The sequence below is a fragment of the Ignavibacteriales bacterium genome, assembly GCA_016700155.1.
GTDB lineage: Bacteria > Bacteroidota > Ignavibacteria > Ignavibacteriales > Ignavibacteriaceae.
Genome location: CP065001.1, coordinates 403,700 through 461,370 on the forward strand (window position 1 = coordinate 403,700; position 57,671 = coordinate 461,370).

A 57,671-nucleotide genomic window follows, 5' to 3' on the forward strand; every position below is an offset into this window, starting at 1 on the left:
ATAATGCTGAAAAAAGTTTAAAGTAATTTTTATCCGATTGTTTGTTTCATAGAAGATCAGGACTGTTTAGTACAGAACCTGATTTTCTATTTTAAAACTACTTATCAATCACTCTCGCTCCGCTTTCAGTACCGATTATAACTCTGTCACAAACATTTATAAACAGTCCGCTATCAACAACACCCGATATAAGTTTTAATGAAGTTTCAAACTCTTCAGGTTTATCAATTGATCCAATATGCAGATCAATGATATAATTACCGCTGTCAGTTACGTAAACAACTTCATTGTCCTGTCGCAACTTAGGGTTGTAACCTTTAGATACAAAGTCCTCAATTAATTTTTTTGATGCTAACGGTATTACTTCAACCGGCAAAGGAAATTTACCGAGTTGTTTCACAACCTTTGAGGAATCGACTACCCATATATTTAGTTCTGAATTTTTTGCCACGATCTTTTCAAACAGAAGAGCTCCGCCTCCGCCTTTAATACCGTTAAGCTTTTTATCAACTTCATCGGCACCATCTATTGTTAGATCAATTTTATCTACATCATTTATTGTTAACAGTGAGATGTTGAGTGATTGAGCAAGTCTGGTTGTTGAAGAAGATGTAGAAATGCACTTAAGATTCATTCCCGATTTTATCAACTCAGCGACTTTTATTATTGTGTAGTAAACAGTTGAACCTGTACCTAATCCCAGCGTCATTCCATCACCGATATACTCAACTGCTTTTTCACCTGCGGATTGTTTTGCATTCATCAAATTCTGTCATTACTTAATTTTAATTATTTGAAAAATAGACAGAATCAAATGGTTTTACAATTATTATTTATTCATAGATATATGAAGAGCAGCAGAATAATCTGAATATTATAAAGGTATATGAAAAATATATTAATAATAATTTGAATAAATAGATATTTGCTTTATTTTATTAAAGCAGTTTTAAATATTATTGTCATAAGGCTTATTGAAATGAAAATAGATAAGATTGATAAGAGAATCCTGGAAATACTTCAGAGCGATGCATACATCACAAATGTTGAACTCGCTTCCAGAGTAGGTATATCACCGCCGGCAATGCTTGAGAGAGTTAAGCGCCTGGAAAAATCATCCGTAATAAAAAAGTACGTTGCACTTGTTGATAACAATAAAATCGGGAAGGGAACAATCGCACTTGTTTCCGTATCACTTACAGCACATCAGCTCAGTTCGATAGATTCATTCACAGCAGCAATAGAAAAGCTTGATGATGTACTTGAGTGTCATCACGTTTCAGGTGATCATGATTTTCTTCTTAAAGTCTGTGTGAAAGATATTCAGGCTTATGAAAAATTTATTCTTGAAAAGCTGACAAGAATCAAAGGAGTTGACAGGATAAAAACAACATTTGTGCTTTCATCCGTAAAGAACAGTACAAAAATACCCGTCGAACAGATTTAATAAAAAATTTTTAGGAGAAAAAATGTATAAGTATGACCCAAGCAGGAAAATTCAGGACTACCTGGTTTTTGGTGAGTTCGGTGATGTAAATCCATCAATTACTGATTCATCAACATTTACTTTTATGAGTCCGGAAAAAATGAACGAACTTTTCGACCACGAAATAGAAGGATGTTTTCTGTACTCACGTCATTGGAATCCTTCAAACAAATATCTTGCTGATGCACTTGCCCGGCTTGAGGATAGTGAATCAGCGATTGTTACTTCATCAGGAATGTCTGCAATAAGCTGCACAATTTTGCAATTGTGCAATTCGGGTGATGAAATAATTTCAAGCAGAACTATCTACGGCGGTACATATGCTTTATTCAAAAATTATCTTCCTAAGTTCGGGGTTAAAGTCAGGTTCGTTAATACACAGGATCTTAAAGCCGTAAAAAATGCGATTACAAAAAAGACCAGACTTATTTACTGTGAATCAATGAGCAACCCGCTACTTGAAATAGCTGATATTCCATCTCTGAGTAAAATTGCAAATGCTAATAAATTAAAACTGATAGTGGATAACACATTCAGCCCGATCATCATTTCACCAATAAGACTTGGAGCTCATGTTGTTATTCACAGCCTGACAAAATTTATTAATGGAACGAGCGATTGTGTCGCAGGTTGTGTTTGTTCAAGCCATGAATTTATTTCACAATTGACAGATATTAATTCCGGCTCGGCAATGCTGCTCGGTCCGGTGTTAGATAGTTTCAGGGCGGCAAGCATACTTAAAAATTTACATTCACTTCATATCAGAATACACAAGCACAGCCAGAACGCTTTGTATCTCGCGAAAGAATTTAAGAAAATCGGGTTGAAGGTTTATTATCCCGGACTGCCGATTCACAAACAGCACAAGCTCATGAAAAAAATAATGAATAGAGATTTTGGTTTTGGCGGAATGGTGGCGGTGGATGCGGGTACATCAGAGAAAGCCGATAAACTGCTTACGAAAATGCAGGAGGAAAAAGTCGGATATCTTGCAGTAAGTCTTGGTTACTTCAAAACACTGTTCAGTTCTCCGAGCCATTCTACATCTTCCGAGATTCCTGAAGATGAACAGAAGAAGATGGGTTTAAGCAGCGGCTTAATCCGCTTTTCAGTTGGACTTGATGAAAACATGAAACAAAGTTTTGAAAGGATTAAGAAAAGTATGAAGCAGGTAGGGGTGATTAAATAATTTTGATTTACAAAGAAGCTGTACACTTGCTTACAGCTTCTTTGAATTAATAAGTTTTCAATTTCAGTACAAATCAAATCGTTAAAAGCTATTCTTAAATAATTTTAATATTTTAGTAATAGATTTTTTAATAAATGAAATGAGCTGAATGAACAAGCAGGTGCAAAAAATCGGGCTTATACTGGTGCTTATCATTTTACTTCCTGCAGCCATTTTTACAGTTTTCGAAATTACATCACTCGATGATAATGAACGCGTGATTGAAGAAATTTACCGCAATCAGCTTGAAGCGATTTTATACTCCGTAAATCAATACTCCGAAGACGCGGCGAGTACGTGGGCAAACAGGATAGATAATTTATTTTCAGGCTGGAACATTGAAAATAAAAGCTATGACTGTAGGGAGTGTGAAAGATTTTTAACTGAGAATAATTCCATCACAGGGATATTCAAATCAGATACTTCTCTTTCCGGAGTTAACAGATTTTTTTCGTCTGGTTTGAAAGACAATTCTTCTATTCCAATTGTCTCAGGGATTGAAGACTCACTTCAAAAGAAAATTAACAATTTAGTACAAACCAACAGAGCAGGAATTGAACGACTGCTGTCTTATAAATCGGGAGGATACAGAAAAATACTTCCTGCTGTGACTGGAGATGGTTCAGGAGAATCGATCCTTTTGTTTATCTCCGGGGATAATTCTACTACAAGGTATTTATATGGAATAGTTGTTAATGCAGAAACATTCATTGAATATGTACTTTCACCCAAGATACAGGAAATTGCCCGTGATGAGTTTACTATTTCAGTAACAAATGAAAAATCCAAGCAGCTTGTTTATACATCCGGAAAAGAAAGCGGTGAAACAATTCAACAGAAAAAAAGTTTATGGCTGCTTCCTGAATATTCGCTGGGGATTGCGCTTCGTGGTAATACTATCGATGACATCGTCAGGGAAAGGATGTACATCAATCTTCTGCTGATATTAATTTTAGTACTGACACTAGTTATTGGCGCGTGGATAATATTCAGGAATGTAAAACGCGAAGTGGAACTCGCACAGATAAAATCAGACTTCGTCTCAAATGTTTCGCATGAACTGAGAACACCTCTTGCATTAATAAGTATGTTCGCCGAAACACTTGAAATGGAAAGAGTAAAAACTGAATCCAAAAAGAAAGAATATTATTCAATCATAAGTCATGAGGCGAACAGATTAGGAAGGATTGTAAACACAATACTTAATTTCTCGAAGATGGAAGCAGGTAAACGAAAATATACTTTTGCGATGGAAGATCTTAATGATATTGTTGTGTCGATTTATCAGAACTACAGCTACCATCTGTTTAATAAAGGATTTGATTTTGAATTTGAACCAGGGATAGATCTTGTAAAAATTAATGTAGACCGTGAAGCAGTCTCCGAAGCAGTTGTTAACCTTGTTGATAATGCAGTTAAGTACAGCAGTGATACAAAGTATATAAAAATTCTTACCGGTAAAGAAAACGCTTCACTTTACATTGAGGTACAGGATAAAGGCATCGGTATAAACGAAGAAGAACAGAAAAAGGTTTTTGATAAATTCTATCGTGTCTCAACGGGGCTTGTTCATTCAACAAAAGGTACAGGGCTAGGTTTATCTCTTGTTAAACATATCATGGACGCACATTCGGGTACGATAGAACTGAAAAGTAAACCCGGCGAGGGAACTACTTTCAGATTAATATTTTTTGAAAATTTATTAAATACTGGCGGAGAACAAAATGGCTAAAATATTAGTCGTTGATGATGAACAAAATATGAGAACCGGTTTGAAAGATAACCTTGAGTTTGAGGGTTATGAAGTTGAAACTGCAAATGACGGCGAACAGGGTCTGAAAAAGATTCTGGATAACGGTTATAATCTTATAATCCTTGATGTGATGATGCCAAAAAAATCAGGCTTTGAAGTATGCAAGGAAGCAAGAAAAGCCGGTGTAACAACTCCGATAATTTTACTTACTGCTAAAGGTGAAGAGATAGATAAAGTACTCGGGCTGGAACTTGGTGCTGATGACTACGTTACAAAACCATTCAGTCTGCGGGAATTATTGGCAAGAGTAAAAGCTGTTTTAAGACGAGGTGATGATTCGAACAGTGAAAAACAAAAAGATAATTTTGCAAAGATTGGAAGGCTGGAAATTAATTTTGCGACTTATAACGCTGCAGAGCATGATAATCCGGTTCAGCTTTCACATAAAGAATTTGAGATTCTTCATTTCCTTTGGAAAAAAAGAAATTCAACTGTAAGCCGTGATGATCTGCTAACTGAGATATGGGGGTATGATGAAAGCCCGACAACGAGAACTGTCGACAATTTTATATTGAAACTGAGACAGAAAATTGAAAAAGATCCTAACCATCCGCAGATAATTATTACTGTTCACGGAATTGGTTATAAGTTGATAGATACTTGACGATCAGCAATCGATTCTATCCTGATCATGACATTTTTTTACATGTCTTTACGCTGAAAAAACACACGTAACATTTATCGGGTATAAGTTTGAACCGAGAGTTTTAATTGATGTTTAATTAAAATATTGGAGGTTCAAATGAAACGGTTAGTGTTAGCAGCAGTTTTAGTTTTAATCAGTTCAGCAGGGTTAGTAGCACAGAATCCGGCTAAGTTAAATATTAAACCGGCATATCTGAAGAATCTTGAGCTTGGTATTATGTCTGAGAACAACGGACTAAGCCGCAGCTCAGTTTATCTGTGCGGTAAATATAAAATAGCTGAACTTGTAAATGTTCTTACAGAAAAAGTAAAGAAAGAGGAAGATGAATCTTTAAGATTATTGATCGCTCTTACTCTTAATGAAATTTCTACTCCTGAAAGTATGGCTGTCGTTGACGGGATGTCTGTAAATGATCCTGATCTGAGAGTTAAAAAGTTCTGCAAATTAATCATGAATGAATACCTTGACACTCAGAAGCTGGTTGATGTAGATTACTAATAAATAACTGAAAAAGTTCATAACTGATATTGATCCGGTACGCTCAATGAAAAAAATAAAATATAGCTTAAAAAGTTTTTTGATCCTGATCCCGTTTTTCTTAATTGCCTTAGTTACGGGATGCGAAATTCAGTCCGGTGACATTGAAGATAACAGGATCATGAATCTTGCAGGCGACTGGAAATTTAATATCGGTGATGACGAAGAATGGTCTAAACCGGAGTTCAACGATGAAAATTGGGAAACAATCAAAGCTCCTGTATCATGGGAAAATGAAGGATTCTTTGGTTACAACGGGTTCGCATGGTACAGGAAGAATTTTAGTATCAGTTCAACTTTAAAAGGAAAATCATTGTATCTGCATCTCGGATATGTTGACGACGTTGATGCCACATATATTAATGGTCATCTTGTAGGTTACTCAGGTTCTTTCCCGCCTGATTACCAATCCGCATATTCTGCTTACAGAAAATATTCTATACCGGAACAGTATATCAATTATGACGGGAACAATGTTATTGCTGTTCGTGTTTATGACTCCCAGCAGGAAGGCGGCATTGTAGCGGGCAATATCGGCTTTTATTCTGAAGGCGATAAGCCTGTATGTGATATTAATCTTGAAGGACTTTGGAAGTTCAGTACAAATGACAGTTCTGCATGGATGAACATATCCTTCGATGATTCAGGATGGGATAATATTATTGTGCCGGGAATGTGGGAATCACAGGGCTTCAGAGATTATGACGGGTTTGCGTGGTACAGGCGTTCTTTTACTATAGATGAAAATCTTGCCTCACAGAAATTAGTATTGTTGGCGGGAAGGATAGATGATTTTGATGAAGTCTATCTTAACGAAGTCAAAATTGGTACAACAGGAAATATTGTTGATGAGCAGTTAAGTACAGATCTTTCAAATCTCGGTGATTTTTATCGTCAGGCACGCGGTTACTTTGTACCGGATGGACTTTTGAAGCCGGGCAAAAAAAATACAATCGCAATCAGGGTATACGACGGATTTAAAGACGGCGGTATCTATGAAGGTCCGGTTGGATTAATTACACAAAAAAAATACAGTCAGTTCTGGCGTGAAAAAAAGAAATCGGAATTCTTTTAAAACTATAGACCGGGCATTCTTCCAAATATTTTTTCCCAAAAAATTCTGAACTAAAACCTGCACTTATTTTCTGCAAATTATTAATCATTTAATCATCTGAAAGCCAGAAGATTGTGAATATTATTTTTTAATTTTATACAGTAATATTTTTCAAAATTATGACAGCATTTAACGAGGTAAAAAAATGACCAAACTAAACGAATTAGCTCAGATAGGACAATCAGTGTGGCTTGATTTTATTAGCAGGAAATTGTTAACGAGCGGCGAACTGAAAGAATTAATTTTGCGCGGGTTGAGAGGTATGACATCCAATCCGACAATCTTCGATAAAGCAATTTCCCAAAGCAATGATTATGATGAAGAGATAAAAAAACTGATAAGCAAAAAATTATCAATTGAAGATGTTTATGAACAACTGGCTATTAGCGATATATCTGTTGCTGCAGATGAAATGCGGACGGTTTACGATTCTACTAAAGGTCTGGATGGTTATGTAAGTCTTGAAGTAAATCCGTTTCTGGCAAACAACACACGAGATACAATCGATCAGGCATTAAGATTATATAAGACACTTAATCGTCCGAATATCATGATCAAAATACCCGGAACGCCTGAAGGTATCCCTGCTATTACCGAAGTCATTGCATCGGGAGTGAATGTTAATGTCACTTTAATTTTCAGTGTAGAGAATTACAGGAATGTAGTCGAAGCATTCATCAGCGGATTGGAAAAACTTGATGCTGCCGGAGGTGATGTTAGTAAAATTGCTTCTGTTGCTTCATTCTTCGTGAGCAGGGTTGATACTGCTGCCGATAAAGAACTTGAACTGAAAAAAAATAAAGAGCTGATTGGAAAAGTTGCAATTGCAAATTCAAAAATTGCGTTTGATTATTCGCAGCTGATTTATTCATCGCCTCGCTGGAAAAAACTTGCTGACAAAGGTGCACGCGTTCAAAGGTTGTTATGGGCATCAACAAGCACAAAAAATCCGAATTACAAAGACACAATTTATGTTGATGAACTTATCGGACCGGACACCGTCAACACAATGCCCCCGGCAACTATAGACTCATTTGTCGATCACGGTATTGTAAAGGAAACTCTGAGCCAGGGAATACCGGAAGCAAAACAGCAGATCAAAAAACTAAGTGATCTCGGGATCAGTCTTGATGCCATAACTGAAAAATTACAGGTCGACGGAGTTAAATCATTTTCAGAATCATTTACATCACTACTCAGCAGTCTTGAAAGCAAAGTAAAAAAGCTAAAGGAAGAGGTTGGTGTATGACATTTTCGGCAGACACTTTTCAGGAAAAAATTAACAGTACAATAACACGTCTTGTTAATGAAAAAGTTGTAGAAAGAATCTGGGAAAAAGATTTTACAGTATGGAGCAATAAACCGGATGAAATAGTCAACAGGCTTGGATGGTTAATCAGTCCTGACGTAACAAAAAAATCATTTGATGAAATAAAAAATTTCGTTGCCGAAATCAGAGCAGAAGGATTTACACACGCACTGCTTATGGGAATGGGAGGCTCAAGTCTTGCCCCGGAAGTTTTCCGGTTAACGTTCGGAGTCAAAGAAGGTTATCTTGATCTGTCAGTGCTTGATACAACGGACCCGTCCACTATTCTTTCCTTTGAAGAAAAACTGGAGCCATCAAAAACACTTTATATCGTTTCGACAAAATCCGGCGGAACAGTTGAAACAATTTCATTTATGAAATATTTCTATAACTCTGTGATGAGCAAACTCGGTAAGGAAAAAGCCGGGAATCATTTCATAGCAATAACTGACCCGGGAAGCGGGTTACAGCAAATGGCAATCGATCTACGGTTCCGAAAAATATTTTTAAATGATCCTGAAATCGGGGGAAGATATTCCGCATTGTCTTTGTTTGGTATTGTTCCAGCAGCATTGATTGGTGTTGACGTAGAAAAGATAATATCTGCTGCATCAAGTGAAGCAGTGAGATGTAAAAAATCCGGTTTAAACATTAATGACAATCAGGCATCAATACTCGGTATAATGCTTGGAATATTTGCTGAAGCCGGTAAAAATAAAGTGACTTTTCTTCTATCTGAAAAAATAAAAAGTTTCGGCGGCTGGGCTGAGCAGCTTATAGCAGAAAGCACAGGAAAAATTGGGAAAGGAATTTTACCTGTTGATCTTGAAGAACATCAACTGCCTGAAAATTATGGAACAGACAGAGTTTTTGTAAACGTCCGGCTTGAAGACGATCTTTCAAATAATTCATTCATCCAGTCAATAAAAAGTTCAGAACGTCCTGTAATTGAAATAGTGATGGATGATGAATATGATTTGGGAAAAGAATTTTTCAGATGGGAATTTGCAACGGCTATTGCCGGATGGTATCTCAGTATTCAGCCATTTGACCAGCCGAATGTTGAAGAAGCAAAAGTGATTGCAAGAAGAATGGTCAAAGAATACCAGGAGAAAGGTAAACTTCCTGAATTGATTCCAACTCTTAATCAGAATGGTATTAAAGTTTATAGTGATGTTGGTGCTGATAATGTTAGTGATGCTGTGAAAAACTTTTTAGATGGCACCAACAGTGGTAAAAACTATGTGGCAATACACGCATATCTAAAGCCCGGTGAAAGAATATTCAAATCATTACAGGTATTGCGCACAAAAATTTTAGAAAAGTATAAGGCTGCCACAACTTTAGGATTTGGTCCAAGATTTCTCCATTCCACCGGGCAACTCCATAAAGGTGATGACGGTTCAGGTTATTTCATTCAAATAATAAACATTGAAGAGAAGGAAGCAGCAATTCCCGATAATGCAGGCTCGAATGAGACCTCAATAAGTTTTGGAATTTTAATACGGGCCCAGGCTTTGGGTGACAGGCAGGTTTTGATTGATAATAACCGCAAAGTTCTTACACTGGAAATAAGCGGGAATGCGGAAAAAGTAATCGAAAATCTTTTTTAGAATTTTTAAAATAAAAAAACCGGGGGGCTCTCTCTATTAAAACCTGAAGGCTTTACAATTCAGGTCCGCGGGCGCAAATTAAATCAGAGCGAGCCGGTGATTATTGCTAATCCCCCGGTAGTAACATACTCACAGATATTCATCGGTTCGGAATTTAAGTGCTGTTTAGTACATTTGATCATCATTCTAACGTAGTGTTTTATTTAGGTATCTATGAGCAGTTGACTTTAAACTCAAAACTGCGGCATACTTAATTCATCGTATAGCCTACTCCATGAATCCGGGCACACTCTAGTTCTCATATCATCGTTCTTCGGTCCGCCGCAGTTATTTAAGTTCTGGCAACCGGAAAAATCCGGTTCAAACAAAATTTCAATTAATGCTGAATGATGCGGGTTCTCTATCTTACTAACTTAAGGCACAGTTCATTCGGTTATCACTCAGTTCACTCACTAACTCATCAACACAGAACCCGCTGTCATCATTCAAAGCACAGATCTCCAATCTTTTATCAGTAATCTTAGCCTGTTCATCATTTATTCAAAGAGCGGAATTCATAACTAACTCGTAAGCAAAATAATCGTTCAAAGGTTTTTTGGATATAGTGTATAATTTGAAAATGCAGTAGGATTATTAAAGACCGGGCTGTAGTATATCCTCTACAAAAGACAATTGAATAAAATGAATACAGGAGAATCAGTGACAGATCTAAAAATCATCTCCCCTGAATTGATTTTTAATTTTATTTATCCGGTCTGACTAAATTTTTGAACAAGATTATCCAGAACTATAACCACGCGGTCAAACTCAGTTGTCTTGTCAAAAAAATAATCGGCGCCTTTCAGTTTACACTTTTCAACATACTGCGATGCAGTATAATTTGTTAACATCATTACCACAGTCGTCGGGGTTTTTGATTTGATCATATCAATCAATTCAATTCCGGGACCTGATGGAAGATTTATATCAAGGACAATTGCATCATAATAAAACTGATTTAACAGATTTTTAGCATCCGGTAAATCATTAGCTTCATCTATTGCGGAAAGTCCGTCAATATTCTGAAGAAGCTTTATCAGGCTTTGCCTTATCGCGTTTGAGTCATCAACAATTAGTACACGTAACATTCTGTAAACACAAAGTGATCATTATCTCCTGTGATAAAATAATTTTTACCCGGAATTTGTTTCGTCAATAAAAAGATGAAAGTAGAGTAGTATAATTACTACACGACGGATTTAAACGAAAAGCTAATCGATGAGTTTGTTTGTTATTGCGTAGTGAATAAGTTCAGCATTTGAGGAAATATTAAGTTTCTCAAGAACTCTTGTACGGTATGTATTTACTGTACTAAGACTCAATGCAAGTTCATCAGCAATAATGGTTTGGGATTTTCCCAATGCCATCATATGCATAATCTGGAATTCTCTGTCGGATAAAAGTTCGTGTGCCGGTCTGGTCATGTCCGTATCCAGTGACCCGGCGATTTTTTCTGCAAGGTTTGGACTTATATATTTTCCGCCTGATGCAACTTTTCTGATTGCTTTTACAAGTTCATCAGGCGCACTGTCTTTTGTAAGATACCCGGATGCACCGGCTTTTAATGATCTTACAGCAAACCTTTCTTCCGGATGCATACTCAGTATTAATATTTTCTGTCCGGGTTTAAGTATTTTAATTTCCTTAAGAACATCAAGTCCGCTTTTGCCTGGCAGGTTAATATCAAGTATCAGAACATCCACTTTTAAGCTGATGATTTTGTCAGCGAGTTCAAAAGGATTGCCGGATTCTCCTGCAACGGTAATATCGGATTCTTCTTTTAATATTTTTTTAAATCCCTCACGTATGAGTGAGTGATCATCAGCGATAAAAACCTGTATCATAATTAATTATTTTAATTGTTAAATACTTATGGGAACTTCGATAGATAATCTTGTCCCTTTACCGTCATCCGAATCAATTTTAAAATTTCCGCCAAGTATAATTGTTCTCTCTTTCATACCAAGCAGACCGAATGTTTTTTTCTTTTCCAATTTTGTTTTGTCAATACCAACGCCGTTGTCTGAAATATCCATCATTAATTTGGAGTCCTTTGAATAAAGGTTTACACAGACTTCTGTCGCACTGGCGTGTTTAACTACGTTTGTCAATGCTTCCTGGAAAATCCTGAAGACAGCTATTGCAGCCTGGTTATTTATTTCTAAATCATCCATCGCTTTTTTGAATGAATGCTTAATCCCGGTCTTCTCTGAAAATTCCTGTATCTGCCATTCCAATGCGGGGATCAGTCCAAGATTATCAAGAACTTCGGGTCTTAGTTCAGTAATCAATTTCCTTATTCGCTTAACAGCTTTGTCAATTATCTCAGTCATTCCTTTTATCTCGGATTGAAAGTCAAATTTATGATGACTTTGATCACCAGAAGAAATATTCTTTCCCAGCAGTGTTAAATTTATTTTAAGGTACGTAAGAACCTGTCCAAGTTCATCATGGATTTCCCGTGCAACTGCAGTCCTTTCCTCTTCTCTTATATTCTGTAGATTTGCCGCAAGCTGTCTGAGTTGTTCTTTAGAATTCCGGAGTTCTTCTTCAGCAATTAATTTTTCTGTTACATCATTAGCTAAGATCAACCGGGCGGGTTCGATTCCAAAATTAATTGAATGAGAAGCGATTTCAGCGTTAATAACTGTTCCGTCCTTTTTTTTGTGCTGCCAGATTCCCGCATAGTTAAAATCATTGAAATTCTTTTTTATAAATTCTCTTAATTTTTTTACTTCAGTAACAGGTCGGATATCTTCAATCGTCATAGATAAAAATTCTTCACGCGTGTAACCGTATTTCTGTTCAGCGGCAGAGTTAACTGCAAGAAACCTGAGTGTTTCAGTATTGTAAACCCACATTGGTAATGGATTGTTCTTGAATAACAATCTGTATCTCTCTTCTGAATTTTTTAGTGCATCTTCAAGAAGTTTTCTTTCAGTGATATCCTGCGCAGTTCCGAAAATCCTGACCGGATTATTTTGTTCATCATAACTGAATTCACCTTTGGTAAGAATATTTCTTACTGCGCCATCAGGACGTACGATCCTGTATTCAACTACCATCGGCTTTCTGTTGGTTAACGCATCTGATTGAGCATTAATTCTTTTCTGCCTGTCTTCAGGATGAATGGCTGAAAATAGATCCTGGTACTGAGCTGAAATTCTGTCTTCCGGAATACCGAAGATTTCATAAATATGATGCGACCAGGTCATTCGGTTAGTTTTCAGATCAAGCTCCCAGTTGCTAAGGTTTGCAATCTTCTGTGCTTTGTCCAGCATCTGCTGACTGTACCTGAGTTCATCCTCAATCTTCTTTCGCTTCTCAAGTTCACTCATCAGGTCATTTGAACTTTTCTGAAGTTTATTTTTGTAATGAACAGTTATGATTAGAATTAGAATTGTTATCAAAAGCAGGGCACCCAGTATGTACTGCAGGTACCTGCTTAAGAATTTAATTATTCCAGGGTCATCATCAATCAGTAGCCACTTATTATAGATTTTATCAAAAGTACCGTTTAATTTTATTTCACCAAGACCCCGGTTAAGCTCCATTAATAATTTTGTATTACCTTTTTTGACTGCGAGCCTGTATTCACAGGGAAGAAGCGGGGGACCGCTTGTTGTAACGTTGTCTAAATCCAGTTTGTTGATGACATATCTGCCAACCTGTTCGCCGAGTATTGTACAATCATGTTTACCCGAAGACAATAACTTCAACGCAGACGGTTCATCATTAACAAGAATCAGGTTTACATCAGTTTGCATCGATAACAGTAAATCATGAACATAGGCATGATCCTGAAGAATAATTTCTTTACCGAAGCATTCTTCAAGTGCTGAAACCGGAGGGGAATCTTTTCTTATAAAAATCTGGTGATTGATAATTGTAAATGCATCTCCGAAATCTACATTCTCCGACCGTTGAGGAAGGTAAAACATTGAAAGTATATCGGCGCTTCCTTTATCAATTTTTTTCCGCGCATCAGTCCAATTCATTAATTCAACGCGAACATCTTTGTTTAAAATTTTACCGATCGCTCTTATCAATTCAACATTAAAACCAGCCGGTTTACCACTTTGATCAAGGTATTCGTAAGGGGGATATCCTTTATCTCCCACATACACAAGTTCATTTATTTGCTGTGCAGAAATTTCCAGGTTTAATATGATGGAGAGAGCTGCAAATGCAATTGCTCTAAGAGGTATAAAAACAGAAAAAATATTCTTTATTATTTTTGAGACCGGCATTTTATCATCAGAGTATTTTATTGAGAGAGGTAAGCTTCACAAACATAATTATTCATGAATCATTGAGTCATAGTGTCTGCTAACCAATGAAAATATAATAAGATTTATTAAACCATCCGAGAACAAATTTATTTTTCATTCTGAACAATTTCAGCACGGATTTTCTTTTTATTCAAATCATCCCCGCGTTTTACAAGAGCCACTCCCGCAAAAACAATTACCGATGCAACAATTGTAATTGAATCGATATGTTCATTCAATATAAGCCAGCCTAAGAATAAAGCTATCACCGGATTTATATAAGCATACGTTGATACAAGTGAAAGAGGCAAATGCGCAACTGCATAGATATATGAACCATATCCTATTATTGATCCGGCAAATATCAAATAGAGTAATGCTAAAGTGCTGTTTGTTTCAAGAGTAAATACTGAAAATTCACCAAGCGAAGTACCAAGCAAAGTGAGTACAACACCGGCGACAAGCATCTGTACAGAGGCTCCCATCAAAGGATGAACACTTATCTTTTTATGTTTAGAATATAATGTTCCAAGCGCCCAGAAAAATTCTGCGGCAAGAAGACTTATTATCCCGACTATATATGAACTGTTAAACATAGTTGAAATGTCGCGTCCAAAAATTAAAAGTATACCAAGCAAGCCGAGAATTAATCCCGCAATAGAAGTCAGATTCAGTTTAGGTCTGTCAGGAAAGAAAGTTTCCAAGCCTATTATCCAGAAAGGAATAGTAGTGATTATCAATGCTGTTAATCCGCTTGGTATCCATTGCTCTGCTACAACAACAAGACCATTGCCTCCGCCTAACAGTAGTAAGCCCATAATACCAAGATGTACGACTTCTTTTTTTGAAGGAAGATGTTTTCCTCTGAGGTAAAGGAATGTCATAAAAATAGAACCTGCAATTATCCAGCGGAAACCGGCAAACAACATTGGAGGTAAATGTTCAACACCAACTCTTATTGCTAAATAAGTTGTGCCCCAAACAATGCATATCATTATCCACGCTAAATACGCTCTGAAGTTTTCTTTGTTCATAGTCCATTGTTTTTAACGGCTGTCAATATAACTAAAAAGCAATACTTGCCGGTGAATATTGTGATGAAATAATAATTACACGGATTGACGTTTTACTTTTTTTTTCATACCCCTTTATCTAATTTTGTATAGCAATTTTTGATAACTAAATACATTCAAACAATATGACAGATCAGGAGAAACAATGACAACTATAGTAGATATACTCGGACGTGAAATTCTGGATTCAAGAGGTAATCCTACAATTGAAGTTGAAGTACAATTAGAAAGCGGCGTAATAGGAAGAGCAGCAGTACCAAGCGGCGCATCAACAGGCGAACACGAAGCTGTTGAACTTCGTGACGGTGATAAATCAAGATACCTTGGCAAAGGTGTACTTAAAGCAGTTGAAAATGTTAACGATAAAATCGCTGACGAACTTATAGACTTTGATGCATCAGACCAGATAGGCATTGATCAATTCCTTGTAACAATGGACGGTACAGAAAATAAAAGTTCACTCGGAGCTAATGCAATGCTCGGTGTTTCACTTGCATGCGCAAAAGCAGTTGCTGAAACTTTTGAAATGCCTTTATACCGTTACATCGGGGGCGTTAACGCAAGAACATTACCTGTTCCAATGATGAACATACTTAACGGCGGAAAACACGCTGATAACAATGTGGACTTCCAGGAATTTATGATCGTTCCCGTCGGCGCACCAAACTTTGCTGAAGCAGTAAGAATGGGTGCGGAAACTTTTCACGCATTAAAATCGGTATTAGGTAAAAAAGGTTATAACACTGCAGTTGGTGATGAAGGCGGATTTGCACCGAACCTTAAATCAAATGATGAAGCTGTTGAAGTTATTCTTGAAGCAATAACAAAAGCCGGCTACAAACCGGGTGAAGAAATTGCACTTGCTCTTGATGTTGCGTCAAGTGAAATGTTCCAGAAAGAAAAAAATGTTTACCAGTTCTTCAAATCAACAAAAGCGGAAATGACTGCTCAAAAACTTATTGAGTTTTATGAGAACTGGACAAAACAATATCCTATCGTTTCTATTGAAGACGGACTGGCTGAAGACGATTGGAACGGCTGGCAGTTACTCACGGAAAAACTCGGTGACAAAATTCAGCTTGTTGGTGATGATCTTTTTGTTACAAATACAAAACGTCTTTCACAGGGAATTGAAAAGGGAATCGCAAATTCAATTCTTATAAAAGTTAACCAGATCGGTACGCTTACCGAAACACTTGAAGCAATTGAAATGGCAAAAGTTGCAAGCTACACAAATGTTATAAGCCACAGATCAGGTGAAACGGAAGACACAACTATTGCTGATATTGCTGTTGCAACGAACGCTGGACAAATAAAAACCGGTTCACTTTCAAGAACGGACAGGATTGCAAAATACAATCAGCTTATCCGTATTGAAGAAGAACTCGGCAACAGCGCTGTTTATCCCGGTATAGCTGCTTTAAACTATACAGCATAGTTAAATAAATTATTTAATGAAGAGGTTGCCTCAAAAAGTTATGTCAACCTGAACTTGTTTCAGGTTCTTATTTTACTTCAGAAATGAAGTCAGAGATTCCGAAACAAGTTCGGAATGACTTTTGGGAGGCAGCCTCTTTTTTTCTCAACTGATTAAGCGGGGATTTATGCCTGACAAAAATCTGCAGAAATGTAAAAACATAATTAAACAAAAGAAGATCGAGTTCGTTGATCTTAAAGCAATTGATCTATCAGGAAGACTGCATCACATATCACTTCCGGTTTATGACAACATATTAGAAAAACTTTTATCCGAAGGTGTCGGCTTTGATGGATCAAGTTATGGTTTCCGCAAAGTGGAAAACAGTGATATGATCATGCTTCCCGATCTTTCAACAGCAGTTGTTGATCCATTCAGGGATGCACCTACATTAAGTTTTTATTCACACATAGTTTTAACTGATGAAAAGCGAAGTCCTTTCAGCCAGGACGGAAGATACCTTGCTAAAAAAGCGGAACTGCTTTTAAAACAAATTACAGGCGCTGAAAAATCTTTATGGGGACCTGAGTTTGAATTTTATATCTTCTCAAAAGTTGAATATGATACACGTACAGCTACTTCATACTACAAAGTAGAACACGCAGAAGAGTTTTATAAGAAAGCATATCACGCTGCAAATCCCTTTGATGAGTACGATGACTTCCGCGATGAAGCATGTAAAATTTTAAAAGCACAGGGTATCAATGTTAAATATCATCATCACGAAGTTGGTGAGCGAGGACAGCAGGAAATAGAACTGTACTTCACAGATTTACTAAACACCGCAGATCATATAGTCACTGCTAAGTATGTGCTGTTCAACTTTGCAAAAGAAAAAGGATTGTACATTACATTTATGCCCAAGCCGATGTATCAGCAGGCAGGCAACGGAATGCACCTTCACCTTTATCTTACTAAGAAAGGGAAGAACGCATTCTATAAAAAAGGTGAGTACGGAAACATAAATGAACTTGGCAGATATTTTATCGGCGGAATGTTAAAACACGGTCCGGCACTATCAGCATTTACAAACCCGAGTACAAACTCGTACAAAAGATTAGTTCCCGGATATGAAGCTCCCGTTGCATTAACTTACGGACAGGGTAACAGGGCATCTGCGATAAGAATACCAAAGTATGTTTCCAATCCAGACGAAACAAGATTTGAATACCGTCCGCCAGACGCAACGGCAAACCCATATTTATGTCTTGTCGCAATGCTGCTTGCAGGTATAGACGGAGTTGTTAACAAGATTGATCCTGTTCGCGAAGGTTTTGGTCCGATAGATAAAAACTTTTTAGACGACAGTTTCAGAGAACATATACATTTCCTTCCAAGGAATCTTGCGGAAGCGCTTGACGCACTTAATGCCGATAATGATTTCTTAAGGAGAGGAAATATCTTTACAGATGAACTGCTTGATCAATGGGTAAAATTAAAGCAGGAAGAAATTATGTCGATAGGAACAATGCCGCATCCGTTCGAATACAAAATGTACTTCAATTTATAACCGTGCACGGGGACGCATAATATGCGTCCCCTACGGTGTTAGTGCTAACCAGTATAAAAATCATACCAATAAAAAATTAAAATGAAGGGAATGGTCTTTGACAATTCCTTTCTATTAAGTGTTATGTTTACCAACCATAATATTGTAATGCAGAACAATGTCATGCTGAACTCGTTTCAGCATCCGCAATTGTTTCCGCATCCTCCTCACACCGTCATTCCGGCTTGTCCGGAATCTTAGACCACATACAGTAGTACCTCAATCTTGCCTACCAAAGATAAAATCGAAAATATAGAGTCGGAAAAATCTCAGCAGAAAAAATCTGATGGAAAGAATTTTGCTAAGGAGTGGTAAAGTATGCAATTCTTTAAATATTGAAGTAAATACCAAGTATAAATTCAGCGCACCTTAATTTTTTTCTCTAATGGAATTGCATTTCCCGTCCGAACAAAATCCAAATCATCTATAATTATTTTTTTAAAAGTTAACCAATGATAAAACCTGTACGTCTTATCCAAGAAAATCATAACGTTGTTTTCAACTTTAATTAATTTTGAAGATTTTAATTCAAGGTATGGGAATTGTGATAATATTACTTTTGTAATTTCTAACTTTTCAGTTTTAATACGGGTACTTAGAATATTATAAATAATACTTTTCAAAAACGAATTTACCGTATAAGTTTGATCTGAGTTAATACCGATGCCTGAATTATTGTTGAAACATTTTTTCATAAGCATTATTAATAATTCAATGGTACTTATAGAATATGTAATTTTATCCTTAATTTTGGCAACTATAAGAGATGTACGCTCTTCTGACAATGTAACTTCAACAAATGATCGTTTATTAATAATTGAGTATAAAAATTCAAATTCTTTTATTTCAGATTTTGTAAATGGTGCAGAATCATCTACTCTGAACTTTTCCAATTCCAATTCGAGTTTCAATTTTTCGTTTTGAATTGGCATCAACAATGCTTTAGATGCAGTTTCTAAATAACTCAACCATATCTCAGCGACAATTTGGGGAAAAACTACGTTATAATTTTTTTTGTTCCATTCAGGGAGTTGAAGACTTTGTAAATCCACTCTTAACCTACTTCTCAATGACTTTTCGGAAACATAAGGTAATATGCTAATATTTTTATCATTTAATTCACTTAACAATGCAACATCCAATTCTCTTTCAACAAACTTTGACTTAATCGAATCCTCAGTCAAATAGACTAATACAGAATCGCACGTAGGTATTCCATCTTCAAATATCGTTTTCAGGAAAGATTTTCCTGTCCGAATTTCAATTTCATCGCGCCATGGAGTAATCTGACAACGCATCAGATCATCAAACGCTTTCTTTACAAATTCTTTGTCATTTGAAGAGTATGAAAGGAATACGCGTGGTTTATTAATTCTTTCCATAATTTAATACCCGATCCCACTCAGTTGGTTTAAGTGACAAATTTAATTCCTGGATTAGAATAGAAGATAATCTTATTGAGATTTCAATGCTTTTTTCAATCTTCAATTTTGAAATGAAGAACTCCCGCTTCGTTTTAGATGGTAGGTCTTTTAAGCTTTTGACATGATAGATAATCAATTGTCTACTTACTTTTCCCACTGAACTATAGAGTTTGGACAATTCCTCAACATTCATTTTATACAAATCTATGTCATCTTCGGAATTTAATTGTAAGTAAGTAGGATAAATTGGATTATTATATTCATTAATGACTTCATCAAAATATCTTTTTGCATCTGTCCTAAATGAATATGAATAATTTGAACTTAATTTTCTCAATTCATCTAATGATCGCCTACTATCATTCTGAGCAGCAAGTTTGAGGAGTTCCAGATTTGTCAACTCAATTTTAGGAGTCAATATTGAGTCAATCATCTCTGTAATTCTTTTGTCTCCATATTGCTGAACTTTATATCTTGCCACCTCTTCAATTAATTCTCGAATGTTTTTTGAGTCAAACTCTTTTTCAATTTGTTGTACAACATTTCTTCTTACAACATCTACATGATAATTCATTGAATCTCTAATATTATCTTCGAATTTTTTAGTTTTTAATCTAACATCATCCATTGTTTCATTGATATTCGAATAAGTAAAATATCCGCCTATTAAAAAAACTAATGTCACAACAGCAACGACCCCTCCTACCATCATTAAGAAACTACTGTGCGCTCGATAAATTGCTTCAACTTCATCAAATGATTTTCTTGATTTATTTTTACTTCGAAACATCCCTCAAACCTCCAACATAATCTGACTCTGTTTCAATTTACCTTTTAACAGCGCTGCTTTAAATGTGATATTTTGCTTCGGTAGATTCAGTTTGAAAGAATGGTCGATAAAAATTAAATCAACAGATTCATCAGGAATAATATCCCTGAGCAAGTGAAAGCAGTCACCAAAGTATAGATAATTCATAGAGCCCGCTAATAGTTATTGATACAAACTTAGGAAAGATATTTATGAAATGTAACTACGATTAAAATAATTTTGATCTTCCCTCTACACTCACAACCTCCTTCAGCCCGATTACGTCCTCACCGCATCCAAAACAAGCTCCATCCAAACCCCGCAATAAAAACTACTATCCATTCAACAATACTATAAAATCCTAACCTTAGTAACGCTCTAAAATTACAAACAATAAAAACCTTATTACCTTATCAAAAAAAACAATAAGCTAATAAGGTAAAAAAATTTACTCACTTAATTAGTTACTAAGGTTAAAACAAAAAACCGTAGCGGCGCAAACCCTTGCGCCCCACCCATGCCTCACAAACCACAAATCCCGTTTCTTGCCTGTCACGGCCCAAGCCGTGACAGTCCCTAACACACTACGCCTCTGCCTTAAAAAAAACACCCACCCCCAATTAACCTCGCAAATTTCCCTCCCCACCCCTCATTTTACGCAAAAAACAAACAAACCCCCACAAAACACCCACAAAACTTCTCAACCTATTAACCAAACTTCTCAACTTATTATCCAACATTCTCAACTTATTATCCAACATTCTCAAATTATTAATCAAACTTCTCAAATTATGACTTAATATGCTCAACTTATGACTCAACATTCTCAACTTATTAACTAACATTCTCGACTTATTAATCAAACTTCTCAACTTATTATTCAACATTCTCGACTTATTAACTAACATTCTCAACTTACTATTGCAACTTCTCAAACTATTAATTAACATTGCCAAAACATTTAGTCAACAATCCAAAAACAACCGGCAGGAGATTTATATGCTTACATACAACCTTAACAAACTGTTCGCACAGCGTGCAATCAAAAACAAAATTGCTTTCCTTACAAAGAATGGCTTCGACAAACAAACCGCCGCCCGCATAATCAGGAATAAATTTTCAGCCCTCAAACTCACACAAATAGAAAAACTCTGCCTCGCGCTCCACTGCACTCCCAACGACATAATCCAATACACCCCCGATCCCCGACGACCAATCCCCAACCACCAATCCCCAACGACCAATCCCCAACCACCAATCCCCAACCACCCCCTTACAAAACTAATCCACCCCGGCATCCCCGAACAACTCGCAAACATAATAGACGACATCCCCATAGATAAACTCAACGACTTCACACAACAAATAAAAACACTAAAGACACAACTACTCAACAACACATAAAAAATATTTTCACTAAGTTCACACAGTAAATTATCCGGAAAGAACTAATGCCATACCTTGGTGAACTAAGCGCGCTTGCAACTGCATTCCTCTGGTCGGGAACATCACTTGCATTTTCATCAGCCGCAGAAAAAACAGGATCACTTCAGCTTAACATCAACAGGATGATTATGGCTTCGGTGCTTCTCATCTCTACGATACTTATAATGAATTTCAGTTTTAATCTTTCATCATCACAATACACAAACCTTATCATTAGCGGTGTAATCGGACTTGTCATCGGTGATTCATTCTTATTTAAAGGGTACCGCTACATCGGCGCGAGAATAAGCATGCTGCTGATGGCATTATCACCGGCAATGTCAACATTGCTCGCATACATTTTTCTTGGTGAAAGAATTTCTTTTTTAGGTTTGATAGGAATATTCGTAACACTTGGCGGTATTGCATTGGTTGTGCTTGGAAAAGAAACTGATCCAAATGCAAAATATAAAATCACAACTGTGGGACTGTTTTTTGGATTTATGGGAGCGCTTGGTCAATCAGCAGGACTTATCTTTGCCAAGTTCGCTTTTGAAGAAGGTGATATAAACGGATTTGTTGCAACATTCGTAAGAGTGTTTTCTTCGATATTGATTTTACTTCCTGCTGCATTACTTATTAAGCGATATAAAAATCCAATCAGACTTTATTCGAACAATAAATCCGCTTTCGGTGCAACACTGCTTGGGACTATACTTGGTCCATACCTTGGTATAACCTGCAGTTTAATTGCGGTTGCTAACACAAAGGTCGGAATAGCCGCAACACTAATGTCAACAATGCCGATAATTATGCTGCCGATGCTGCGATATATTTACAAAGAGAAGTTAGACTGGCGGGCATATACCGGGGCTGTACTTGCAGTGGCTGGTGTTGCTATGTTATTTTTAAGGTGAAGTCTTTAAGGCAAAAAGAATTTCACTGAGAAACACAGAGAATCCGCCGAGGCGGAACGGAGTTACACTGAGTTTATAACACATATCTTTTAAGACCATCTTTTAGTTTCGTTACGTTGAAATTAATCAATAGTCCAATCTTCTTTTCAGCAAATCTCATGTATGTTAATATTTGTGCAGTATGAACTGGCGCGATTAAATCGATTGATTTTAATTCAACTACTACTTTGTTTTCGATCAGTAAATCCAATCTGTAACCACATTCAAGTTTAATCTCTTTATAAACTACAGGAACAGCTTTTTGCCTCTCATAAAATAATTTTGATTTATCTAATTCATAACACAAACACTCTTCATAAGCTGATTCAAGTAATCCCGGTCCAAGACTTTTGTGTACTTCAAGTGCACAGCCAATAATTTTTTGTGTTAATTCATTAAACTCTTCCAATTTTTCTCCGTGTTTCTCTGTGTCTTCTCAGTGGAACTCTGTGAAATTCTTTCTTTTAAATCCCAAGTTCCTTTTTCACTTCAATAAATTTCTCAACTGCAAAATCAAGATCGGCTTTTGTATGTGCCGCAGAAATCTGCACACGTATTCTCGCTGTTCCTTTTGGTACCACAGGAAAGAAGAAGCCGATCACATACACGCCTTTCTCAAGCATCTTCGCAGCGAACTTTTGCGACAGCGCTGCATCCCCGAACATAATTGGTACAATTGGATGAACACCCTTCTTTATTTCAAATCCTGCTTTAGAAATCTTTTCACGAAAATATTTTGTGTTCTCTTCAAGCTTGTCGCGTAAGTTTGTTGTTGAACTTAACATATCAAGAACTTTTATAGATGCTGCAACAATTGCCGGTGCAACTGTATTTGAAAAAAGATATGGTCGTGAACGTTGTCTTAATAAATCGATAAGTTCTTTTCTTCCGCTTGTGTAACCGCCGCTCGCACCGCCGAGTGCTTTGCCGAGAGTTCCGGTGATGATATCTATTCTTCCCATTACATCATTGTGTTCGTGAGTACCTTTACCATGTTTACCCATAAATCCAACTGCATGTGAATCATCAACCATTGCCATTGTGTTATACTTGTCGGCAAGATCACAAATGCCTTTTAAGTTTGCGATGTAACCATCCATTGAAAACACGCCATCGGTAGCGATAAGAATGTGTCTGGCATTATTTGCCTTAGCTTCTTTTAATTTTTCTTCAAGATCATTCATATCATTGTTCTTGTAGCGATAACGTTGCGCTTTACACAAACGGATTCCGTCAATGATACTCGCGTGATTCAACTCATCACTTACAATTGCATCTTCTTCACCGAGAAGTGTTTCGAATAATCCGCCGTTAGCATCAAAGCAAGATGTGTAAAGGATTGTATCTTCTGTTCCAAGAAACTCGGTTATCTTTTGTTCAAGCTGTTTGTGAACATCCTGAGTTCCGCAGATAAACCTGACAGATGAAAGACCATATCCCCAATGCTCAAAACTTTCTTTGGCAGCATTAATTATTTCGGGATTATCAGCAAGCCCGAGATAATTATTAGCGCACATATTTAAAACTTTCTGTCCACCTTTCACTTCAATATTTGCGCGTTGTGGCGAGGTGATGATACGTTCCTTCTTGAGCAAACCTTCGGATTCAATTTGTGAAAGAATGTCTGTGTAGTGTGATTTAATATTTATAAACATTTTGTCTCCTATGTTCGATACTGGATACATGATGCTGGATTCTGGTTAAATCAAGACAACATGTATAGCCAGTGTTAATAAATTATTTGTCGCTTAAATGTTCCTTATCAACTGATTGCAAAAAACGATTTAGCTTTTTACCTAACGTTTCAAGTTTAGAGTGAAGTTCATCGTACAATACATTATCTGTAAGAGACATGGTTTCGAACAAAGTCTCGAGATGATCAATCGTTTCATCATTAGAAGCTAAAGCCATTGTTATAAACCGTATATAATCACTTTTATAATTTCTTCTTCCGTATCCTTCTACAATATTTGACTTCACAGATTTACAGGATCTTCTGATTTGACTTCCTTCTTCATACATTTCAATTTTAGGTAATGCTAAAGTCATTTTATGAATCTCTATAACCAATTCTCTTGCAAGCTGCCATATTTCTAAATTCTTGTAACTCATTTTCAATCATAAAGAATTGTTAAAATTTATTTCGATTCTCTTGTAGCTAGTATCCAGCAACCTGCATCCAGACTCACTCCCAATCCAGCACAACTTTACCTGAATTCCCAGACTTCATTATCTCAAAGCCTTCAAGGTAATTGTCAATCTTATAGCGGTGTGTGATAATTGTATTGAGGTTAAGTCCGCTTTGAACCATTGCCTGCATCTTGAACCAGGTTTCAAACATCATTCGTCCGTAAATACCGCGAATGGTAAGACCATTGAATATAACCTTGTTCCAGTTGATTGCTGCTTTCTCAGGAAGAATACCAAGCAGAGCCATTTTGCCGCCGTGGTACATTACATCAATCATATCATTAAATGCGTAAGGACTACCGCTCATCTCAAGTCCGACATCAAAACCTCCAACCATCCCAAGGTCTTTCATTACGTCACTCAGTTTTTCTTCTTTGATGTTAACTGCTCTCGTAACGCCGACTTTCTTTGCAAGGTCTAACCTGTAAGGATTCATATCAGTGATAACAATATTTCTTGCGCCTGAATGTTTAACAACAGCGGCAGCCATAATACCTATAGGTCCCGCGCCTGTTATCAATACATCTTCACCAAGTACGTCGAATGCTAATGCCGTATGTACTGCATTTCCAAGCGGATCAAATATTGAAAAATATTCTTTGGGAAGTTTTGGATCGCAATGCCAGATATTTGATACAGGAATTACAAGATATTCCGCGAAACATCCGGGACGGTTAACACCAACACCTTTTGTATTCGGGCAAAGATGTCCGCGACCTTCACGGCAGTTGCGGCATGTTCCGCAAACAATGTGACCTTCACCGCTTACAAGTTCTCCGACTTTTACATCGTGAACGTTGCTGCCAAATGCTTCGACGATTCCCACATACTCGTGTCCGACATGCATTGGAACCGGAATTGTTTTTTGAGCCCATTCATCCCAGTTATAGATGTGAATATCAGTTCCGCATATAGATGTTTTTTGAATTTTTATCAGCACATCATTCGGACCGTATTCGGGAACAGGAACTTCATCCATCCAGATTCCCGGCTTTGCATATTTTTTTACGAGTGCTTTCATCTTTTGCATAATAATTTCCTTTTAGAAATGTGTTTGGTGAGAGTCATTTTCTAATTCATACTTAAATAAAATTTACTTTACAAAATTAGAGATAAGGCGGACAAAGGACAAACGGGATTTAAATACAGTTAGACTTTCTTATTTAGGCAATCTAAATGAATTTTTCTGGTAAGCGGCTTTAATTATTTATAAATACCTAATGTTGACAGTTGACACAAATTAACTGATTGAATGAAATTTATTTATTCATACTAATAATTTTAAATAATTACTCTATTGTAAATGGATAGAATTAATCTGTAAGTTTGATCGACAAATATTACTTCTTGTAATCTTTATATTTTAAAATTTTTTTTCGGAGTCTTAAATGGTTAAAAGTATCTTCAGACATTTTGGATTCGTTCTGATCGTTATGTTGTTTGCGTATAATTTTTCTTATTCGCAGAAACCTGTTCAGAACAGGTCATTAATAATTAACCCTGACGTACAGGAAAATAGTATTGTCCGGAATAACATCAGATATGATGTGAATTCAGGAATTCCTGTAGCTTTATACAAACCGGATTATGCGGTTACACCTGCTTTACCCAGGCAAATGGCTGAGCAATATCTTTTTGAAAACGCTCAAATATTAAAAATTAAAAGTGATCTTAGCGACCTTCGGTATGTAACTACAACGGAAACCAGGGCAGGGTATCACATTCACTTTGCTCAATATATTGGAGATTATCCTGTTTACAATTCTACAATAAACGTTACGATTAATAGTAACAACCAAGTCATTTTCGTAATGAATGGTTACAAAGTTTCGTATGATACTAAAGAATCACCTGACCTTTCAACTTTAAATATCTCAGCACAGGATGCTCTGGCATCAGCCAAACAATATCTAGGAGTATCCAGCTCAATAGAGCTTGAAAAATCACAAACGGTAGTCTATTTCAACAAAGGTCAGTTTACACTTGCGCAACTTGTAAATATAGTACCGAAAGAAGGTGTATACGGTGACTGGGAAGTTATGGTAAATGCTCAATCGGGCGAAATTTTTAGAGTTGTCGATAAATCCTGCTATCATAAAGATGGTCCCGATAATCCAAATCTAGTAAACGGGACCGGATACGTATTTGATCCGGATCCAATCACTCATGCAAGAACATCCTATGGAACAGCAGGTTTTGTTGACAATAATGACCTCGATTCGGATTCGCTTACTGCCCACCGTGAGTTCAGAGTTTTAAATGATATTACATTTGAGGGCGGAGTATATTCTTTAAAAGGTCCATATGCGGAGATAGTGGATTTTGAATCTCCATTTACCGGACTCCACACAAGTGCAACAAGTGAATTCCATTATACAAGGAGCAGCGATAATTTTGAAGCTGTAAATGTTTACTTTCTTATTGATGCTTCAATGAGATGGATTAATGATTCATTAGGCATTACTTTACACCCATTCCAATATACAGGTGGTGTACGTGTTGATCCTCATGGATTAAGCGGTGATGATAACTCTCACTATATACCTTCAACCGGACAACTGGCATTCGGGGATGGCGGCGTTGATGATGCTGAAGATGTTGGTGTTGTGTTACACGAATTAGGTCACGGTATTCATGACTGGTTAACCGCCGGCTCACTTTCACAGGTTCAGGGATTAAGCGAAGGATGTGGAGATTACTGGACCACATCATATATCAGAGGCAAAGGAATACTAACTCCATCGCACCCAGCCTACTTCTGGGTATTTGTTTGGGATGGACATAATCCATTCTGGGCCGGACGTATTGTTAATTACACTGCTCACTATCCTCAGGGTTTAACCGGTACCATTCATACTGATGGTCAGATGTGGGCTTCATCATTAATGTCGATCTGGGATCTTATAGGTAAAGAAGCTACGGATACGGATTTTCTTGAAGCACTTGCAATGACAAACAGCAGTTCAAACCAGCAGGATGCAGCAAATGCATTTATTGCCGCCGACCAGACGGTTTACAGCGGAAGCCACCTTGCTCAAATCATTCCCGTATTTGCAGACCGGGGATATATTGAGGGCCCTATCACTCCTGATTTTACGGCAAACATAACTTCAGGAAATGCACCGCTGACAGTTCAGTTTACAGATTTATCAATCGGACAGCCTAACCCGATTACCTCCTGGCAGTGGGATTTTAATAATGACGGAGTTGTTGATGCAACTGTTGAAGACCCGCAATGGACTTACACTAACTTCGGAGTTTTTACTGTTAAGCTTACTGTTTCAGACGGCACAAATTTCGCGACAAAAACAAAAGTTGATTACATAAATGTCACAGATCCTAACCAGGTTACTGATACACTTTTTTCGGACAAGTTTGAAAGCGGAACAGGCGCATGGACTATCACTAACAATGGTGGAGCCTGCGTTTGGGAAATCTTTACCCCGCCTTACCCGAATACGTATACGTTACCCGCAGCATCATCAGGAGGAGTATTCTCTGCCGAATCTGATGATTGCGGCAGTAATACAACAATGAATACAACGTCAATGATCACGCAAACATTTAATTGCAGTAACTACCCGTTAGTTGTTATTCATTTTGATAACGACTGGAGAATTCTGGATGCACAGGACGAAGCTCATCTTGAAATCAGCACAGATGGCGGAACCACCTGGACAGGTGTTTGGGACCAGGTTGGTGTTGATGTTAGAAATACACATGAATCAATCAATATCAGTCAGCTTGCCGCGGGTCAATCTAATGTTAAAATCAGGCTAAGATCAGTTCAACCCGGATGGGACTGGTGGTGGACTGTTGACAACTTTGCAGTTTTAGGTACATATGTTACACCTGTTGAATTAACATCATTCTCAGCTTCAGCTAATGATGATGTTGTGATGTTAAGCTGGTCAACTGCTACTGAAACCAACAACAATGGTTTCGAAGTTGAAAGAAAATCAATTGATAATGAATTCCAGAAAGTCGGATTTGTTGAAGGTTACGGTACAACAACACAGGCGAAGCTTTATTCATTTGTCGATTCAAAAGTACCGGCAGGAAGATATTCTTACAGGTTGAAACAAATCGACTTTGACGGAACATATGAGTATTCACCGGAAGTTGAAGTGAAAGTAAAAGTTCCTTATGTTTATTCACTTGAACAAAACTATCCGAATCCTTTTAATCCAACCACAAAAATAAGTTATTCAATTCCTGAAGAAGGATTTGTTACACTTGCAATTTATAACCTGCTTGGTGAAAAGGTTGCTACATTAATTAATGAAACGCAAAAAGCCGGCAGGTATGATGTGAAATTCCAACCGGAAAATCTTTCAAGCGGAATGTACGTCTACAGGTTGGAAACAAAGAACTTTACCGCATCGAAAAAATTTGTGCTGATGAAGTAATGAAGTTGATGGTATTTTACCCAAAGTAAAATATGAATCTAAAGGCGATCAGGAATGGTCGCCTTTTTTATTGGGCTATTGTCAAATCAACTTGCTTCAGGCCGGGAGATATCACTAATCCCAAGTACTTCAAAAATTAAAACTTGTACCCCGCAGGTGGAATCGCTGATCTTATCTAGTTAAGGAGTTTTGAGTTTACAAAGAGTACATTCTGATTCAAGTTTAGTACATTCCCGTTCACACTGAGCACATTTCCATTCTCGTTTAATACATTTCTATACACATCGAGTACATTCTCATTCACGTTAAGAACATTCCCGTTCAGATTAAATACATTCCTGTTCACGTTGAGTACATATCTGTTCACATTCAGTACGTATCCATTCACATATCATACATACATAAAGAAATTTTTTTTGTTTTTGTTGAATAAATGGGGGAAAGGGTTGGTGTTAAGTTAAAGTTTAATTTCAAGTCTGTGTTTGCGGCACGCGGGATACAGAGTCCGACCGGGTTTTTGAGGAAGGCGGGGTTTTCGCCTTTTACTGCTTATTACATATCCGCGGGTAAGGTGGAGGAGGGGAAGAGGTTTATTGAGAAGAAGAGGAAAGAAACAACCTCACCCCTTCCCCCTCTCCTTAGTAAGGAGAGGGGTGTGTGATTTTTAAATTTTGGTTGAGTTTTGTTTTTGGTTGGTTTAAGTTGCTATTGAATTTATGTCGCCCCAGTTACCAAATCAAAAAAAATCCCGGGGCAGGCTTTGCGGCAGTTGTACAGGTTAGGCTTGTATGTGGAAAGCGGATCGGGAGAGAAAATAGTTATGAGTTAAGAGTGATGAGTTATGAGTTTGTAGAGGAGAATATTTTTCTCAACTATAAACCAGGACTGAATTATAAAATTATCGCTAAATAATTTTATAAAAATAGTTTAAGCCTTTGTTGATTTAAGTAAGCGGTTTATAGATCAGAAAATAATTCGTGAATATCAACCGGATTGAGAACCGCCAATTCGGGGATATGTATTAGTCCTATTTCTATGAAAAGATATGTAATAAATAAAGAAGATAAGAGTTTCATTAATAGAGAAACCCATTTTGTTGAATTAGGATTATTTGACTTTTGGTCTCTTTCTATGAAAGCAATTAAAAATAATTTCCCACCATTAATTAAAATTTCCAATATTGATGAAGCATTTAATGTTATAAAAATTTTTATAAAGGAATGTGGAAACACTCTTATATTAGACTTACCAGATGGTTATAGTACAAATTATATCACGGGTATTGAAATTGAACAAGATACAATGCGAATTATATGGTATTCTGCAAATAAAATTTTTGAAGACTCTGACGTTATAAATGATAGCTTTAATGAATTTAGAAAGAGTTATATAGGGGAAAATTTAGAACAGCAATATGGTTTTACTTTTGATTATTTAATCTTGACACCTGCTTATATTTTGATTTATGCTGAGGAACGAGCTTTCCCAGAAACGATAGATACAAATGAAGAACATTTAGAAATATTAACTCACCCTGACTTGAAAATATATGAACACACTTGGGGAAGTTATAAAGTTGAACCCATACTTCAGTATAGAACTCGATATTATTGTAATAAAGGATTGGTTACAGTATTATATCCCAAAGCTAATCGTGGTAGTTTTAGAGCCGATGAATTTTTTGAGAGCCTTTAGAAATGACGATTTCAGACGCATATAAAGTTCTGGAAATTGATAATCCAGATTATTCTCTATCACAAGTAAAAAATTCATTTAGAAATTTAGCAAAAAAATATCACCCAGATATTTCTGGCAAATCTGAATATTCAAGATTTATAGATATTTATAATGCTTACAGTTATTTGCTAATAAATCTTCCCAAACAGTATTCTGTTAAAAAAGATGAAACTGCTAAGCAAAATATCTTTAACGATTCAACAATTTTTTACGATTTTATTTCTTTTATTGATCGCTTGCATCTTGATTTTATCGTTCTACCACGACGACAATTTGGGAATGTTCCATCAAATTTTTCAGACATATTTTTTAGTCAAATTGACAACATATTTTCTCAAGATACTTTAGAGTTAATCTCAGAATCAATTTTAACTGGTCATAAGAAAAGACTTATTGATTTGCTTTCTACTATCTTTGCTGGAACATCACTATTAAAAAGAAATAAATTTTTTAAAAGAATTAAAACCATCGCAAGACAAGAAAGATATTTGTCTAATTTAATAAACGCTACAATAGTAGGTATTCCGACCCAAATTTTTACAACTAGCTCAACAAGTATTCCCGATCAGAATACAAATGATTATAAAAGTGGTGCAATTAATGTATTATCATTACGCAAAGAATTTTTAGATAGGTTTTTAGATTATTCTCGAAGTAAACCTAACCCAATCTTCTATGAATCATCAGTTCCTGAAAAATCTTTTAGAGAAAGTATGCGCGAAGTAAAAAGCGAAGAATCTGCTAAAATTATATTTAAAGAAATTAAGAATAGAATTAGAAGTAGCTCTGGCAAAGTACAGCTAAATGAAACTCAAATAAAAAATGTAGTTGATTACATTTCCCAGCTAGCCGATTTAGGTGAAAATTTAAAAGGACAATTTGTTTTTACGTACAGAATTAATGATGATAAAGGACTTGTTAGTGCATTAATTGAACTCTTATTAAAACAAGGTCTTTCATATGAAAGACTATCACTACTCATTAGGCTATATCAATACTACAAACTTTATCATAAAGATTACAAATTCATTTTTAAAAATCATTCACAAATAAGAGAAGGTCAAATTCTATTGGAATTAAATCAACTTATCTCTGATATTGTATGAGGAAGAAATATAACATCTTTAATAAGTAAAGAATCCCGCCAAAGGCGGGTAAACAATACTGTAAAAAGAAAAAAATTATCCGGTTCGATACTTTTGAATAGAGTCCTTTAGAAAAATAAACACATTTAATCTTTTAAATAATTATAAACACGGCGTTGTGGTTTAACAACTTGTCCCTACTATTCGGGATAACACGACGTTATATGGCTAAAGTATGAAAGAGAAAGATGACATTCAAAAACCTATTTTAGAAGGTAAGTTAAAAGAAGCGCGAATAATAACGAATGAGTTTGGTGAACCTAGTATTCCTCCTGAGTACACTTATGAATTAACTGAAGTAGGTAAGGCTGAGATAAAAAAAGCATCAGATATTTTGAAAAAATATGAGCTATTTATCGAACCAAAACAGTACTTGGAAATAAAAGAAAAGCATAATAAAATAAAATCAAAGTTCTCGCAGACCAAAGAGAGAATCAATATCTCATTTTTTCTTGGCATAACATGGTACTTAGTTGTTTTCTATTCTTCTTTTATAACTGAAAATATATATGTGTCTTTTATTTTTACGACCCTTATATTTTTAATTATAATTTACTTATTCGTTTATAAAAATGATTTTGACACTTTTTAGTTTTTATGAATAAACAATGCCAAGTAATTTCAATAAAAATAAATTCGATTTAATATTTCGTACAAAGAAATTTGAAGTTGAAAATCGACAAAGAAAAGATATGAAGGAATTAGTTGAAAAGTTAGCAAGAGAAAATATCAGAGGTTCTTTTGCAAATAATGCAACCAATGATTTAACACAAAATCATTTTAAGGAAATATTAAATATCTGGATAGAATCGTTAATTGAATCGTTTGGTAAAAACAGAATTTTGGACGAAGATATAAAAGAGGTAAAAGGATTATCTGAAACTTTTAATGAACATTACATTGAAAGAGAGAAAAATGGTTTTCAGACTGCTCTTATATCGAAGGGCAATAATTTGGGAAGCTCAATAGTAACAGATAATGTAAAGACATTAGAACATATGCTACATAGGGTTAGGACTAATGCAAATGATTTATTAACCTTAGCTATTGATAAGCAAAATGAAAATCTCTCCTATGTCGAGAACATCAATATGATTAGCAAAAGCAACCCGAACAATGAGAATACTAATACTTCAAACTTTTGGGAGAAATACGGAAGACAGATTTTTATTGGTGTTATTATTACTGTTATTGGAGGAATAATCTTGGGTCTAATTCTTTAATTGTTAAGATGCCATATAACCTCTTTAATCCGTCAAAGCCGGACAAGTAAATAAAAAGTCCCGCCTAAGCGGGACTCTTTATTTCATAACATAAATCTATTAATTAACAACTACCTTTTATCCGGGTATGGTGGTGGTTCCGGGAGTTTGACCGGATTATTCTTCAGCTCATTCAGCACTTCTTCAATTGCTTTGTTAAGCTGCTGGTCTGTTCCTTCAAACTCCATTGCGGGATCGTTGTCAACGTAAATGTCAGGATCAACTCCATGACCTTCCATCACCCATTCATTTCCTTCAAGATCGTAGCGTGAAAATTCAGGTCTGTTTAGGAAACCGCCGTCAACTATTGGCAGTGTTCCTCTTATACCTACAACTCCGCCCCACGAACGTTTACCAATAAGTTTACCGAGTTTATAATATTTAAACCTGTAAGGGAAAATATCACCGTCACTTGCAGAGAATTCATCAAGCAATGTTACTTTCGGACCAACGTGTGTTCCGCCGGGATTAAATCCTGTCGCGGTGTTGCGGGCTATATCAATCATTGCCGGAAGTCTTCTTAATCTTTCAACGATCATTGGTGAAACGTTTCCGCCGCCGTTACCGCGTACATCAATGATGAGCGCTTGCTTGCGAAGTTGCGGATAATAATATTTTACAAATTCATTAAGTCCGCCAGGACCCATATCAGGAATGTGAATGTAACCGACTTTTCCGTCAGTAGCTTTGTTTACTTTATCAATATTATCCTGAACCCAGTTTAAGTAGTAAAGATCATGTTCATCAGACATAGGCACAACAACGGATTCGCGGCTTCCTTCTTTTTTAGCAGATGAATTAACCGTTAGTGTTACCTGTTTACCGGCAGTGTTTACAAGTTCGGAATAAATGTTCGCGATTTTGTTTGCCGGTTTTCCATTGATCTCTATTATGTAATCACCTTCGTTAACATTAACACCGATTTCAGTAAGAGGTGAACGGGTGTTGTTACTCCAGTTATTTCCTTTAAGAATTTTTTTGATTTTAAAATATCCTGATGAAGGAACTTTTTCTATTTGTGCGCCAAGTAAACCAAGCTGAATTCTTTCGGGTCTTGGATAATCACCGCCGCCGACATAAGCGTGACCGACATTTAATTCGCCTATCATCTCGCCGATAATATAAGTCAGATCAACACGGTGATTTACATATTTAACAAGCGGCTCATAATTTTTTCGTATTGCAGCCCAATCAACTCCATGCATATTTGGCGCATAGAAGAAGTCGCGCATCTGCCTCCAGCATTCGTTGAATATCTGGTTCCATTCAGCGTATCTGTCAAGATTCATCTTCATATCTGAAAGATTTAGTTTTTCTTTCATTTCTATTTTAGATGAAGGAAGATCAATTATAGCATAAGAACCCTGCTGTGATACAAGCATTTTCTTTTTATCCGCAGAAACTTCATAACCGCCGATTTCACCAAGTTCGGTTTCTTTTTGTTTGTTCATATCGAACATAAAAAGTTTTGGTCGTGAATCACTGCTTCCGTTTCTCTGGTAATAAAGTTTTTCACCAACTGATAAAAGATTAAAATAGTTTGATGCTTCAACGGGCAGTTCAAGTATTCTTGATTGAATGCCGTCTTCATCAACCTTTACTGATACTTTGCTGTCCTTATCTTTTTTATCCTTGTCTTCTTCTTTCTTTGAATCATCTTTAATTACAACTTCATCGCTCTTTGGTTCGAATGGTGATTTTGTATCCTTCGCAAGAGTGACCAAATAAATTTTTGCCATATCCTGGTAGATGTGATTCCACTCAGTCTGGCTGTACCTTGGTGAGAAACTTCTGTTAGAAACGAAGTAAAGATATTTTCCGTCAGAACTGAATGTTGAACCGTAAGTTGAATACCAGCCATCGGTGATATCGATAGTCTTTTTACTTTCAAGTGAATAGAGTTTTACTTTTGTCATCACTTCAACTTCAGGATTTGAGTAGGTTATCCACTTACTATCGGGTGACCATTCGTAAGCATTAAATTCAAACGCATCTGATTTGGCGACGAGTGTTACATCCTTTGAATCAATATCAACAAACTGAAGCCGTTGCTCTCTGTCAGCCCACAATAATTTTTTACTGTCGGGCGACCACAAAGGCTGATACTTATAATTCTTATCACCGTCAGTAAGTTTTATCGGTTCTGATTTTCCATCCTGTGCCATTATATAAATTTCGTCTTCGCCGCTTTCATCTGAAATGTATGAAATCCATTTGCCGTCAGGCGACCATTTGGAATTTCTTTCATGTATTCCCGATGTGTTGGTAAGGTTTCTTGTGTTGCCATATTTAACCGGGACAGTGAAAATTTCACCTCGCGCACCGAACAATGCCCTGTTTCCATCGGGTGAAATTTCATAGTTGCTTACGTTCCTGCTTACATCGATTAGTCCGCCTCTTCCTGAATCAAAATCTTCATTAATAAAAATCTGGACTTTATCAGTTTTGCCGGAAGTTAAATCATGCTTATAAATATATCCGCCGTTCTCAAAGACTATTGCGTTATCACCAACCGAAGGATATTTAATATCATATTCACTGAATGTTGTAAGCTTTTTTGTTTCTTTAGTTGAAAGATCATAAACAAAAAGATTCATTCTTTTATCGCGGTCAGAGATAAAATATATTTTAGTACCTGCCCACATAGGAATAATATCCTGTGCAGGATTGTTCGTAATGTTCTCGATCTTTTTTGTTTTGAAATCATAAATCCATACATCATCTGCCTGACCGCCGCGGTAACGTTTCCATGTTCTGAATTCTCTGAACACTCTGTTATACGCAAGCTTTGAAGCATCCGGTGAATATGAACAGAAACCGCCACGAGGCAAAGGCAGTTGTTCCATCAACCCGCCTTTTGAATTAACAGTATATAACTGACCTTTGAAATCATTGAATTCAATCCATCGTGATCGAAGTACAACAGTTGAATTATCTCTCCATCCCATTACAATGTTGTTCGGTCCCATTCTGTCTGAAACATCATCTCGCCCAAGTGTTGCTGAGTAAGTAACTCTGAAAGGAATTCCGCCTTCAGCCGGAATTGTATAAACTTCTGTATTGCCGTCGTATTGACCTGTGAATGCAATTGATCTTCCATCCGGAGAAAACTTTGCAAACATTTCATAACCGATATCATTTGTAAGTTTTCTTGCTGTTCCCCCGTTTGCTGAAACAGTGTAAAGATCACCGGCATAACTGAAAACTATATTGCTGCCGTGGATAGTTGGGAATCTTAAAAGTCTTGCTTCTTCCTGTGCAAAAACTGAAATGCTTAACAGCAGAAAGAAAACAATCGAAAGGTATCTGTTCATATTTTGTCCTTTGATGAATTTGGAATTGAAAAAGTGTGCAAAAATTAAACTGATAAACTAAATATTCAAGAAAAATCTGATAAGTGGGCGATAACGCTTTTTTATGTTTGGCGAGATTTTACTGATGAATTCAATCAGAAAAAATCATCCCGCTGTTAGTGGAGCGGGATGACTATTTTAGAGGTAGACTATATTATTGAGTACAGAGCAAACTCTGTTTGTTTAGTTATGAACGGACTGTTCTTAACTTTATGAGATTGTTCTTCAAACCAATCCGGTTTAATGTTATTGACTTTAGCAACACCTCTCAGCCAGTCCAGCTCCGGAGTAGGTGCTGAAGTATCAGAAAAAGAAAGTTTAAGCGCATCAATAAGAAATGATTCAGCGATTTTAGGATCGGAAAATTTTATGGGGTCTTCTTTTATATATTTATTCGCAAGCAGGTTCTGAATTACTTCATCATAAAAATCTTTTGCGAATCCCAGCCTGTCAGAAATCCCCTTAATAATATTTTTTTCTTCTTCAGTTAATTGATTGTCCTTGCGTGCGGTAATTAAAAGTCCCTTTAGATAATTACTCCTGTCGAAAACAGGTATGTCCATCAGTAACTCCTTTTATAATGATTCAAAGCTAAATAAAAATCGTGACCAGTTAAATTCAATTCAAAGTCTGTTTACTTTAATCAGAATTTTTTTACTTCACTGAATTAGACGCTCAAATATAAACATAGTTTAATTTAAGTTGGTGTAAAAAGTGATGACCGGTTAACTCCTTTAGCCTGTTTAAAATTAATTTTCGAGAGCTATAACATAATCGAAAAAGTTTTGTGACATTTAAGTCTTTCAATTAACTTTTAACCACTGAATAAAAAAATATCGGAATGTTATGAAGAATTTCGTCCTAATTATTTTACAAATGGCAACTGTTGCCGGAATACTAGCTGCACAAAATAAAATTGAAGCTAACTGGATAACCAGGTTTGAAAACTCCGGTTATGTCTCCACGTCAGGTTATAATGAAACGATGAAATATTTTCAGCAGCTTGATGATAACTCAGACTATGCAAAGTTATTTTCGTTTGGAACATCACCGCAGGCAAGAGATCTGAAATTTTTTGCGATCACAAAACAAAAAGAATTTGATCCGGCGGCATTTAAATCATCAGGTAAGCCGACTTTATTAATTATCAACGGAATTCATTCAGGTGAAATTGAGGGTAAAGATGCTTCAATGCTTTTGCTCAGAGAAATTCTCATCACAAAAGAAAAAGAAAATCTTCTTGATAAACTTAACATTATTGTAATCCCTATTTTTTCAGTTGATGCTCACGAAAGAATAAGTAAGTACAACAGGATAAATCAAAACGGACCTGAAGAAATGGGATGGAGAACCACATCTCAAAATTATAATCTTAACCGCGACTGGCTAAAAGCAGATGCACTTGAAATGCAGTATATGCTTCAGCTAATTTCCAAATGGCTGCCTGATTTTATTGTTGATACACACACAACCGACGGCGCGGATTATCAATACACCATCACGTATGCTGTTGAACATTTTGCGAATATTTATTCCGGCACAGCAAAATTTCTGGATAATAAATTTGTTCCCTTTCTAACGAAGGAAGTTGAACAAAATGATTATCTGATTTTTCCTTATGTGGCTTTTAAAGATTGGTCAAAAGGTTTTGAGTCGGGTGTTTCTGATTACGCGGCGACACCGAGATTCTCAACCGGTTATGCTGCAATTCAGAACAGACCAGCTTTGCTTGTTGAAACTCACATGATGAAACCATATAAGGATAGGGTATTCTCTACAAAAGTAGTTCTCGAAACAGTAATGAGATTCATGAACGACAATGCTGATGAACTCATCAACCTCAACAAAGAAGCTGATGTTCAGTCAATAGAAAATTTCAGCAAGGAGAAAAAATATTTTCCTGTTGCTTTAAAATCGACGGATAAATTTTCGGAGAGACCATTTAAAGGATTTAAGTTCTATACTGATTCTTCATCAATCTCCGGCGGATCAAAATTAGTTTACACAAACGAGAAACAAACTTTTAACATCAGGTTCTATAATGATGTTGTCTCTTCTGATTCTGTGCAGCTTCCGTCTGCATACTTAATTCCTAAAGAATTTAGTTACTTAGTTGACAGGTTAAAACTTCATGGTGTTGAAGCAGAAACTTTGACTGAAAATAAAACTATGGAAGTTACACGCTACAGGTTTAAGAATATAAAATTATCTTCAGCTTCAAATGAAGGAAGACAAAGAGTTGGGTTTGACTATGATACCTTTTCTGAAAAAGTAAACGTTCCGGCAGGAACTTACATCATCAGAACAGACCAGAGAACATTAAGAGTAATTGCCCACGCGCTTGAACCAAGGTCAGATGACTCATTTGTTAAATGGGGATTTATGAATTCCATCTTTGAACAGAAGGAATATTTTGAAAGTTACGTTATGGAAAAAGTGGCTGAGCAAATGTTGAAAGATGATCCTCAACTGAAAAAAGAATTTGAAAAGTTGCTCAACGAAAATGAAGAGTTCAGAAGAAATCCGCGTGAACGATTAAACTTTTTTTATAAACTTTCACCGTACTGGGATAAGCAGTTGAACCTGTACCCGGTTATGCGGATTGAGTAAATAATTCGTGCTTTGTATAATATTTAGTGGTGTCCTAATTTCACTATTATATTCAAATTGCCAATCTGTCATTCTGAATTTATTTCAGAACCTTCTTAGTTTAATAGATCCCGAAACAAGTGCGGGATGACAAAATGTGAAATTAGGACACTACCAATCTTTTACTTCCTTTGAGATTGCGCAAACATTTTTCTAAGTTGCGATAAACATTATTGACAAATACAAATGAACATTCATCCGACAGCAGTAATTGAATCAACAGTAAAACTAGGCAGCAATGTAGAAGTTGGTGCACACGCGGTAATCAAGGGCGATGTTGAGATTGGGGATAACAGCATCATCAAGGATAACTCAACTATCTACGGACCATTGAAGATGGGCACAGGCAACATCATTCATCCGGGAGTTGTATTGGGAAATGTTAGCCAGGATTTAAAATACAAAGGTGAAGCTTCGCAGGTGATAATCGGTGATAACAATTCAATTCGTGAATGTGTCACCATTCACCAGGGAACAAGTTCAAATAAAGGAAAAACGATTGTCGGAAATAACAATCTGCTGATGGCTTACACACACGTTGCTCATGATTGCGCTCTCGGCAGTAATATTATCATAGCAAACGGAACACAGCTTGCCGGACATGTTCACATAGATGATTTTGCTTACATAGGCGGACTTGTTGGCGTTCACCAGTTTACGACTATCGGGAAAAACTGTTTAATAGGATTTATGAGCCGGATAAATAAAGATGTTCCACCGTTTGTAACTGTTGAAGGAAATCCTTCAAAAGAAAGATTCATTAATGTGATTGGGCTGAAAAGAAAAAATTATTCCCCTGATGAAATTTTACTTTTGAAAAAGGCTTTCAATATTTTATTCCTCAGCGGTAAAACGTTGAAAGAAAAACAATCATTGTTAAGCACTGAAGAATTTAAAAATGATATTCACGTAAAAGAATTGTTGGATTCAGTGCTGGCAAGTGCGCGTGGAAAAAACGGCAGGGCATTAGAAGCTTTTAGATAAAATTCTCTCTTTAAATAAAGTTAATTATTACGTTGACAATCGTTCAGGATTGATTTAAAATTCTGATAGAATTTTGGCTGTGGCTGAAATGAAAATCAGAAAACACATCCTGCATTCATTCCCTCACCGATTAAATCGCATCCGCAGAACAGTACCAAATTCAAATCTTACTAAAGACATAATTCCTAACTCAAAACTATTAATTCATAACTATCACTGGGGTTTGCTATGAAAACATTTAAGACTTTCATTCTCGTCATTCCTCTTCTGATACTATTACCGGATTTAAACATTGCCCAGGATATCAAAATCCACGAATTGATCGGCAAAAAGAAATCCGAGCTTGTAAAAAAATACGGGAATCCTGTTCACCAGGATAACAGCAACCCGAATATCATTTGTATGTTCTTTAAATCTAAATCTGCAAGTATAATTTTTGTGTCTGACAAAGATGGTGTCTTTCAGGCGGAAGCTACAGCATCGTATGATTCAGAATCATCGGCAAGAAAACAAATTGATAATTTTATTTCTTCGTCGATGGAAAAAGAATACAGTGTTGATACGGTTACAACATCTGATTTCAGGCTTCATAAACATGGTGTAAAAGTTGAACTGCAGATTGCTGAGAATAAATTGTCAAAGCAATATGATATAAAAGTTAAAGCGAACAGAACTGAAGAGTAGATAATTTATTCTGATAAACAGTTTTGACTGATTTATATTGCGCCCGAAATATTTCTAACAAAATAAAAAAATTATGAACTCTGAAGAATTTATTTATCTGTGGAAATTTTCCGTTCTCGCCGGGAAACAGAATGAATTTGAAAAACTTTACGGTGCTGATGGGGAATGGGTAGAACTTTTCAAAAAGCATCCGGGATATATTTCAACACAACTTTTGAAGAGCACGGAGTCGGAATTCACCTATGTAACAATTGATCGCTGGAAGTCCAAAGAAGATATGGAGGATTTTAAGTTAAAGTTTAAAAATGAATTTGAGGCATTAGACAAAAAAGGAGAATTATTAACTGATAACGAAAAATTTATTGGTGATTTTATTATAGTTGGGTGAAAAGTTTCTCCTTATCTTGATACACGAAATAAAAATACTTTGGGGGTTTCACAATATGAACTTGAAAAATCGATTCTCTGCTTCATCGCTTGGAATATTTCTTACCATTTTTTCTTCATTCAATTTTTGTCAAACAGATATAACCAAAGATTTCCCACAGGACAGAACATACTCAAGATTCAGATTTGCAACCGGACTATCAATTTTATATGAAGATATAGAATTCGAATCAGGATTATCATTTAATCCATCATTTTTATTTGCATTTAGGCATAGCTTGTTAAACCTGTCTAGCAATCCGGTTGATGCAGACTTTGCGTTTGAAACAGGCGTTAAAATTTTAATCGTAGATCACAACAAATCGTCAGCAATAGCTCTCCCGTTCATAAAAGCAAACCCTGATATCTATCTAGTAGAAAATTTTTTTATGGGAATCAGCACGGGATTAATGTTCTCATTTTATTCGGGTGAATCGAATTTCTTTTGGCCTTTCGCCGGTATGAATTTTTTGATTCTGTCTAAGCTAAATGAAAATATATTTTTTGAGTTTGAATTCGGGACGGACATAATCGCAATTCCTGATGGTGATGGTCTTTTAATGTTATATTTCAATATTGGTTTTGGGTTCAAATAGAAATTGAGTTAATTAAATTTGTAAGTATCATCAAAACTATTTAAGAGGGATTTATGCATAGAGATCTCCCAACCTATGAAGAACTGTTAAAAATATTTTCTTCCGAAAAACTTAAACCGCTAAGGATAATTACGCTTGCATTATGCCTTGGGGTTCTTGCCTTTTTTGTTGTCATTATGATTCTGTATTACACTCAATATGGATCAGGGGCGGACAACAGCAGCACGGAAATGTTGGAAATTCTTTTGATGGTTGTAATGGTTGCAACAGTCACACTCTTAGCAATATTGTTTTTAGCCGGAGATAGAATTTTTGCCGGGATGGTTAAAGTTAGAAAATTCACTGCAGCCGATATTTCAAATCCTGAATCCAGGTCAATATTAAGTCTGATAACTACTTTTACAATTATAAGACTTGCCATGTTTGAAGGTGTGTCTTTTTTTGGATTAATAACTTTATTGCTTAGTGTGCTTGGAGGTGTATTAGATACAAAACCGGTTTTCTGGCTTTCAATTCTTCCAATATTATTTATGTTTTTTTATGCGTTTATAATTTTCCCGACCAGTGAAAGAGTCGCACAACTTGTGCAGGATAAAATCTATCCGTTAATAGAAGAATAAAATTAAGATTGAGAGTTCCTTACTAAATTAAAGTATATTTTAACCGATGATATAATGAATAAGTGTTTTTGTTTTAAATGAGTAAATAATGGAATCAATAAAAGAGATATTCAGAATAGGTTACGGTCCATCAAGCAGCCATACAATGGGTCCGCGTAAAGCTGCGGAGATATTCAAATCAAAATTTTCTGATGCAAAATATTTTGAAGCGACTTTGTACGGCAGTCTTGCTGCAACGGGAAAAGGACATCAAACGGATAAAGCAATAACCGAAGCGCTTGCCCCGGCAGAAGTAATTATCAACTGGAAACCTGAAACATTTCTTCCGCTTCATCCCAACGGATTATTAATAGAAGCTTTTGATACGGATAAAAAGAAAATTAGTGAATGGACAGTTTACAGTGTCGGCGGCGGAAAAATAACAGACTTTACTTCAGACGAATCTGAAAATAAAGTCTATGAATTATCGACAATGAAAGAATTAATTTCATGGACAAAAAAGACGGGAAGAGGTTTCTGGGAGTATGTCGAAGAATGTGAAGGCAAAGAGATCTATTCCTATCTTGCTGAAGTATGGGATACAATGCTCGATTCAATTAAACGCGGCATAGATACAGAAGGAATATTGCCGGGAGGTTTAGCTTTGAGCAGAAAGGCATCCGCATATTATGTTAAAGCAAAAAATTTCAGCGGTTCATTGAAAAGTAAAACGCTTACGTTTTCTTACGCACTCGCGGTCGCTGAAGAAAATGCTGCGGGAGGAAAAATAGTCACAGCTCCGACGTGCGGTTCATCGGGTGTAGTTCCAGCACTGTTAAAATATTTGCGCGATAGTTTTGATTTTTCTGATCAAAAAATATTACGCGCACTTGCAACTGCAGGACTTGTTGGCAACATAGTAAAAGAGAACGCTTCAATTTCAGGCGCAAAAGTTGGATGCCAGGGAGAAATAGGAACAGCCTGCGCAATGGCTGCTGCAGCCGCTGCACAGCTTCTCGGCGGCACTCCTTCTCAAATTGAATACGCCGCCGAAATGGGAATTGAACATCATCTCGGTTTAACATGTGATCCGATTAACGGACTTGTGCAGGTGCCTTGTATTGAACGAAATGCATTCGCTGCAGAGCGTGCATTAAACACTGCAACGTTTGCATTGTTATCTGACGGACGGCATTTGGTTTCATTTGATAAAATTGTAAAGACGATGAATCAGACTGGTCATGACCTTCCACATATTTATAAAGAGACCTCTGAAGGCGGAATGGCTTTGCTGGATATTTAAATATTTTTCATTTCTAAAATTATTGAATTATAAATGGTCACACTCAATTCAGACTCTCAAAAAGTTTTTAATGAACTTGTAGATAAACTTTCCAAAGGTTTTTCCGATTTGCCAGATGCAACATTATCATTTGATGATCCGGGAAAAATTTTAAGTGTGCTGAATACCGTTTCTGAAAAACTTCACGACAATTATCCATACTTCCATCCGTTATATGCAGGACAAATGCTTAAACCTCCGCATCCTGTTGCACGAATGGCTTATTCACTTGCGATGTTCATTAATCCAAATAATCATGCACTCGATGGCGGAAGAGCAAGTTCGCAAATGGAAAAAGAAGCAGTGCAGGAAATTGCTTCAATGTTCGGATGGAAAAATTATCTTGGACACCTTACTGGCGGTGGTACAATGGCGAACCTTGAAGCATTGTGGGTCGCGGGTCAAATAAATCCCGGCAAAAAAATACTTGCGTCAGAACAAGCGCATTATACACATAACAGAATAAGTAAAGTCCTTCACTTAGATTTTGAATCAGTTGAATGTGATGGTACGGGAAGAATGAATATTAATTCTCTTGAGAAAAAATTATCCGAAGGTAATGTAGGGGCTGTGGTAGTTACAATGGGAACCACAGCTACAGGTTCGATTGATCCGTTAAAAGAAATTCTTGAATTAAAAAAGAAATATAACTTCAGAATTCATGCAGACGCGGCATACGGCGGTTATTTTGTTTTGAGTGATATTCTATCCGAAGAGACAAAAAGAAATTATGAATTAATAACTGAAGTCGATTCAATCGTAATTGATCCTCACAAACACGGCTTGCAGCCTTACGGATGCGGGTGTGTGTTATTCAATGATCCTTCTGTTGGGAAATTTTATAAACACGATTCGCCTTATACATATTTCAGTTCTGAAGAATTACACCTTGGTGAAATCAGTCTTGAATGTTCTCGTCCCGGCGCCAGCGCTGTGGCTTTGTGGGCTACACAAAAACTTTTTCCTCTTATAAGGGAGGGTGAGTTTTCATCAATGCTTGATAAATGCCGAAATGCAGCTTTGAAATTATATTCTCTTTTAAAGAATGATGAAAAGTTCGTCACAGCATTTGAACCAGAACTTGATATTGTGATATGGATTCCTAAAACTAATTCACTAAGTGAATCATCAATATTTTCTAAAAAGATCTTTGATGAGGCTGCAAAAAAAAATCTCCATCTTGCATTAGCTGAATTACCTTCAAAGTTTTTTGATTTAGAACCGGCGGGAATGAAAAAAGATAAAGAAACTGTAACCTGTCTTCGTTCTGTTCTTATGAAGCCGGAACATTTGGAATGGGTCGATGAGATTTACAGGATACTTTGTAATTCCTTAAAGTGAATTTATCGAATACATTTTTACTGTCACACTGAGTGCAGTCGAAGTGTGAGAGTATGGATTTTTCCTTCACTGAACTTCTTACTCTTTCTCTTATTCATAATCTTTTCCCCTGTGACTTAACACAAAAAAAATTGTAAATTATTGTCAAATAATTTTAGCGTTACAAATAACTTCCATCGAAACATTCAGAGGGAGAAAATATGGATTACAGAATTGAAACAGATAGTATGGGTTCTATAAAAGTTCCCGCAGATAAATATTACGGCGCACAAACTGCACGTTCATTAATGAATTTTAAAATCGGAGGCGAAACTTTTCCACGGGAATTAATACGCGCATTCGGTACGTTAAAAAAAGCTGCCGCATTAGTGAACAAAGAACTCGGCATTCTTACTTCAGATAAAGCTGAATTAATCGTGCAAGCTGCTGATGAAGTTATTGAAGGAAAACTTGATGAACATTTCCCGCTTGTAGTGTGGCAGACAGGAAGCGGTACGCAAACCAACATGAATGTGAATGAAGTTATATCCAACCGTGCAATTGAAATCGCAGGCGGAGTAATGGGAAGTAAAAAACCTATTCATCCGAATGATGATGTTAATAAAGCTCAATCGTCAAATGATACTTTTCCAACCGCAATGCACATCGCTGCAGTCGAAGAAATTTACAGAAGACTTATTCCAATGGTTACAAAACTTCGTGATGCTCTTGAAGAAAAATCTATTCTCTACAAAAACATTATTAAGATTGGCAGAACACATTTAATGGACGCCACTCCATTAACACTTGGACAGGAGTTTTCCGGTTATGTTCAGCAATTAACAAATGGACTGGAAAGAATAGATGCATGCCTTCCAAGATTATGTGAACTTGCACTTGGCGGAACCGCTGTTGGAACCGGATTAAATACTCATCCGTTGTTTGCGATAAAATCCGCGGAAAAAATTTCAATGCTGACAGGCAAACCATTTACCTCGGGAAGAAATAAGTTTGAAGGACTTGCAACTCACGACGCACTTGTTGAAACGAGCGGAGTTTTAAAAACACTTGCTGCATCACTAATGAAAATTGCAAATGACATTCGCTGGCTTGGTTCAGGACCGAGATGCGGTCTTGGTGAACTTCATCTTCCTGAAAATGAACCGGGTTCATCCATCATGCCAGGAAAAGTAAATCCAACTCAATCCGAAGCAATGACAATGGTTTGCGCACAAGTAATGGGTAATGATGTTGCAGTTAACTTCGGCGGAGCGATGGGAAATTTTGAGTTAAATGTTTTTAAGCCTGTAATAATTTTTAATGTGCTTCAGTCAATAAGACTAGTTGCAGATGCATGTGAAAGCTTCACAGATAATTGCGTAGTTGGTATTGAAGCAAATGAAATCAATATCAAAAAGCATCTTGATAATTCGCTTATGCTTGTCACAGCTTTGAACCCTCACATTGGTTATGACAACGCCGCAAAGGTTGCAAAGAAAGCTCATAAAGAAAATAAAACATTGAAAGAAGCCGCTGTTGAACTTGGTTTATTAACAGCAGAAAAATTTGATGAAGTAGTTAAACCGGAAAAGATGATTGGACCTGCAAAGTAAGGAAATATAAAGGGGCAACAGAAAAATTAGTATTGTCATTTCGACCGAAGGGAGAAATCTAACCTACAAAGTTTAAGAGATTTCTCCTCGCTTGAGGGGTGAGTCATCGAAATGACAAAATAATTATTTAATCAAAATTAAAATTGATAAGCGATAAATGCCAAACCCGAAATATATCAGAAGGAACCTTTCGAAGTGTTAGTCATGCCCGGGGCCTATAAATGGTGCTCGTGCGGGCTTTCAAACACTCAGCCGTTTTGTGATGATTCACATTTCGGTACTGAGTTTGAACCAATTCACGTCAAGTTCGATAAAGAAGAAGTTGTTTATTTCTGCGGATGCAAACATTCAGGCAACAAACCATTCTGCGATGACACACATAAAACTTTGTAATCATTTTCCTCCGTGTAACTCCGTTCCGCCGCGGCGGATTCAGTGGCTCTCCGTGAAATTATTAGAGAGAAGAGAAAAGTTACACGGAGAACCACAGAGTAATCACAGAGAACCACGGAGATTTTATAAACATGGATAACTGGAACGGAATCGGTTCACTCTTTATTGCAAGTATGGAGTTGATACTCATCATCAACCTGCTTGTGTTTGCTGATAAAAATCATCTCAACAAAAAAGCAATGCTGCTTATAACATTGCTGATGATTTACCAGTCGCTTGAATTTCTTATGTGCAGGATGGGACTTGCATCATCATTCACTGCATATCTTGCATTTGTTGATATAACATTTCTTCCGCCGCTGAGTTTATTGTTAACCTTGAGATTTTTTAATTACAATTCATATAAACTTAGATGGGTATTTATGCCGGCAATTTTATTTGTGATTTATTATTCAATCGTAATCCCTGAGTTTGAAGTTACGGCATGTACAGTGCTTTATGCTGCATACAATTATCCGCTCGGTGATCTTTATGGATTTTTTTACTATGTGCCGATATTAATTTCATTCATACTTCTTTTAATGAAAATGAAAAAGGAATCGGGTAAAAGAAAAATTCTTAATTATCTTTTGATAACAGGACATACTGCGATTACACTCCCGGTTGTAGTTGGATTTGTGCTGATGTTTTCAGGCGTACCTGACCTTGTTAACATAATGGAAAGTGTGATGTGCAAGTTTGCATTTTTATTTGCTCTTGCGTTAAGTATTTTTTGTTTAGTTAACAGCGAAAAGAAAAATGTTAGAAGTAATCCTTAATATATATCTCATAATTAACGATGGTGATGTGGTTGAGTTCCGCGCTTTTGCTTATGAAAGAGAAGGCGGCGACGACAACAAAATTAAATATTTAAAAAGCAGGGTAGTTGAAGATTACCCGAACGCATATCACTTTGACGCTCCATCCGATAAAGATGGAAAGTATATGAGCTATAATAAATTTTCAAAACTGGAAAAACGCGGAAGACAATTTGAACTGTTCGAAGAAATATTTCAGAAGTTCAAAGTGCCGCAGAATCCATTGATATGTGTAACGCCGGTTGTTGACGGGGAGATTTATCACAATGAAGACAAATAAATATTCTGTATAGATGTCACCCTGAATTCATTTCAGGGTCTTAATATTAATGAAAGATGCTGAAACAAGGTTAGCATGACTGGTTCAAATTTATATGCGAGAATTTAAATACAAATCATGATTTGAAAATCCTTTGTCAGGCTGAGCTTGTTGAAGCCTGACGACACAATTACGAAATGCAAACAAATATGAAAATAAGTAAATCAACATCTATAGTAATTCTAATAGTTTTTATTTCAACCATTCTTAAAGGAAGTCAATTGTATATAAGCGACAAATCCCAGCAAAAAGTTTATACACAAAAACAGAAAAAATTTCTTCAACATATAAATGAGCTTGATAAATATTACTCCGACAAAAAACTCGGTTCATTTGTTGAAGAAGGAAAAACATACTTCCGGTTGTTCGCGCCATCTGCAAAACAGGTTTATCTTGTAACCTTCAGTAAGGTTGAAGATAAAACCGGGAGTGAATACGAAATGAACAAAGATGAAAACGGTGTCTGGGAAATTTCTCTCGATGGTGAGCTATACGGCTTGTACTACGGCTTTAAAGTAAAACACAATAATAAAACTCAGAATGATGATGTACTTTGTCTTGATCCTTATGCAAAAGCGGTTGCAACATTCAACACTTATATGAATCCTCGCAAAGCCATCGTTGTTAAAGACGGTGATTATAATTGGGAAGGGGATGAATGGATTCAACGTGACTGGAGAGATGTTATAACTTATGAAATGCACGTCCGTGATATGACAGAACATCTTTCTTCCGGAGTTGATGAACGCGGCACATACAAAGGTTTAACAGAGAAAGGAAAAACTGGCGGAATCGATTACATAAAAAATCTTGGCGTTAATACAGTTGAACTTTTACCCGCGCAGGAATTTGGGAATATGGAAATTCCATTTAAAGATTCTAGCAACGGAAAATATAACACTTGGAATCCTTATGAAAGAAATCACTGGGGATATATGACTGCGGCATTCTTTGCGCCTGAATCTTATTATTCAGAAAACACCCGCCACCTCAAAAAGAATGAATGGAGCGGTACTGACCCAAAAGCGATAAATGATTTTAAGGATATGGTGAAATCATTTCACAAAGAGGGAATCGCTGTTGTTATGGATGTCGTTTACAATCACATATCCGAATATGAACTAGGCAACTTAAAAGAAATCGATAAAGAATATTACTTCCGGCTTGATGCAAACGGTAACTACATTTCACAAAGCGGATGCGGTAATGATTTGAAAACCGAAAGACCTATGGTTCGCAGAATGATTGTCGAAAGTGTTTTATACTGGATGAAAGAATATCACATTGACGGCTTCCGGTTTGATCTTGGTAAACTTATCGACTGGGAAACAGTTGAAGAAATAATTTTCCGTGCTAAACAAATTAATCCATCAGTGATAATTGTATGCGAACCCTGGGGCGGTGGTTATGATCCGGCTGGATTTTCACTTCGAGGATGGGGAAGCTGGAATGATCAGATAAGGAACGGGGTGAAAGGTGAAAATCCCAATAACGGACTTGGTTGGATATTCGGTCACTGGTATGGAAACAATAATCCCAACAGAATCAAAAGTTATGTGAACGGAACATTAGTCAGGGATAGCTTGGGTTTGTTTCAGAAGAAAGAACACTCTGTAAATTATCTTGAATCACACGATGGTCTGACGCTTGGTGATTTTATAAGGATCGGAACTCACGAAATTCATCACGATAAAAAAATAAAAAATGTTGACGAACATGTTAAACTGTCAGCACACCAGTTAAAGCTGAATAAACTTGCTGCGTTGTTCCTGTTCACTTCGCAGGGAATGACAATGATACACTCCGGACAGGAATATGCGCGTAGTAAAGTTATACCGGAAGATAAGTCAGTAAAAGATACCTTGCAGTTAACGATTGACCACAACACCTACAACAAGGATAACGAAGTCAATTACATTAATTATAAACACGCAGAAATTAATTCTGAACTTGTTGATTATTATAAAGGATTGATCTCACTCCGCAATAAGTATGACGCATTCCGCAGGGCTGAGTTTGAAGAGGTTACTTTTTATGAAATACGTGATAATAACTTTGCGGTTGGTTATCACATTAAACATGCCGGTGAAGAGTTTATCGTACTGATGAATGCGAATCCGAAAAAGAAAGAAGAATTTCACCTGCCAAAAGGTGAGTGGAAAGTATTAGTGAATAAAGACAAAGCCGGAACTGAAGTTCTTTCTTCTGTAAAAGAAAAAATAATTGTTGATGCATCGACAGGAGTTGTTCTAAAAAAATAACTCTGTGACCTTTGCGAAATTTTCTTTGCGTCCTCTGCGGTTTCTGCCTTTCCTTCTTTAACCGCAGAGATCGCAGAGATCGCAGAGATCGCAGAGTGAAACTCAATCTGCTTTTCTTTTCGCAAAGTAACGCAGAGGGAAAATTAAGAGATTGTTACCTTGTTAGTTAAAAAATCTGGTTATAATTTTGACCATGAAATACAGCTTGATTTGATGAGAGTATTTGAAAGATGATAAATACTAATAAAACATTGAATGAGATAAACGAAGAAGCAATTTTCTTGCTTAGCAAAAAAATAGGACTGGCTAATACATTTCGTTTTTTGAATCAGTTTTCTAAGGGAACTAATAATTATACTGAAGACCGCAGAGAGTTTTATAAAAATAAATCTTTAAAACAGATTGTTACTGAAATTAAAAAATCCCAAAAGAAATCGCGGTAGTTCAATATAATTTTACGGGCACTATGAAAAACATCTTATTCATATTCTTTCTTTTATTCTTACTCTCTCTTTCCGCCTGCAAAGATGATCCAGTAACACCACCTCTCAATAGCATTCCTGATTCAACTTCTCATAATTTTATTTGGGAGATTGACACAATTGGGTATTTCCAAAGTTTTGCGACTTCAGTTTGGGCTACTGACTTCAACAATATATGGTTGTTTGGATTATTTTATTCTACCCCCGATTTCTCCCAAGGTTCAAATATTGCTCATTGGGACGGACACTCATGGACTTTTTTTGAAAGTATTTGGGAGTACTCTCTTAATGATTGTGTTGGATTTGATTCAACCGATATTTGGGCTGTTGGGGGATATGCTGCAGGTGCAAGGATTTGTCATTGGAATGGGTCTACTTGGACAATAAACAAATTTCCAGAGTACGATTACTTATACAGTATTTGGGGCACAAATAAAAATAGTTTATACGCAGTTGGGTTAAACGGATTGATTATTCATTATGATGGATTAGAATGGGAAGAAATGAATAGTGGCACATCCGCAAATTTAGTTAAAATATGGGGAACATCGGAATCAGATATATATGCAGTTGGTGGCATTGAGTCTCAAGGGATAGGCGTTCTTCTACACTATGATGGAAATAGATGGCGGAAATTGTATGAACGGACGACTCAGAGTGGAATACCATCTGGATTTACGACTGCAATCTGGGGACCTAATGATTCAGATTATTATTATTTGAGTTGTGGCTCAGGTTCATTCAGGGGCAAAGATACAATTTGGGAAGTGATTAATCCACCGACAGATAATACATATATCTATGAAATAGTAGGAGTATCTCATATGAACATATTTATGATTGGTTATTTTGGTTTGAGTATTCATTGGAATGGGAAATCTTGGTATCGCTTCGAAGAATTTTACAGAAAACCGAATGGCGATATTTTACAAGGAGCGTGGGTAAGTCAGGACAAATTAATAATTGTTGGTTCGTCAGAGGGAAATAAAGCTATAATTTATAAAGGAAAAATGATTTACTGAAATTCCTATTTCTTTACCGCAGAGATCACAGAGTGAAACTCAATCCGCTTTTCTTTTCGCAAAGTAACGCAGAGAAAGAACTAATTCCCCTTCAATCCTTTCTTCAAAGATTTTTCAACTGCTTTTTTAAAGTCGCTTAGGTTAACAGGTTTTTGAAATACAAATTCAATCCCCACCTGGTTGTAATCATCAATTGTTTGCCGGTCAATATCACTGCTTAAAACAATAACAGGCGGCTTGCCTTTTATCTCTGCTTTTGAAAGCTCGGTGACAAGCTCATAGCCGTCCATCTCAGGCATAAGATGATCCGTAATTACAAGTGCGGGCGGGGATTTTAAAATTTTATCAAGCGCTTCTTTTCCGTCGGATGCTGTGTCAATGTTGTAATCAGGAGTAATGTGTTTTATTATCTTTGAATAAAGAAGCCTGTCCGTTCTGCTGTCATCAACAAGTAAAATATTTGCAGACGCGACAGGAAGTGTGAAAATAAATTCTGTTCCTTTGCCGTATTCACTTGTTACTTTGATTGTTCCGTTATGTTTTTCTACAATTTCTTTTACAAGTGAAAGTCCGAGTCCCGTTCCTTTTTCTCCCGCTGTTCCTTCGGAAGTAAACTTGGTATCAATGCTGAAAAGTTCAGAAAGGTTTTCTTCTCTTATTCCAACACCGTCATCTTTAACACTGAATTCAATCAGTCTGAATGATGAAGATGGTTTTGCGTTTACCCATATGTTGCCGTCAGGTTTTGTAAACTTTATCGCGTTTGAAATAAGATTATTGAACACCTGCATAACAAGATGTTTATCAGCAAAGATGAAATAATCATTCTCAACAACCGAATGAATGTGAATGTTCTTCTGATAAGCCGCACCGGTTAGCGCGTTGACTGACTTGATAATAATTTCATTTGCTGAAACACGTTCAGGCTCAAATTTAATTCTGCCGGTCTGCAAACGTGTCCAGTCAAGCAGTGAATTTACAAGTGACAACATTGAGAGTGAAGACTCGCGTATATACTTAACATACTGTTTACGCTCTGATTCATTAAGATCATCATCGCTTAAAAGAAGATCAGTAAAACCAAGTATAGAACTGAACGGAGTTCTGAGATCGTGAGAAACAATTGAGATGAACCTGTCTTTAGTTTCATTCAGCTTCATTAAATTTTCTGTTGTGCGTGTAAGATCGTCCTCAGCTTTTTTGCGCAGAGAAATATCGCTTACAAGTCCGTAAATTTTTTGCACTGAACCGGAAGTCGTGCGGACAAGATTAACTTTATTCCTTACCCATACAACATTACCGTGTTTGTTGATTATCCGGAATTCAAACTCACCGGAAAGCTGTATACGGCTGCGGATAAGATTTTTAATTTTCTCCATCACCATTGCAAAATCATCGGGGTGAATGATCTTCATTATCAATCGCGAATCACTTAACAGGTCACCTTGAGTATAACCTGTTATCTTTTCAACCGAAGAAGTATAAAAAACCGGACGAAGAACAGTTTCAGTTCTTTCAAAGGTATAAAGGAAGTCGTCGATGTTTTCGGTTATGTTGCGGTACTTTTCTTCCGACTCGCGAATAGCCTGCTGTGCGCGTTTGCGTTCGGTAACATCGCGTGTTACCATCACAATATAAATTTTCTTATCCGCTTCAAATGATGAAACAGATACTTCAGTAAAGAAATGCGAGCCGTCTGCTTTTTTACCGAGAAACTCAAAACGGTTTGGAGCGTCTTTGTGCTGCTCTTTAAGCTGGAAGTACTCAGCTACTTTAAGCGCATCATCATTTGATGAGAGTTGAAGAAGTTCTTTTTCAATTAATTCTTTGCCGTTTTTATATCCGAAAATTTCCGCGAATGAATCATTCGCAAGAATAAGTTTTCCTTCGCTTTCAACTGCGATACCATCCTGCGATGCTTCAAACAGTGATTTGAAGATATTTAATTTTTTCTCTTCGGATTTTTTTGAGGATATATCAACAAAAACTCCGGCGAATTGTTTAGAACCATTTCCCGGCAGTTGTGAAATTTTTCCGAATAAAAAAACACGTTCGCCGTTTTTGGGATGAAGTGTAATCTCAAATGTTTCTTCACGACCCAGTTCAGCATCTTTAAGCTTTTGTTTGAAGAAAGAAATACCGGGTTCAAAAATAAATTCGGTTAATTTTTTTTGCTGAACTTCGGATTCTGAAATTCTTAAACAGTTGAGAAGTTTCGGATTGGCAATTACAAAACCGGTTTCTTCGTTTATAATAAAAATAAATTCGCCGGAATGTTTGAATAAGTTCCTGTACAACTCTTCAGATGACTTTAGTTTATTTTCCTGGTGAATTCTGTCTGTGATATTATTGCAAACCGCAAGGATTGTATTGTCATCTTTCTTTTTTGAAAAAGTTGTTTCAATAATTGCGCGGGAGTTATTCTTCAGCCTTACAGGCAAAGTGCATTTTACAATTTCATTTGAGTCGAGATCTTTTGTAAGAGTATTCCAGAAATTTTTATTCTCCGGTTCAATCATTTCATTAAAGTTAAGCGACTCAATTTCCGATTTATCATAACCGAAAATTAGTTCAGCTTCATTAGTCCACAGCAAAATATTACCGTGTATGTCGGTTGTGAACAGTGCATCAGAAACAGTTTCAGCAATACTTCTGTAATGTTTAAGCTCTGATATAGTCTCTTCGATTTTTCTTTTTTCAAAAACAATCTCCGAAATGTCAATGAAAAAAATCAAAATGAATTCAACCTGACCGGCGCGGTTAAGCAGAGGTTCAAGTTTACATTCATACACATAATTTCGTTCGTTGATTTTTATATCAAGAGTGTGTGATTGGTTAAGTCGGTTTTCTTTTACACGTTTTATAAAACCGTTGAACTCAGAAGGGAGAGGAGGATTAAAAATATTCCCGATAAACTGTTTGTTAAGTTCTTTCCCCGGGGATTTTAACAGTGCAATATTTCTTCCCGCAGAAAAAATAATTTCACCGTTGTCGTCGGTAATAAAAATGAAATCATTTATCCGGTCAATAATTTTTTCAATGTGTTCGGATTTAACAGATCTTTCTTTTACCGCGCTGCTGAGAACTTTGATGTCTTCAACAATAAGCATCCCGCCTGTAAAAGTATTTTCATCAAAAATAGGAGTGCCTTTAACAACAAGATTTATAATCCCCTTATCATGTGATTTGATCGTCTTGACAATTTTTTCGAATGAATAACCTTTTTGCAGATCGATCAGTTCATCTTTAATTGAGTTGTTCGGGAAGAGGTCATTTTCGATTAGATTAAAATCGGAGAGTGAGGGTATATCAATCCTGTAAAGGAAACCAAATTTGAAAAAATTTTCATTTACAAAATTGATCTTCCAGTCAGAAGTAAATGTAAGTATTCCTATCGGCGCTTGTTCAAGCAGCCTTGATGTTTCGTCTTCCATAAATCCAGGATTAAGTCCCAATATTCCGCACGGTTATAATGATTGAATTCAAGGTCATTTATCAATTATAGTGCAACAGATTTCAATTAGAATTTGATAAGGGAAGATGACAAATATTAAACAGGATATTCTTTGTTGTTAACAGCTAAGTTGTTGGATTATAATAGATTAACAACCAGATAGATTTTTCTGTACCAAGTTAATGTTTTTATTGATGAAATAATTGACGACTGGTTGTTAATATTTGTTGTTTCAGATTGGAATTGGCCTGCGGGATTTATTCATAATGAGATTGAAACTCTCCTGGAGGTTTAGCGGTAATTGGTAGCCGCAACCTTTAGGTTGCGTAAGCCCCCTGTTCACGCAGGCTGAAGCCTGCGGCTACCCAATTAAAAAATTACACGGAGAATTAACTCATTAATCTCGTTTCAAGTTCATCTACTTCTTTTGAAAGTCCGGAAGGAAGACTATCCCCAAATTGTTTATAGAACTCACGGATATTTTTCACTTCATTGATCCATGCATCCCTGTTTATGGTTGTGATGGTTTTCATGTTTTCTTCACTTACATTTATTCCTGTCAGATCCAGCGAACCCTTCTTTGGTACATAACCGATTGCAGATTTATCTGCGATGTCGGCATTATCAGTTCTCTCAAATATCCATTTAAGTACGCGCATATTTTCTCCAAAGCCGGGCCAGATAAAATTTCCTTCTTTATCTTTTCTGAACCAGTTCACATAAAATATTTTTGGAAGTTTAGATTCATCATGAGTCTCACCAATGTTTATCCAGTGAGCGAAGTAATCACCCATATTATATCCGCAGAAAGGAAGCATAGCAAATGGATCGTGTCTTACTTTTCCAAAGTTCCCTTCTGCCGCCGCAGTTATTTCTGATGAAACTATTGAACCCATAAAAGTTCCATGCTGCCAGTTGAATGCCTGATAAACAAGCGGAACCATGTTTTCTCTTCTTCCGCCGAAAAGTATTGCTGATATAGGAACACCTTTAGGATCTTCCCATGATGGATCAATCACAGGGCACTGACTTGCAGGTACTGTATATCTTGAATTTGGATGAGCAGCTTTTTCCTGGCTTGAAGGACTCCACTCGTGACCAAGCCAGTTAATTAATTTTTCCGGTTTTTGTTTTGTCATTCCTTCCCACCATATATCACCGTCGGGAGTTAAAGCGACATTTGTGAAAATGGAATTTGCACTCATTGTTTCCATTGCATTGTGGTTTGTCTCCGCGGAAGTTCCGGGTGCAACACCAAAAAATCCTGCTTCAGGATTTATCGCGTAAAGTCTTCCGTCTGAACCAAATTTCATCCATGAAATATCGTCACCGACGGTTTCAACTTTCCATCCCGGTAAAGTGGGAGTTAACATTGCAAGATTTGTTTTTCCGCACGCGCTGGGGAATGCTGCCGCTATATATTTTTTAACTCCTGCTGGTGAAGTGATTCCAAGTATCAGCATATGTTCGGCAAGCCAGCCTTCTTGCTTAGCCATATATGATGCGATACGAAGTGCAAAACATTTTTTCCCGAGTAATGCATTACCGCCATATCCGCTTCCGAATGACCATATAGTTTTTTCTTCGGGGAAGTGAACAATATATTTTGTTTTGTTGCAGGGCCAGGCAACATCTTTTTGTCCGGATTGAAGCGGCGCACCGACTGAATGTAAACAGTGAACAAAATCTCCATCACCAAGAACATCTAAAACTTTTTTTCCTATACGGGTCATAATTCTCATACTGCATACAACATAAGCGGAGTCAGTAATCTCAACGCCAATGTATGATATGTCCGAACCAAGC

At 36.5% G+C, this 57,671-nt stretch carries 49 protein-coding genes (1 of these 49 cut by a window edge); 33 read left to right on the forward strand and 16 right to left on the reverse strand.

Features of this window, described 5'->3' with window-relative positions; genetic code table 11:
* Positions 1-97: 97 nt before the first annotated feature.
* Entirely contained in the window at positions 98-763 is a 666-nt protein-coding gene (gene rpiA / locus IPM56_01585) for a ribose-5-phosphate isomerase RpiA (GenBank protein ID QQS36675.1), read from the reverse strand.
* A 216-nt stretch (positions 764-979) separates the two neighbouring features.
* Between rpiA and IPM56_01590 the strand changes: the two genes are divergently transcribed.
* The 8 genes from IPM56_01590 (at position 980) to IPM56_01625 (ending at position 9,746) form a co-directional block, all read left to right on the forward strand.
* Positions 980-1,447, forward strand: a complete 468-nt coding sequence (locus tag IPM56_01590) for an Lrp/AsnC family transcriptional regulator (protein QQS36676.1) — start codon at positions 980-982, stop codon at positions 1,445-1,447.
* Between the two features lie 22 nt (positions 1,448-1,469).
* On the forward strand, positions 1,470-2,675 hold the full coding sequence (locus IPM56_01595; GenBank protein ID QQS36677.1) for an aminotransferase class I/II-fold pyridoxal phosphate-dependent enzyme: 1,206 nt from the start codon (positions 1,470-1,472) through the stop codon (positions 2,673-2,675).
* Between the two features lie 148 nt (positions 2,676-2,823).
* Positions 2,824-4,446 carry a HAMP domain-containing histidine kinase gene (locus IPM56_01600; GenBank protein ID QQS36678.1) on the forward strand — a complete coding sequence of 541 codons (1,623 nt, stop codon included), beginning with the start codon at positions 2,824-2,826 and terminating at the stop codon, positions 4,444-4,446.
* A complete protein-coding gene (locus IPM56_01605; GenBank protein QQS36679.1) occupies positions 4,439-5,131 on the forward strand; it encodes a response regulator transcription factor in 693 nt (230 codons plus the stop codon). The genes IPM56_01600 and IPM56_01605 overlap by 8 nt, the downstream gene beginning before the upstream one ends.
* A 138-nt stretch (positions 5,132-5,269) precedes the next feature.
* A complete protein-coding gene (locus tag IPM56_01610; protein ID QQS36680.1) occupies positions 5,270-5,671 on the forward strand; it encodes a hypothetical protein in 402 nt (133 codons plus the stop codon).
* 46 nt (positions 5,672-5,717) lie between these two features.
* Positions 5,718-6,785 carry a beta galactosidase jelly roll domain-containing protein gene (locus tag IPM56_01615; protein ID QQS36681.1) on the forward strand — a complete coding sequence of 356 codons (1,068 nt, stop codon included), beginning with the start codon at positions 5,718-5,720 and terminating at the stop codon, positions 6,783-6,785.
* A 184-nt stretch (positions 6,786-6,969) separates the two neighbouring features.
* Positions 6,970-8,073, forward strand: coding sequence for a transaldolase (tal, locus tag IPM56_01620; protein ID QQS36682.1), 1,104 nt, complete (start codon positions 6,970-6,972; stop codon positions 8,071-8,073).
* Positions 8,070-9,746 carry a glucose-6-phosphate isomerase gene (locus IPM56_01625; GenBank protein ID QQS36683.1) on the forward strand — a complete coding sequence of 559 codons (1,677 nt, stop codon included), beginning with the start codon at positions 8,070-8,072 and terminating at the stop codon, positions 9,744-9,746. Before tal ends, IPM56_01625 begins: the two co-directional genes overlap by 4 nt.
* 746 nt (positions 9,747-10,492) lie before the next feature.
* Here IPM56_01625 and IPM56_01630 read toward each other — a convergent pair.
* The 4 genes from IPM56_01630 to IPM56_01645 all read right to left on the reverse strand — a co-directional run bounded on the left by IPM56_01630 (position 10,493) and on the right by IPM56_01645 (position 15,090).
* On the reverse strand, positions 10,493-10,873 hold the full coding sequence (locus tag IPM56_01630) for a response regulator (protein ID QQS36684.1): 381 nt from the start codon (positions 10,871-10,873) through the stop codon (positions 10,493-10,495).
* A 123-nt stretch (positions 10,874-10,996) separates the two neighbouring features.
* A complete protein-coding gene (locus IPM56_01635) occupies positions 10,997-11,629 on the reverse strand; it encodes a response regulator transcription factor (protein QQS36685.1) in 633 nt (210 codons plus the stop codon).
* 18 nt (positions 11,630-11,647) lie between these two features.
* Entirely contained in the window at positions 11,648-14,035 is a 2,388-nt protein-coding gene (locus IPM56_01640) for a transporter substrate-binding domain-containing protein (protein ID QQS36686.1), read from the reverse strand.
* A 128-nt stretch (positions 14,036-14,163) separates the two neighbouring features.
* Entirely contained in the window at positions 14,164-15,090 is a 927-nt protein-coding gene (locus IPM56_01645) for an EamA family transporter (GenBank protein ID QQS36687.1), read from the reverse strand.
* A 184-nt stretch (positions 15,091-15,274) separates the two neighbouring features.
* On the opposite strand from IPM56_01645, the gene eno reads away from it, so the two are divergent.
* Together eno and glnA are read left to right on the forward strand one after the other, a co-directional pair.
* Positions 15,275-16,567, forward strand: coding sequence for a phosphopyruvate hydratase (gene eno, locus IPM56_01650; protein ID QQS36688.1), 1,293 nt, complete (start codon positions 15,275-15,277; stop codon positions 16,565-16,567).
* A 166-nt stretch (positions 16,568-16,733) separates the two neighbouring features.
* On the forward strand, positions 16,734-18,116 hold the full coding sequence (gene glnA / locus IPM56_01655; protein ID QQS36689.1) for a type I glutamate--ammonia ligase: 1,383 nt from the start codon (positions 16,734-16,736) through the stop codon (positions 18,114-18,116).
* A gap of 398 nt (positions 18,117-18,514) precedes the next feature.
* Here glnA and IPM56_01660 read toward each other — a convergent pair whose 3' ends face one another.
* Together IPM56_01660 and IPM56_01665 are read right to left on the reverse strand one after the other, a co-directional pair.
* Positions 18,515-19,537 (reverse strand): toll/interleukin-1 receptor domain-containing protein, encoded by a 1,023-nt coding sequence (locus IPM56_01660; protein QQS36690.1) that lies wholly within the window; start codon positions 19,535-19,537, stop codon positions 18,515-18,517.
* Entirely contained in the window at positions 19,524-20,369 is an 846-nt protein-coding gene (locus IPM56_01665; protein ID QQS36691.1) for a hypothetical protein, read from the reverse strand. Before IPM56_01665 ends, IPM56_01660 begins: the two co-directional genes overlap by 14 nt.
* Before the next feature lie 1,017 nt (positions 20,370-21,386).
* On the opposite strand from IPM56_01665, the gene IPM56_01670 reads away from it, so the two are divergent.
* Both IPM56_01670 and IPM56_01675 read left to right on the forward strand, forming a co-directional pair.
* Positions 21,387-21,791: a helix-turn-helix transcriptional regulator gene (locus IPM56_01670; protein ID QQS36692.1), complete on the forward strand. Its 405-nt coding sequence runs from the start codon at positions 21,387-21,389 to the stop codon at positions 21,789-21,791.
* A gap of 47 nt (positions 21,792-21,838) precedes the next feature.
* Positions 21,839-22,729, forward strand: a complete 891-nt coding sequence (locus tag IPM56_01675; GenBank protein QQS36693.1) for a DMT family transporter — start codon at positions 21,839-21,841, stop codon at positions 22,727-22,729.
* 73 nt (positions 22,730-22,802) lie between these two features.
* Here IPM56_01675 and IPM56_01680 read toward each other — a convergent pair whose 3' ends face one another.
* From IPM56_01680 to tdh, 4 genes are all read right to left on the reverse strand, one after another.
* Positions 22,803-23,177 (reverse strand): GxxExxY protein, encoded by a 375-nt coding sequence (locus IPM56_01680; GenBank protein QQS36694.1) that lies wholly within the window; start codon positions 23,175-23,177, stop codon positions 22,803-22,805.
* A gap of 55 nt (positions 23,178-23,232) precedes the next feature.
* A complete protein-coding gene (locus tag IPM56_01685) occupies positions 23,233-24,423 on the reverse strand; it encodes a glycine C-acetyltransferase (GenBank protein ID QQS36695.1) in 1,191 nt (396 codons plus the stop codon).
* Positions 24,424-24,505: 82 nt separating this feature from the next.
* Positions 24,506-24,880, reverse strand: a complete 375-nt coding sequence (locus IPM56_01690; GenBank protein QQS36696.1) for a four helix bundle protein — start codon at positions 24,878-24,880, stop codon at positions 24,506-24,508.
* Positions 24,881-24,953: 73 nt separating this feature from the next.
* Entirely contained in the window at positions 24,954-25,979 is a 1,026-nt protein-coding gene (gene tdh / locus IPM56_01695; GenBank protein QQS38199.1) for an L-threonine 3-dehydrogenase, read from the reverse strand.
* 367 nt (positions 25,980-26,346) lie between these two features.
* Here tdh and IPM56_01700 point away from each other — a divergent pair, with 367 nt between their 5' ends.
* Entirely contained in the window at positions 26,347-29,367 is a 3,021-nt protein-coding gene (locus tag IPM56_01700; GenBank protein QQS36697.1) for a T9SS type A sorting domain-containing protein, read from the forward strand.
* Positions 29,368-29,542: 175 nt separating this feature from the next.
* Here the strand turns inward: IPM56_01700 and IPM56_01705 are convergent, their stop codons facing one another.
* Positions 29,543-29,755 carry a hypothetical protein gene (locus tag IPM56_01705; protein ID QQS36698.1) on the reverse strand — a complete coding sequence of 71 codons (213 nt, stop codon included), beginning with the start codon at positions 29,753-29,755 and terminating at the stop codon, positions 29,543-29,545.
* 45 nt (positions 29,756-29,800) lie between these two features.
* On the opposite strand from IPM56_01705, the gene IPM56_01710 reads away from it, so the two are divergent.
* The 5 genes from IPM56_01710 (at position 29,801) to IPM56_01730 (ending at position 33,472) form a co-directional block, all read left to right on the forward strand.
* Complete coding sequence (locus IPM56_01710) at positions 29,801-30,028, forward strand: hypothetical protein (GenBank protein ID QQS36699.1); 228 nt, start codon at positions 29,801-29,803, stop codon at positions 30,026-30,028.
* A gap of 374 nt (positions 30,029-30,402) precedes the next feature.
* Positions 30,403-31,062 carry a hypothetical protein gene (locus IPM56_01715; protein ID QQS36700.1) on the forward strand — a complete coding sequence of 220 codons (660 nt, stop codon included), beginning with the start codon at positions 30,403-30,405 and terminating at the stop codon, positions 31,060-31,062.
* Positions 31,063-31,064: 2 nt separating this feature from the next.
* A complete protein-coding gene (locus IPM56_01720; GenBank protein ID QQS36701.1) occupies positions 31,065-32,210 on the forward strand; it encodes a DnaJ domain-containing protein in 1,146 nt (381 codons plus the stop codon).
* Between the two features lie 214 nt (positions 32,211-32,424).
* A complete protein-coding gene (locus tag IPM56_01725; protein ID QQS36702.1) occupies positions 32,425-32,841 on the forward strand; it encodes a hypothetical protein in 417 nt (138 codons plus the stop codon).
* Positions 32,842-32,941: 100 nt separating this feature from the next.
* Entirely contained in the window at positions 32,942-33,472 is a 531-nt protein-coding gene (locus IPM56_01730; protein ID QQS36703.1) for a hypothetical protein, read from the forward strand.
* 110 nt (positions 33,473-33,582) lie between these two features.
* Here IPM56_01730 and IPM56_01735 read toward each other — a convergent pair whose 3' ends face one another.
* Entirely contained in the window at positions 33,583-36,825 is a 3,243-nt protein-coding gene (locus tag IPM56_01735; protein ID QQS36704.1) for a PDZ domain-containing protein, read from the reverse strand.
* A 188-nt stretch (positions 36,826-37,013) separates the two neighbouring features.
* Entirely contained in the window at positions 37,014-37,427 is a 414-nt protein-coding gene (locus IPM56_01740) for a hypothetical protein (GenBank protein QQS36705.1), read from the reverse strand.
* A gap of 283 nt (positions 37,428-37,710) precedes the next feature.
* On the opposite strand from IPM56_01740, the gene IPM56_01745 reads away from it, so the two are divergent.
* From IPM56_01745 to IPM56_01815, 15 genes are all read left to right on the forward strand, one after another.
* The gene (locus tag IPM56_01745; GenBank protein ID QQS36706.1) at positions 37,711-39,474 is read left to right on the forward strand and encodes a M14 family metallopeptidase; all 1,764 of its coding nucleotides are present in this window, start codon (positions 37,711-37,713) and stop codon (positions 39,472-39,474) included.
* 225 nt (positions 39,475-39,699) lie between these two features.
* Positions 39,700-40,497, forward strand: coding sequence for an acyl-ACP--UDP-N-acetylglucosamine O-acyltransferase (gene lpxA / locus IPM56_01750; GenBank protein QQS36707.1), 798 nt, complete (start codon positions 39,700-39,702; stop codon positions 40,495-40,497).
* Positions 40,498-40,725: 228 nt separating this feature from the next.
* Positions 40,726-41,181, forward strand: a complete 456-nt coding sequence (locus tag IPM56_01755; GenBank protein ID QQS36708.1) for a hypothetical protein — start codon at positions 40,726-40,728, stop codon at positions 41,179-41,181.
* A gap of 73 nt (positions 41,182-41,254) precedes the next feature.
* Entirely contained in the window at positions 41,255-41,569 is a 315-nt protein-coding gene (locus tag IPM56_01760) for an antibiotic biosynthesis monooxygenase (GenBank protein ID QQS36709.1), read from the forward strand.
* Between the two features lie 55 nt (positions 41,570-41,624).
* Positions 41,625-42,203 (forward strand): hypothetical protein, encoded by a 579-nt coding sequence (locus IPM56_01765; GenBank protein QQS36710.1) that lies wholly within the window; start codon positions 41,625-41,627, stop codon positions 42,201-42,203.
* 53 nt (positions 42,204-42,256) lie between these two features.
* Positions 42,257-42,823: a hypothetical protein gene (locus IPM56_01770; GenBank protein ID QQS36711.1), complete on the forward strand. Its 567-nt coding sequence runs from the start codon at positions 42,257-42,259 to the stop codon at positions 42,821-42,823.
* Positions 42,824-42,911: 88 nt separating this feature from the next.
* Entirely contained in the window at positions 42,912-44,105 is a 1,194-nt protein-coding gene (locus tag IPM56_01775; protein QQS36712.1) for an L-serine ammonia-lyase, read from the forward strand.
* A gap of 33 nt (positions 44,106-44,138) precedes the next feature.
* Positions 44,139-45,485 (forward strand): aspartate aminotransferase family protein, encoded by a 1,347-nt coding sequence (locus IPM56_01780; protein ID QQS36713.1) that lies wholly within the window; start codon positions 44,139-44,141, stop codon positions 45,483-45,485.
* Positions 45,486-45,685: 200 nt separating this feature from the next.
* Complete coding sequence (fumC, locus tag IPM56_01785) at positions 45,686-47,077, forward strand: class II fumarate hydratase (protein QQS36714.1); 1,392 nt, start codon at positions 45,686-45,688, stop codon at positions 47,075-47,077.
* Positions 47,078-47,281: 204 nt separating this feature from the next.
* A complete protein-coding gene (locus tag IPM56_01790) occupies positions 47,282-47,470 on the forward strand; it encodes a CDGSH iron-sulfur domain-containing protein (GenBank protein ID QQS36715.1) in 189 nt (62 codons plus the stop codon).
* A gap of 131 nt (positions 47,471-47,601) precedes the next feature.
* Positions 47,602-48,288: a hypothetical protein gene (locus IPM56_01795; protein ID QQS36716.1), complete on the forward strand. Its 687-nt coding sequence runs from the start codon at positions 47,602-47,604 to the stop codon at positions 48,286-48,288.
* Positions 48,269-48,607 carry a hypothetical protein gene (locus IPM56_01800; GenBank protein ID QQS36717.1) on the forward strand — a complete coding sequence of 113 codons (339 nt, stop codon included), beginning with the start codon at positions 48,269-48,271 and terminating at the stop codon, positions 48,605-48,607. Before IPM56_01795 ends, IPM56_01800 begins: the two co-directional genes overlap by 20 nt.
* Before the next feature lie 188 nt (positions 48,608-48,795).
* Positions 48,796-50,907: a pullulanase gene (locus IPM56_01805; protein ID QQS36718.1), complete on the forward strand. Its 2,112-nt coding sequence runs from the start codon at positions 48,796-48,798 to the stop codon at positions 50,905-50,907.
* Positions 50,908-51,137: 230 nt separating this feature from the next.
* Positions 51,138-51,350, forward strand: a complete 213-nt coding sequence (locus tag IPM56_01810) for a hypothetical protein (protein ID QQS36719.1) — start codon at positions 51,138-51,140, stop codon at positions 51,348-51,350.
* A 23-nt stretch (positions 51,351-51,373) separates the two neighbouring features.
* Positions 51,374-52,411: a hypothetical protein gene (locus IPM56_01815; GenBank protein QQS36720.1), complete on the forward strand. Its 1,038-nt coding sequence runs from the start codon at positions 51,374-51,376 to the stop codon at positions 52,409-52,411.
* A gap of 80 nt (positions 52,412-52,491) precedes the next feature.
* Here the strand turns inward: IPM56_01815 and IPM56_01820 are convergent, their stop codons facing one another.
* Together IPM56_01820 and IPM56_01825 are read right to left on the reverse strand one after the other, a co-directional pair.
* Positions 52,492-55,866, reverse strand: a complete 3,375-nt coding sequence (locus tag IPM56_01820; protein QQS36721.1) for a PAS domain S-box protein — start codon at positions 55,864-55,866, stop codon at positions 52,492-52,494.
* Between the two features lie 388 nt (positions 55,867-56,254).
* Positions 56,255-57,671, reverse strand: partial view of a phosphoenolpyruvate carboxykinase (GTP) gene (locus tag IPM56_01825; protein ID QQS36722.1) — the 3' portion only. It continues 365 nt past the right edge of the window; only the last 1,417 of its 1,782 coding nucleotides appear in the window; the start codon falls outside the window, past its right edge — the gene reads right to left on this strand; it ends in the stop codon at positions 56,255-56,257.

What these genes read in the sequence shown, in the direction of transcription:
- rpiA (QQS36675.1), bottom strand. Translation starts at nt 763, where the DNA reads ATGAATGCAAAACAATCCGCAGGTGAAAAAGCAGTTGAGTATATCGGT.
- IPM56_01590 (QQS36676.1), top strand. Translation starts at nt 980, where the DNA reads ATGAAAATAGATAAGATTGATAAGAGAATCCTGGAAATACTTCAGAGC.
- IPM56_01595 (QQS36677.1), top strand. Translation starts at nt 1,470, where the DNA reads ATGTATAAGTATGACCCAAGCAGGAAAATTCAGGACTACCTGGTTTTT.
- IPM56_01600 (QQS36678.1), top strand. Translation starts at nt 2,824, where the DNA reads ATGAACAAGCAGGTGCAAAAAATCGGGCTTATACTGGTGCTTATCATT.
- IPM56_01605 (QQS36679.1), top strand. Translation starts at nt 4,439, where the DNA reads ATGGCTAAAATATTAGTCGTTGATGATGAACAAAATATGAGAACCGGT.
- IPM56_01610 (QQS36680.1), top strand. Translation starts at nt 5,270, where the DNA reads ATGAAACGGTTAGTGTTAGCAGCAGTTTTAGTTTTAATCAGTTCAGCA.
- IPM56_01615 (QQS36681.1), top strand. Translation starts at nt 5,718, where the DNA reads ATGAAAAAAATAAAATATAGCTTAAAAAGTTTTTTGATCCTGATCCCG.
- tal (QQS36682.1), top strand. Translation starts at nt 6,970, where the DNA reads ATGACCAAACTAAACGAATTAGCTCAGATAGGACAATCAGTGTGGCTT.
- IPM56_01625 (QQS36683.1), top strand. Translation starts at nt 8,070, where the DNA reads ATGACATTTTCGGCAGACACTTTTCAGGAAAAAATTAACAGTACAATA.
- IPM56_01630 (QQS36684.1), bottom strand. Translation starts at nt 10,873, where the DNA reads ATGTTACGTGTACTAATTGTTGATGACTCAAACGCGATAAGGCAAAGC.
- IPM56_01635 (QQS36685.1), bottom strand. Translation starts at nt 11,629, where the DNA reads ATGATACAGGTTTTTATCGCTGATGATCACTCACTCATACGTGAGGGA.
- IPM56_01640 (QQS36686.1), bottom strand. Translation starts at nt 14,035, where the DNA reads ATGCCGGTCTCAAAAATAATAAAGAATATTTTTTCTGTTTTTATACCT.
- IPM56_01645 (QQS36687.1), bottom strand. Translation starts at nt 15,090, where the DNA reads ATGAACAAAGAAAACTTCAGAGCGTATTTAGCGTGGATAATGATATGC.
- eno (QQS36688.1), top strand. Translation starts at nt 15,275, where the DNA reads ATGACAACTATAGTAGATATACTCGGACGTGAAATTCTGGATTCAAGA.
- glnA (QQS36689.1), top strand. Translation starts at nt 16,734, where the DNA reads ATGCCTGACAAAAATCTGCAGAAATGTAAAAACATAATTAAACAAAAG.
- IPM56_01660 (QQS36690.1), bottom strand. Translation starts at nt 19,537, where the DNA reads ATGGAAAGAATTAATAAACCACGCGTATTCCTTTCATACTCTTCAAAT.
- IPM56_01665 (QQS36691.1), bottom strand. Translation starts at nt 20,369, where the DNA reads ATGTTTCGAAGTAAAAATAAATCAAGAAAATCATTTGATGAAGTTGAA.
- IPM56_01670 (QQS36692.1), top strand. Translation starts at nt 21,387, where the DNA reads ATGCTTACATACAACCTTAACAAACTGTTCGCACAGCGTGCAATCAAA.
- IPM56_01675 (QQS36693.1), top strand. Translation starts at nt 21,839, where the DNA reads ATGCCATACCTTGGTGAACTAAGCGCGCTTGCAACTGCATTCCTCTGG.
- IPM56_01685 (QQS36695.1), bottom strand. Translation starts at nt 24,423, where the DNA reads ATGTTTATAAATATTAAATCACACTACACAGACATTCTTTCACAAATT.
- IPM56_01690 (QQS36696.1), bottom strand. Translation starts at nt 24,880, where the DNA reads ATGAGTTACAAGAATTTAGAAATATGGCAGCTTGCAAGAGAATTGGTT.
- tdh (QQS38199.1), bottom strand. Translation starts at nt 25,979, where the DNA reads ATGAAAGCACTCGTAAAAAAATATGCAAAGCCGGGAATCTGGATGGAT.
- IPM56_01700 (QQS36697.1), top strand. Translation starts at nt 26,347, where the DNA reads ATGGTTAAAAGTATCTTCAGACATTTTGGATTCGTTCTGATCGTTATG.
- IPM56_01710 (QQS36699.1), top strand. Translation starts at nt 29,801, where the DNA reads ATGGGGGAAAGGGTTGGTGTTAAGTTAAAGTTTAATTTCAAGTCTGTG.
- IPM56_01715 (QQS36700.1), top strand. Translation starts at nt 30,403, where the DNA reads ATGAAAAGATATGTAATAAATAAAGAAGATAAGAGTTTCATTAATAGA.
- IPM56_01720 (QQS36701.1), top strand. Translation starts at nt 31,065, where the DNA reads ATGACGATTTCAGACGCATATAAAGTTCTGGAAATTGATAATCCAGAT.
- IPM56_01725 (QQS36702.1), top strand. Translation starts at nt 32,425, where the DNA reads ATGAAAGAGAAAGATGACATTCAAAAACCTATTTTAGAAGGTAAGTTA.
- IPM56_01730 (QQS36703.1), top strand. Translation starts at nt 32,942, where the DNA reads ATGAAGGAATTAGTTGAAAAGTTAGCAAGAGAAAATATCAGAGGTTCT.
- IPM56_01735 (QQS36704.1), bottom strand. Translation starts at nt 36,825, where the DNA reads ATGAACAGATACCTTTCGATTGTTTTCTTTCTGCTGTTAAGCATTTCA.
- IPM56_01740 (QQS36705.1), bottom strand. Translation starts at nt 37,427, where the DNA reads ATGGACATACCTGTTTTCGACAGGAGTAATTATCTAAAGGGACTTTTA.
- IPM56_01745 (QQS36706.1), top strand. Translation starts at nt 37,711, where the DNA reads ATGAAGAATTTCGTCCTAATTATTTTACAAATGGCAACTGTTGCCGGA.
- lpxA (QQS36707.1), top strand. Translation starts at nt 39,700, where the DNA reads ATGAACATTCATCCGACAGCAGTAATTGAATCAACAGTAAAACTAGGC.
- IPM56_01755 (QQS36708.1), top strand. Translation starts at nt 40,726, where the DNA reads ATGAAAACATTTAAGACTTTCATTCTCGTCATTCCTCTTCTGATACTA.
- IPM56_01760 (QQS36709.1), top strand. Translation starts at nt 41,255, where the DNA reads ATGAACTCTGAAGAATTTATTTATCTGTGGAAATTTTCCGTTCTCGCC.
- IPM56_01765 (QQS36710.1), top strand. Translation starts at nt 41,625, where the DNA reads ATGAACTTGAAAAATCGATTCTCTGCTTCATCGCTTGGAATATTTCTT.
- IPM56_01770 (QQS36711.1), top strand. Translation starts at nt 42,257, where the DNA reads ATGCATAGAGATCTCCCAACCTATGAAGAACTGTTAAAAATATTTTCT.
- IPM56_01775 (QQS36712.1), top strand. Translation starts at nt 42,912, where the DNA reads ATGGAATCAATAAAAGAGATATTCAGAATAGGTTACGGTCCATCAAGC.
- IPM56_01780 (QQS36713.1), top strand. Translation starts at nt 44,139, where the DNA reads ATGGTCACACTCAATTCAGACTCTCAAAAAGTTTTTAATGAACTTGTA.
- fumC (QQS36714.1), top strand. Translation starts at nt 45,686, where the DNA reads ATGGATTACAGAATTGAAACAGATAGTATGGGTTCTATAAAAGTTCCC.
- IPM56_01790 (QQS36715.1), top strand. Translation starts at nt 47,282, where the DNA reads ATGCCCGGGGCCTATAAATGGTGCTCGTGCGGGCTTTCAAACACTCAG.
- IPM56_01795 (QQS36716.1), top strand. Translation starts at nt 47,602, where the DNA reads ATGGATAACTGGAACGGAATCGGTTCACTCTTTATTGCAAGTATGGAG.
- IPM56_01800 (QQS36717.1), top strand. Translation starts at nt 48,269, where the DNA reads ATGTTAGAAGTAATCCTTAATATATATCTCATAATTAACGATGGTGAT.
- IPM56_01805 (QQS36718.1), top strand. Translation starts at nt 48,796, where the DNA reads ATGAAAATAAGTAAATCAACATCTATAGTAATTCTAATAGTTTTTATT.
- IPM56_01810 (QQS36719.1), top strand. Translation starts at nt 51,138, where the DNA reads ATGATAAATACTAATAAAACATTGAATGAGATAAACGAAGAAGCAATT.
- IPM56_01815 (QQS36720.1), top strand. Translation starts at nt 51,374, where the DNA reads ATGAAAAACATCTTATTCATATTCTTTCTTTTATTCTTACTCTCTCTT.